Origin of the sequence: Pseudoclavibacter sp. Marseille-Q434, assembly GCF_050315415.1 — a bacterium.
Lineage (GTDB): Bacteria > Actinomycetota > Actinomycetes > Actinomycetales > Microbacteriaceae > Pseudoclavibacter.
In genome coordinates, this window is the sequence record NZ_JBNPQH010000004.1 from 225,630 (window position 1) to 283,300 (window position 57,671).

Below are 57,671 nucleotides of genomic sequence, written 5' to 3' on the forward strand. Positions count from 1 at the left end.
GTACGGCCGCTGACCCCTACTACCGCAATGTCGATGGCAACATCTCCGAGGCGACGAACGCCGGCAACCTCGCGGTCATCGCAGCAGGCCCGCTCCGGACGATCCGTATCCGCTACCGGAACCGCGGGTATCTCGTGACGCCTGGAACGCCGTCGAGCAACACCGACAACAACCAGACGATCTTCGTCACGGGCTTCACGGTCGATCGCGGCGCGCGTCTCTGCTAAGTCTTCGTTGGCCGTCGGTCCCCATGCTTCGGGTGCCGACGGCACCGGCCTTCTGATGAAGCGGATCAGGCTCAACGCCGATTCAGGGCCAGACATCATTCAATTCGTGACTCGAAACGAAGAATTCACTTCTCCTATTTGTTGTCTTGTTGAGTTCCAACATAAACTGAAGGCTCCCCGACCTGGCCGCCCAGCAGTCTCTGCGCATGTCTGGCCCCCCGCCTGGCGCCCCTCTCGGTTGCCTGCCGGTTCACCACGAATGGATTCCCCTTTGTCAGATACGTCCCCCGCGCGTTCCAACGATCTCAACCGCCGCAGAATGCTGAAGAGCGCTGCCTGGGCCGCCCCTGTCATCGCAGTCGCAGCCGCGACGCCCTTCGCCGTTGCATCGAGCTCCGGAGGAACACGCAACATCACGACGGCCGGTGCTGTCGCGATTCGAGTGACCGGGCAAGTCCGTCGGATCACCTTCACGGTCATCGGAGGTGGCGGCGGAGCCACGGCAACATCGCCCGCGCCCGCGCACCAGGGGGCCCTGCTCTCAGGGACGATCACTCTCCCCGCCAGCGCCACGAGTCGCAACATCAACATCATCGTGGGTGCCGGCGCGAGCGCGACCGGTGTTGGCGGGCTCGGATACGGCAACGGTGGCAACGGTCCCACATACGGCGGCGGCGGGGGATCCTCCATCTCCATCGACAGCACCCTCGCGGTCGTCGCTGGCGGCGGAGGTGCGCGTTCGGTGGTCAATACGACGCAGGGCACCACAACGACGACCGAACGCTACGCTCCGTTCACGCAGATGCCGTCGACCGGCTCAGGGGCCGGTGCGGCGAACGGCATGACACGCCAGCTCACGGTCACCACCGGCGGTCAGGTGTACGTCGGTGCTCCAGGCCTCGCTGCCTCCGGCGCGACGGGCGGCGTGGCCCCGGTGGCAACCGCGAGCTTCCCCGCGACCAACCCGACCGGCGCGACAATCGTGCGCACGGCAGGGGTCGCCGGAGGCAACCATCTCACCGGTGCCAACGGCGGTGGAAACGGCGCGATCGGTGTTGCAGTCGGCGGCGGCTCGACCGGAGCTGGCGGCGGCGGGTACGCGGGCGGGTCATCCGGCGCGAGCATCCGTCGCACGGACGGCAACAACGTGATCGACGCTCCCGGTGGTGGTGGCGGCGGCTCGAACTACACCGCTGGTCCCGGAGTCGTCGTGACGACCACCAGCACGAGCGGGATTCTTCCCGTCGGACCTGCAGGTCACGTCGGCCGCGTCCAGGTCACCTGGTCCACTACCTGATCCGTGCTCTGAGCTTCGAGGGGGGGTGTCCGCGACCGCGGATGCCCCCTCAGGCATTGGTCGCGGGCAGTGCGTAGCTGAAGGTCGGCTCCCACTCCGCCTCAGTGCCGAATATGATCAAGGCGTTCCGCCCGTGCGCTGGCCCCCTCGACGCGCAGGCACCACCTTCCTGCTCCATCCCCTCGCCGAGCAAAGGCTTTCCCGTGCCGCATTCCGTGACGCCCCAGACCGCATCTGAGACCTCTGGTCCGGACCGCCGCGCGATGCTGAGCGCCGCGGCTTGGACCGTCCCCATTCTCGCCACCGCGGCCGCTGCACCGCTCGCCTCGGCATCGACGCCCACCGGTATCAGCGCCGGGGCCTTCCGGCTCGTCGGCAACTGCGGTGTGCAGGGACTGATCGGACCGGGGTTCCTGCTGGCCGCGGACCCAGGTGTCGCCTTGCCCGTCGGAACGACGATACTCATCACCGGCAGCGGGGTCGCCTCCCTCGGCCTCGTTCGTGTCACCGGCCAAGCGACTGCCGACGTCGAGAACATCGGGACCGTGCTGAGGCGCGTGACCTTGACGTCCGAACTCCCAGCAGACGAGTCCATCGCAGTTCGCACCTCGCTGTCGATTTCCAGCGCCTTCACCCTCACCGCGTTCGTCATCCTGCCCGACGGGTACGTGGAGGGCGGCGGTGCCAAGCCAGCTGGCAACGTCAATTCGCAGCAGATCCTCTGCTCGGCGAGCTGACCCGGCTGCTGGCGGGTTCTACGCCCTGACCCCGTGGAGCCGTCTCGAACGGCGCCCACCGACGCGGATGCCGCGCGCATCCCAGCAGCAGGTCTGTCGCGAACCTTGTTGCTTCGCGCCGGGCCATCTACTGTGAGAACACCTGTGCGTCGAGTTTTCACGACGTATGCACCACCTCCTGCTCCATCTCCTCCCTCGAGCAAAGGCCTGCCGTGCACAACTCTTCCGCCTCCCGTCAGGGGCCACTCGAGAAGTCGACCGATCGCCGTTCGATGATTCGGAACACCGCGTGGGCGGTGCCTGCGATAGCGGCTGCCGTTGCGGCGCCGCTCGCGTCCGCATCGACGACAGCCGACATCGACGTGGGCGCGTATGTGAACCGCGGAACGTGCGGAACTCTCGGCCTTATCAACCCTGGTTTCACCCTGACCGCGTCCTCGGCTGTTCCCCTGCCGGTTGACACGACCATCACGATCATCGGAAGCGGGGTCGCGAACATCGGAACGTTCAGCGCGTCAGGCGGGACAGCCTCGATCACCACGCTCAGTGGCACCGCGCGGCAAGCAGTCCTCACTGCACCGCTCGCCGCAGGCGAGACACTCGCCCTGCGAACCACGCTGTCCATCAGCGTCGCCTTCAGCTTGAACGCGGTCGTGTCCCTCCCGAGCGGATACATCGGCACCGGTGCGAAGTCGGCCGCCTTCGTGTCCTCGACGCTCATCCTCTGCAGCGCGAACTAGAACCATCATCGATGGAGGTGCCACACGGCGCACGCAGATCGCCCCGAGCATCCGAGTGGATGCGCGGGGCGATTCGCGTCTGGGGCGGCGGGCCGGTTGCTAGCGCCCCGTCGGCTGGTACTCGCTGACCGTGTCGGCCGCGAGGTGCTGCTTGAGGTCGGCGATGCTCACCGTGTCCAGGAAGACGACGGACTGGTCGCCGACCATGCCGGTGCCGTTCGTCGGCAGGGTGAAGCTCCGGACGTTGCTGCCGCGGATGTCGCGCATCGAGAAGCCCAGGTTCGCCATGGTGGTGAGATCAAGGGAGTCGCTGACGCCGACGTAGGGCGTGAACTGCGTGATGATGTTGTTGATCTTGCCCGGATCCGTGAGCGTCTCAGCGCTGAGCATTTTGTCCAGCACCGCCTTCAGCCATGCCTGCTGGTTGCGCACGCGCTGGTAGTCGCCGTCGGTGAAGGCGTAACGCTCTCGTACGAAGGCCAGCGCTTCCTCGCCCGTCAGGGTGATGGGACCAGCTTCGAACGTCTTGCCCTTCATGTGCGAGGAGTTGAACGCGACGTCGTTATTGATTGTGACGCCGCCGAGTGCGTCGGTGATGCCGGCAAAGCCGTCGAAGTCGACGACGGCGACGTGGTTGATGCGCTGCCCGAGCAGCCCCTCGACGGTCTGGACGACGAGCGGAACGCCGCCGAACGAGAGCGCGGCGTTGATCTTGGCCTCACCGTGGCCGGGGATCGCGAGCCAGCTGTCGCGCATGATCGACATGATCTGGACGTCGCTGCGGTCAGCGGGGATGTGCACGAGCATCATCGTGTCGCTGCGGCTGCCGAGGTCGGTCATGATCGACGGGCTGCCGGGTGCCCGCGAGTCGCTGCCGAGAAGGAGGATGTTGACCGGTTCGCCGGCGTCGGTCACGACCTGCTCCGGTCGGCCTTCGTACTCGCCCGGGTCGCCCTCGAACGTCTCGATGGCGTCGATCCTCGATTGCACGTTCCACCAGACGATCCCTGCGCCCGCGACGGCTGCGACGAGGATTCCGACGAGCGTCCACAGCAGGATCTTCGGGCCGCGACGCTTCTTCTTGCCGTCCTCGCGCGCACCCCTGCGGGTGCCGTCCGAGCTGCCGGCTGCGTCGTGCTCGAAGAGATCTGAGAGGGCGTCGTCATCGCTTCGGGGGCGCGACGAAGCCTGGCCTGGGGTCTGCTCCATGCAGGCGAGTATGACACGCGCAACGTTTCGAGCACGATTCAGGTCACCGGGCCTCAGTGAGCGTCGCATGTCGATTCATCTGCGACGTGAATGCACACCGAACATGTTTCGGCCAGGAAAACACGCCCTCGATGCGCAAAAAAGACCGGGGTAACCCTTTCGTTATGCGTGAACGTTGGGATAGTCTCAGCTGGCACCCAGGATCTCTATGACGAGCCACAGGCCCGAACAGAGCGCGGCCAGTGGCGGCGGAGACCCGAAGCGCATAGCCGTTGCCCCCAAGCGGTGTGCGCACCAAGAAGTACTCATCTCTTATTGGAGCACACGTGACGCCTCCCTCCTCAGGGCCCGCTACCGCGCAGATCCCGGTCGTGACGACCGACGACACTCGCGACAGCGCTTCACTGCCCTCGGTCGAGCCGCACTTCGCGCAGACTGCCGCGGAGCCGAACGCCCGCGTGCAGCGCACGCTCAAGCGCCGCGCCAACTGGCGTCAGGGCTACGCCCGCCTGCTGGTCATCACCGACCTCGCTGTCCTCGCCGTGGTCATGCTGGGCGCCCAGCTCGTCTGGCTCGGCGGCGGCAACGCGGCCGTTCCCGCCGGCGGCAACGCCGCCATCGACAGCGATGTCTCCTACTGGCTCGTGTCCGCCGTCATCGTCGCTGGCTGGGCGTGGATGCTCTCCCTCTTCGACACCCGCGACTACCGCATCCTCGGCTCCGGCTTCGAGGAGTACCGGGGTGTCTTCAACGCGTCGCTCATGCTCGCGGGAATCGTGTCGATCTTCGCGTACCTCACCGCGTTCGAGCTCGCCCGCGGATACGTGCTCATCGCGTTCCCGGTCGGCACGGTCGCGCTCGTGCTCTCGCGCTGGATCGGACGCCAGTGGCTCGTCCGTCAGCGCAAGGGCGGCAACCTGCAGGCTCGCGTGCTGCTCGTCGGCTCGCGCTACTCGGTGCTCGACCTCAACCGCGACCTGTCGCGTCGTGAGGCTGCCGGCTACAACGTCGTCGGCGCCTGCCTCATCGACGGCAAGAGCGGCGAGCTCGACCCGAACGCTCCCGACTTCCTTCCCGGCACCGACGTGCCAGTCGGCGGCAACCCGGAAGACCTCGCGGGGTCGCTTGACGCCATCGGCGCCGACACCGTGGTCATCGCCGGCAACGACGTCACCTCGACGCAGTGGCTGCGCGAGGTGGGCTGGGACCTGCACCCGGACCGCCACTTCCTCATCGTCGCCCCGGGCCTGCTGGATGTGGGCGGCCCCCGCATCGTCACGCGCCCGGTCGCGGGCCTCCCGCTGCTGCACGTCGACTCCCCGAAGTTCACGCGCATGGGCCTCCTGCTCAAGCGTGCCTTCGACGTCCTCGTGTCTGGTCTTCTCATCCTCGTCCTCTCGCCGCTGCTCATCGGGACGGCGATCGCGGTCGCAGTCACGTCGCCCGGTGGCGTCTTCTTCAAGCAGGAGCGTGTCGGCTACAGTGGCCAGCGCTTCACGATGTGGAAGTTCCGCAGCATGCGCGCCGACGCCGAAGAGGTGCTCAAGAAGCTGCAGAGCGAGCGCCGCGACGCGGGCAACGACATCCTCTTCAAGATGAAGGACGACCCGCGCATCACGAAGGTCGGCAAGTTCATCCGCCGGTACTCGATCGACGAGCTCCCGCAGCTGTTCAACGTCTTCGGCGGTTCCATGTCGCTCGTCGGCCCCCGCCCGCCGCTGGACCGCGAGGTCAAGCAGTACGAGGACCACGTGCACCGTCGCTTCATGGTGAAGCCCGGTATCACCGGCCTGTGGCAGGTCAGCGGCCGCTCGAACCTCACGTGGGAAGAGACCGTGCGCCTCGACCTCTACTACGTCGAGAACTGGTCGATGGCCGGCGACTTCGTCATCCTGTTCCGCACGGCCCGCGCGGTCGTCGCGAGCGAGGGCGCCTACTAGGGGTTCTCCCGAAGCTGCCTGGAGCGGCGGTGGTCCACGACGTGGATCGCCGCCGCTTTGCTCGTGCATGGCCGTGACGCGTTCCGAGCATCCCGGCTGAACAGTAGGCTGGCGGGATGGACCAGGGGACAGGCGAGCGGCTTGGAGTGAGCGGCGAGCTCTTCGACGCCGTCGTCGCCCCGGTCGAGTCGCTTGCGCTGGTCAGGGACGACGAGAGCGGTGATGTCACCGTCCTGTCGCTGACGGATACCGACTGCAAGCCGCTCGTGCTGAGCGGCACCGCGGCGGTCATCTGGGACGAGCTCGACGGACAGCGTTCGCTGCGCCTCATCGTGCGTGAGCTCGCCGACGACTACGAGTTGGACGAGCAGGTCATCGGGGAGCAGGTGCTGACGTTCGTGGCGCAGCTGCTCGATGCGCGCCTGCTGCAGCAGCGAGACGCCCAGACGGCCGCTGGCTGAGCCTGCGGCGGAACGTCAGCGCTCGTCTCAGCGCTCGTCGAAGGCGCGCAGGTCGCGGCGAGCCTGAACGATGCCGTGGAGCCCTCGGCTCACACGCCTCCACCAGGCTTGCCGGAGGCTGATGGCGCCGTTGCGGAGGTCGGGGTCGATCGCCTCGAGGTCTGCGCGTGCGGGGAAGAAGGCGCGCGCGGCGATGCCGGGCTTCTCGAGCAGCGGCGCGCGCTGCAGCTTGAGCATCCACCCCGTCATCGCGTGCTCGGCCTTCGCGTTGAGGCGCCAGAGTCGCAGGGGTTCGCTCGCCGCTGAGTTCGGCACGAGCGGCACGTCGTGGCCCAGGTCGATGAGGAAGCGGCGCGCGGTCTGCGTAGAGTCGGTGCCGACCGCGTCCTGGAGGATCTGCTCGGAGAGCGAGGCTGTTGTGCGCGCCTCGGCGATGTAGTCGGAGTGGCTGCCCTGCATCTTTTTGAGGGCCTCGACGAGTTCCGTGTACTCCGTCATCTGTCGAGAGTCGTCTGAGACCTGGCCCTCTTCGCGCAGGGAGTGGAGCGCGAGTACGAGGGCGCTGCCGGCGATGTCGGGGGTATCGATGGGGTGTCCGGCGACGTTGACCTGTATGCGGTGCAGCCACAGGCGGTCGAAGGCGCTCTGCGGGTCGCCGAGGAATCCGGGCCAGTAGTGGTGCACGTCGATGTCGTTGGGCCAGGACTCGTGGATGAGGGTGCGCGAGTGCTGCTCGAGGAGCTTCGGGAAGTCGGGCCACGGGCGTGGCGTCCAGCCGTAGACGGCGAGCGCCTCGATGAAGTCCTTCGCCCGTGTGGGTTCGACGATGATGTCGACGTCGGTGGAGTACCTGCGAGTGCGCAGGCCGAGGTCGGCGGAGATCGGCCCCTTGATGACGAGCATCCTGATGCCCTGCTCGCGGGCAACATGCTGTGCGAGGGCCGTCGACAGCGCAACTCCATCGCTCACCGAGAAGGCGATGGTCGCTGCGTCCGAAGACGCTTCAGCTGGTGCCACTGAAGTCCTTACCTGTGTGCTGCGGGTCTGGAGGACTCGCAAGGGTGAGCATATCGAGGTCTGCGAGCGGATGTGCACTTGATCGCGGGCGGGGGAGCGCTACCCTGGCCCGTTCTGGGGCCGGTCTGCTTGGTACAGTTGCGAGCATGACGAGAACACTGCGCCTGCATCCCCTTGGCGTAGACGTCGAACTCTGCCTCGATGACAGCATCTCGGCGGAGTTCGAGGCCGATCTGCGTGAGTCGTGGGCCGACGTGGCGGGTCAGCCCGGGGATGGTGAGCCGGACGAGACGCATCGTCTTGCGCTCACGCAGCTCGACGAGCCCGAGGTGAGCGATGTGGTCGGCGGTTCTGACGCCGACTTGGCGTCGCAGATCTCGACGACCGTGACGTTGGATGCGATCGAGCACAACGGCGGGCGCCTCGTCATGATCCACGCGGCGGGCATCGCGCTCGACGACGGACGGGTCATCGCCTTCGTGGGGCCGTCTGGGCGGGGCAAGACGACGCTCGCGAAGACGCTCGGACGCGAGTACGGCTACGTCACCGACGAGACGCTCGCCATCGACTTCGACGGCAACGTGCTGCCGTACCGCAAGCCGCTCTCGGTCATCGTAGACCCGAGCCGGCCGAAGGAGCAGCTGTCGCCCGCGAAGCTCGGCTTGCGGCCGCTGCCGGATGCACCGCTCAGGATCGCCGCGATCGTGCTGATGCACCGCGTCGACGAGCACGAGCTCGAAGACGGCCCACTCATCTCGCCGGTGGCGACGGGCAGCGCTATCGGCTGGATGGTGCCGGAGCTCAGCTACCTTCCTGCGCTCCCGGACCCGCTTGTGCAGCTTGCGGAGCTCATCGATGCGACCAACGGGGTGCGCCGCGTCACGTACTCGGATGCGTCGCAGGTCGCCGCGCTGGTCCCCGAGATCTTGAGCGCGCACGGTGACGTGCAGCCGTGGACGGCCGGCCACAGTGAGCCGGATGCGACGACGCCGTCGGCCACGGTCGGCGAGGACTCGTACCGTCGGGCACCCGGCGTGCACTGGCTGCTGTTCGCGAACGAGGCGGTCACGCTCGAGGCTCGCATCGTGCGCCAGCTGGCAGGTATCGCGCCCGGCCTCTGGGAGCTGCTCGGAGAGTGGACGACGCTCACGCAGCTCACGGCGGAGCTCATCGAGCAGTACGGCGAGGTGGCGGACGCACGCGAGCTGGTGCAGGTCGCCCTCGACGGTCTCATCGAGGCGAACCTGGTCGAGCGCGTCCAGGCCGCCGTCGTCGGCAACACGGCCAGCAAGTGACCGACCCGGGGGTCGCGACCACCGCCGCGCCGCAGCCGCGTCGTTCGCCGCTTCGACGACTCACGTCGCATCCGCTCTTGCACCTGGTTGCGGCGTTCGTCGTGCTCGCGCTTGTGCAGGCGTTCTTCGTGAAGGTCTACGCGATCCCTTCGGCGTCGATGGATGACACGCTCGCCGTGGGTGACCGCATCCTCGTCAATCGTCTTGCGTACCTCGGCGATGCCGAGCCTGTGACGGGCGACATCGTCGTGTTTGCGGCGTCGGACACGTGGGATGAGGCGCCGCCCGAGCCGCCGAGCGACCCGCTGCGGTTCGCCGCGCGAGTCGTGGGTGAGGTGTTCGGCATCGGCCAGGGCTTCTCGCACATCCTCGTGAAGCGCGTGATCGCGACCGGCGGGCAGACCATGGCGGTCGACCCCGCGACCGGTGGCATCGTCGTCGACGGCGTCGCGCTCGACGAGAGCTCCTACGTCGACCTCGACTTCGAGTTCGTGCCGGGCACCCTCGACTGCTCCACGTCGCCCGCGTCGCTGCGCTGCTTCGACGAGTTCACGGTGCCAGAGGGACAGATCGTGGTGCTCGGCGACAACCGCACCAACTCATCCGACTCGCTCGCCGCCTGCCGCGGCGGGGGAGTGGACGCATCCTGCCTGCGCACCGTGCGCGACGACGACGTCGTCGGCGAGGTCTTCTCGATCGTGTGGCCGATACCGAGGTTCGGCGGGGTCTAGGCTCCGCTCGACGTATCTGAGACGCGCGGCGGATTCTCTCGTCTGCGGGGTCCCGCAGAGGTCCCGAGTCGTTTCCGGAGTCGCATCGCTGGTTCTTCGATGTACTTCCACGAGGCCCAGGCAACTGGAATCGTGACCGCGATAGACAGTGCGATGGCGCCGTACGGGCCTAGCGCAGGCAAGCCCAGGAGCACGAGAAGCTGCTGCAGCGGCCAGGCCCAGATGTACATGCCGTACGAGATGTCGTTCTTCGCGCCGAGTCGGACCGGCAGACGCGCTCCCAATCCGAGGAGGAGGATTGCGGCCGGGAGCTGCCCGGCAGTGTCCGCCAGGCCGGTCACGAGCATCAGGGCCAGAAGGAGCGCGCTGCCGACGATGAGCCACCAGCTCGGCCGCCAACGACTTCCCGCGAAGTAGACCAGCATCCCCGCGAGGAAGAAGCCAGCCAACCGCACTCCTTGAAGGTACGGCTTGTAGAGCAGATCAAGTGGGCCGTATGAAGCGAGCTGCAGAACAAGAACTGCGGCGAAGGCGATGGAGACCACGAGGAGCGGTCGCTTTTTCGCGATCGCAAGGCTGAGCAGCAACGCGGCGCAGATGTACGCGCAGAACTCGTAGATCAGCGTCCAGAACGGCGAATTCCATTGGTCCGGGATCGGCAGGGTCGTGATGGTCTCCGCGATGCCCTTCTGGTGGATCCAGAGACCGAAGTTCACGGCCACGTAGCGAATGGCATCTGTGATCTCGTATTTCGAACCACTGAGAAGTGCTGAAACTGGCGCGAACACGGCGGCGATGGCGACCAAGCAGACCCAGAACGCGGGGAAGATCCGAAGCGCCCGGTTGACCATGAAGGGGCGCATGGTGAGACGCATGCGCGAACCGGCGATCAGGTAGCCGGAGATGGCGAAGAAGCCGTTCACAGCCCAGATGCCCAGCAATGTGAGTGGGTCACCGAACCCGTTCATGGGAAGTGCGTGAGCAACGATGACTGCCGTCGCGAGCAAGAGACGAACGAAGTTGAGCGCGTTGTCTCGCGTTGAAAGCGCCTCACGGAAGGTCTGGGTCACGGAAGCGAACGCTACCAGCAGTGTGAAATAGCTTGCTTCTCTATGGCACTGGTGACGGCCGTGCTTGGGGCGCCTGGACCTTGCGCATGACCTTGCGCAGGCCCATGCACGGTTTCTCAATGAGTCTCCACGAGCACCAGGCGAGGGGCAACGTCAACGCGAGCGCGAGTGCTCCGGACAGCCACGGACCCATCGCGGAGGTGTCGATGATGGCGAGATACTGCTGCACTGGCCAGGCCCAGATGTACACCCCGTAGGACATGTCGTTTCTGGCACCGATTCGAACCGGCAGTTTCGCGCCCACCCAGAGCACGATGAAAGCGAATGGCACTGGGCCGAGCCAGGAATCGAGGCCGAGGATCACGGCGCCGGCGAGGACGCTGACAGCAGTGAGGAAAACGGTCCAGTTCAGGCGCAGGCGGTCGCCAAGAAAATACAGCAGCATTCCCGCCAAGAAGAAGGTACCAAGCCGACTGCCGTTCACAACGAGATCAGTCGTGATGCCGAAGTAGTCTGCGGAGAGGACGTAGCCGAGCGTGACGGTTGCCAAGAGAACCGCGGTCGTAGTTATTGGTTTACGCCGCGCGAACGGCACCGTGAGCACGAGGCCAGCTGCGAGGTAAGCGGCGAACTCGTATTTGAGTGTCCAGAGCGGCGCGTTCCACGTGCCGGGAAACGGGACAGACATCAGCGTCTCTTGGATGCCGTACTGGGTCACGAACAGTGAGAAGTTCTTCCAGATGTAGCTGAGACCGCTCGAGAACACGTAGCTTTCCCTCGTCAGCAGAGTCGACAGCGGCGCCAATACCAGCGCGACCACGACGAGGCACACCCAGAAAGCCGGATAGATGCGCAGTGTTCGATGAACCAAGAAGGTGCCGAGAGGTAAGCGCATGCGCGAGCCTGCGATCAGGTAGCCAGAGATTGCGAAGAAGCCGCAGACTGCCCACTCGCCTAGCCAACTGAAGGCGGATGAGCTGAATCCTCCGATCGGCCACGCATGCCCGAAAATGACCGCCGACGCGAGGACGAGTCGAACAAAGTTCAGTGCGTTATCCCTTTGACCTAGCGCTGATCGAAACGTCGGCACGCCGCCAAACGATTTAGCAGTATCTCCAGTACCTACTGCTGGCGGGACGCGCGCTTTCAACGCCGGGACATCTCGTCCGGGAGGGGGACCAGCCCAGTCGACCAAGACGGAACTTGACCGGACCGCCACTCTCGCTCACGTTCGAGGTAGACCGCAAGTCCTACTCCGATCACCATGAAGCCAGGGATGGAGAAGAAGGTCTCCCCGAGCCGGAATGAGCACAAGAGGAGCACGATCGCCGACGCTTCAACGATTCGCGATTCCCGGGTGGCTGCCCCCTTCGCGTTGAACTGCATTCCAGCGAATGCGACGAGTGCGAGCACTCCGATGATCAGCGGGTATCCCCCCTCGACGAGGAGCCCCCAGTACGCGTTGTGGAAGAACCAGCTGTCGCCAGCCACCGTGACTTGAGCCTCGCCAAGACCCGCGCCAAACCATGGTGAGGCGTTGACCTTCTCCAGTGAGGCCCCGTCGATGCGTTCACGAAGAGCATCCGACCCCTCGCGGGCGACATAACCGCCTACCTGCGCGAAGTTGGTTTCTGCGAACTCGAATGCCAGATAAATCGCAACAGCGAGACAGACTTTCAGGAAGGGATTGAGGTACCGGGCGGCGACCAGCCACAGGACGCCCGCCGCCAACGCCGCGATTGACGTTCGCGAGTCTGTGAGGACCACTGCCACAGATCCGCCTGCTAGTACGAGCACCTGAGTCCACAGCCGAGTTGTCAGCAGCATGAGGAGGATAGTGAAGATGGCGTAGGTGAGACCGGCGACGTTCTTGTCCCCGAGAACACCCGTAAGAAGCCCCCCATAGTTGTCCGGAAGGAGCCCGGCGTAGAACAACGGTACGTTTGCGATTAGCACCACGGCGATGCCCCTGAGGCCGGAACGAAGGTCAATTCGGCCGCTGCCGATGAACCCTCCAACGGTCATCAGGAGAATGATTCTGATGAAGCGAGTCACATCAGCGGAAGTGATCCCGCTGAAGAACGCACCGATTGCTAAATACAGCAGAATGGCTGCGCAAAGGCCGACGTACCACTGGCCGTCCCGGAAAGTTCTCGTTGGTCGTCGGAAAGAGGCAAGGAAGACCAGGGCTGCCATGGCGGCCGTGTGGACCCCTAGGGGAGTTCCGGGGATCAGCATGACCACCATGAAGAGGCCCATGAGGACTGCGTCGCTGATCCGGGTCTTGGCGACGTCGAGCAGCGAGGCGCGGATCGTGCCGGATTTCTCGGCGACGGTCGCGGTGCGAAGTTCAGGGCGGGTCACGCGTTCGATGGTACGGTGTCAAGCTAGGGCGAACCAACAGGTCGGCGTACTCTGGGCCTTCGCGTTCGGGGATTTGGTGGACAATCGAAGACCTCAGGGCGTGTCGTTGTCCAAGTCTGCAAGGCTTGCGCAGTGTCCTGTTCGTGGAACCTTTGCTACGTGGGATGCTCTCGTTGAGGTGCCACGAGTGGTTCCGAATCCGCGCTAGAACTGAGGTATGCGAGTGACTTTGAAGTCTTCTCAGCGACCTCGCGTGGCTATCGCTCACGACTACATCACGCAGCGTGGCGGGGCCGAGCGTGTCGTACTGGCGATTCAGCGGGCCTTTCCCGAAGCCCAGATACACACGACGTTGTTCGAACCCACGACTTCGTTTCCGGAGTTTCGCGAGCTGGACATCGTGACATCGCGCCTCAACGAGATTGCGCCTCTGCGCCGTGATCATCGAAAGGCGCTCCCGTTGCTCGCTGCCGCGAGTTCGAGCATGAACATTGACGCCGACGTCGTGATCGCCTCCACAACAGGGTGGGCTCACGGGTTCGGTACGACCGGACAGATGATCGCGTACTGTCACTCGCCGGCCCGGTACCTGTACCTCCCCCACCAATACCTGGGAGACGCGAAGCCGCTGTCGGTACAGAGCCTCGGCCTGCGCGCGATGACCCCGTATCTCAAACGCTGGGACCAGCGCGCGTCTGCGCGCGTCGACACTTACCTCTCGAACTCGTCGATCGTGCGGGACAGGGTCCTCGAGGTCTACGGGCGAACGTCTGAGCTGCTGCACCCACCCCACAGCGTGGACGTGAGTGGTGCCCGCGTCGCGGTGCCTTCACTCGAGGAGTTCGTCGGCGACGTCGGCGGGCATCTGCTCCTGGTCTCTCGCCTGCTGCCGTATAAGAACGTGGACAAAGCGATAGAAGCAGTCGCTCAGTTGCCCAACGAGCGACTCGTGATCGTCGGAGACGGCCCCGAGCGTGCCGCCCTGACCGAAAACTTGCCGACGAATGTGCGGCTCGTCTCTGGCATCAGTGACGAGGAACTCAGATGGCTCTACGCGAGGAGCCGGGCCCTGGTGGCGCCGTCGCATGAAGATTTCGGCCTGACGGTCATCGAAGCCGCCGCCTGGGGAAAACCCAGTATCGCCTTGAGGGCGGGCGGGTACCTCGACACCGTCGACGAAGGCGTGACCGGTCGCTTCTTCGACTCGCCGGACAGCGACTCGATATCAGCTGCGATCGCCGCGTCTCGGTTCGACCTTTGGGACGTGTCGAAGATTAAGCAGCATTCGCGTCGTTTCTCTGAAGCTTCCTTCGCCGGTCGACTGCACGAGCTCGTCGACCTTGCAATCGAAGGTCAAGCGCGCCGCACAGCTGGGCGCTGATTTGGTCGACAACAGGGCGAGAAATGTCGCTTCCGGCGCAGACCTGCGCCCCGCGGATGGTGCGCAGCTTGACGAAGTTGTTACTCTAAGTTGTCCGCGCGCGCGGGTAGGTTCACCCGAGCGCGCACTGTTGTGTCAAAGAGAGGCGTACGCGCTGTGACGGTACTCGACTTCCTCCGGCTCACCGGCAGGAACTGGAAGCTCCTCGGCATCGGTATCGCCGTTGGCCTGCTCGCCGCTTTCGGATTCACCCAGATCCAGCCCAAGGTGTACGCCGCCGACTCGGCGGGATTCGTGATTGCCGGTGGAGCAGATGCCGCGGCGGGAGGATTCCTCAACGGATCCGAGGCCGCCATTGCGAAAGCCAACTCCTACCTCGCCGTGGTCAACAGCAAGCCGGTCTACGACAAGATCGCCGCCAATCCTGACTCCGGGCTCGCGCCGGGGGAGACTCTCGACGGACGCCTCGTCGCCTCAGTGGCGCCGAACAGCAATCTAATCCAGGTGCAGGCAACAGCAAGCAACCCATCGTCCGCGGTTGCGCTTGCCAACGGCGCCCTGCAGGCGGTCGCCGACGTCGTCCAGGACATCGAGAACCAGGTCAGCGGAGGCACAGGTGCATCCGCGATCACCGTCGTGCCGCTGCAGAACGCTGTCGAGCCGACATCGCCTGTCAGCCCGAATCTGCGCAACAACCTCCTCGCCGGAGGTGCCGCAGGTCTCGTACTGGCGTACGCATTCGTCTTCCTTCGGCGCGCGTTAGATGTCAAGGTTCGAGACTCCAAGGACATGACCGACATCTCGGGTGTCGGCTCACTCGGACGCATCCCGAAGTCGCCTCAGCTGATCGGCAAGAACCGCGGCGCCATCGACGCTGACGCCGTAGCTGCCGAGTCCTTCCGACGTCTCCGCACGAACCTGCGCTTCGCGAGCGTCGACGAAGAGATCCGGGCCTTTGTCGTCACCAGTGCCAATGCTGGCGAGGGAAAGTCGACGATCGCCACATCGCTCGCGAAAGTCCTGGCTCAGTCGAACACGCCCACGATCATCATCGATGCCGACCTGCGCCGCCCGACGGTCGCAACTGTTCTCGGCGTCGACGGAAAGATCGGTCTCAGCGAGGTGCTGAGTGGACAGGTCTCGCTCGAGGACGCGCTCACTTCCTCGAGCACGCCAGGGCTCTACGTTCTTCCTTCCGGCCGCATCCCCCCGAACCCATCAGAGATGCTGGGATCGGAAGCGATGCGCTCGATTATCCAGCTGCTCTCTCAGGACTACATCGTCGTCATCGACGCGCCGCCGCTGCTGCCAGTTACCGACGCGGCTGTCCTCTCCACCCGTGTGGACGGCGTTGTCTTGGTCGCAACAGCGGGCCGGACGCGCAAGGAGGATGTTGCGGCCGCTCGGGACATGCTCACGCAGGTTCACGGCCGCCTCCTCGGCACGGTTCTCAACATGGTTCCGCCACGCGACTCGGCGGACGGCTACGAATACCGACGCAACCGCAGCTACTACGTGACTGCGGACAAGAAAGGCATGCCCGTTATCAAGTCCGGCAAGGGGCATGAGGAGCAGGCCATTCCTGTGGGGCAGCCCGGGCCATCCGCTCCCACAAGCCTCGCTCCTCGTTCAGCACCGAAAGCGCGAGCTCAGAACGCAGCCAACCCCAGCGCGCAGGACGCGAACCTCGCGAACGCAGGCGCAGAGCCGACGGCTTCGGGTCAAAGTGAGGCCCCAACGCGTCGTTCACGCCGAGGCGCTTAGTGCCAAGTCTGCTGTTCGTGTGTCATGCCAATATCGCTCGCTCCGCCGCAGCCGAGTATCTGGCACGACAGCGGCTTGGCGCCGATCATGACTGGACTGTCTCGAGCGCCGGAGTCCATGCTCTCGTAGGAGAGGACATCGACCCGACGATTCGAGAGGCGCTCGGGGGCGTTGGCATCGAGCCCCCGCTCCACGTCGCCCGCCAGGTTGATGCTTCCATGCTGGAGGCTGCTGACCTCGTGCTGGCATTCGAGGGAACTCACCGGTCTTGGATGCTGAGCGAGTACCCCAAGTCCGTGCGCAAGACCTTCACGATCCGCAGCGCGGCCAGTCTGCTGGCGGTCATTCCGCGGCGTGCTTCACCGCTCACCTACCTCGCCAACACTAAGACACCCGCAGGGGGCGACCTCGATTTCTCCGACCCATATGGTCGCGGCAGGGAAGTCGCAGACCAGGCGATAGCGGACATTGCCTCGCTGTTGGATAGCATTCTGCCGGGGGTCGATGCGATTCCTCGACAACCTCGTCTGACGACGGCCTGAATTCGCGAGGACTCGACGTGAACATCGCGCGTTTTATCACCGAAGTCCCGCCCTCCCTGCGCTGGCGTCTCGGAGCACTGGCGTCACGTCTGGTCTACCGTCACGCATTCGCCGGATTCGGTACAGGAACCGTGATTGTCCGGCCGCTTCGTCTTCGGGGTACCGAACGTATTCGGTTGGGTTCCGGGTGCTCCGTGTACGAGGGAGCGTGGCTGGAAGCAGAGGCCGGTGCGAACATCTCCATCGGTGACCGCACCTACCTCGGCCATGATGTGCATGTGCATGCGGTGGGGGACGTCCGCATCGGATCCGGAGTTCTGCTCGCCGACGGCGTCCTCGTGAGCTCCGGAGGGCATGACATGTCAGACGACAAGTCACTGGTACCGGGAGCCCCGATCGTCATCGGCGACAACTGCTTCGTCGGTCAACGAGCCATCGTCGTCGCAGGTGTCACCATCGGCGACGGCGCGATCATCGGCGCGGGAGCGGTCGTGACGCGCGACGTGCCGGCGGGGGCGACTGCAGCTGGTGTGCCGGCCCGAGTGGTCGCTCGCGCTTCGAAGGAACCTGGCGAGTGAGTGCCCGCCGTCTTCTCCTCCTGAGTCCGGGCTTCCATGGGTATTGGCGCGCGATATCCGCCGCCTTCAAGACGCTCGGGTATGACGTCCACAGCCACCCCTACGATGAGCACTCCAGTGTGCTCGAGCGAGCCCAGAACAAGCTCATGCACGAGCTCCCGGAATCCCTGAGGTGGCGTGCTGCGGAAGGATCCGCGACGGATCGTGCCATCTCGGTACTCCGCTCAACTCGCTTCGACGCAGTCGTCGTTGTCAAGGGTGACCAGCTCGGTGCCGGGTGGTGGGATGCGCTTGCGGCCAGCAACGTCCCGAGCGTCGTCTGGCTGTACGACGAGATCCGACGCACGCGGTACACGACGCAGGTTCTTTCGGAGGTCGGGCCGATAGCCAGCTACAGCTTGAGTGACGTCGAGGCTCTCCGTAGCGACGGCCTGACAGTCGGGCACGTTCCGCTCGGGTTCGACTCGCTGCTCGGTTATTCGACGGTCCCGTCGTCGTCGCTCACGCTCGTCGGCGCGAGGTACGAGAACCGGGAGGCTCTGGTCCGCGAAGTGCAAGCCGGTGGCGTACCGGTGCGAGCCTACGGCCGCGAGTGGTCGCGCAATTTCTGGGACGTGGTGCGGACACGGCGCATCACGAGCCCCGGCGTTCCCTCGGGCCCGGATCTGGGACGGAGCGCCGCGTACGGTGTCATGGCCGGAAGCCTTGCGACGTTGAACATCCATTCCGATCAGGATGGCTTCACGATGAGAACGTTCGAAGCCGCCGGTGTCGGGGCACTCGAACTCGTGGACAGGGCAGACGTCGCTGACTTCTACGAAGTGGGCGAGGAAGTTCTCGTCTTTGAAGGCTCTCAGGACATCATCGAGCTTCTTCATCGCGCGCAGCGCGATACGCAGTGGTCGACGCGAATTCGGACAGCCGCTCGCGAGCGGACTCTTGCGGAGCACACGCTCGTCCACAGAGCCAGGGCACTGGAGGCATTTTGGGTCTGAAGATTCCCGAGGACGTGGCCGAGTGGCATCGCTGGCAACAGTCCCGCTCGCTCAAGAGCAGGGTGCAAAATCGCGTGAGGCCGTCGAAAGCGAGCCCGGGCTTCGTGCTGCTGACAAACGGCGCGGCCCCGAGGCTCCTCGTCGTCATCGAAGCACCCAAGCCGAGCACCGTGGCTGCGTACGCAGCGCCACTGCGGTCACTGGCTGACACGTCCGTCGCTGTGCTTGCGCCCACTGACGTGAGTGGCTTGCTCGGCGGCAACTGGCAGACAACGCAGCTTCTGGGGCACGGACTGCCCGAGGTGCTGCGCGAAGTCAGGGCTGTATATTCCGCTGGCAACTATCTGCCGGGGGGCGCGCTGAGCTATCGCTGGAGTCAGGAACTGGGTGCGCGCTTCGTCGTCGCGCAACACGGCCTCATGACTCCGTATGCTCCCCCACTGGCTCACGGGACTCATCTGCTGGCGTTCTCTTCCGAGGATGCCGACTTCTGGAAATCTGGGCGCACGGATGTCACCCATGAAGTCGTCGGAGGACAGATCCTCTGGGATGCCGCGAAGCGTGAATCCCTTGATGAAGGGACGAGAGATGATCGTCCCGTGTTCCTCGGGCAACTCCACGGGGCAGAGCTGCCAAGGGCCATCAGCGGGGGAACGGCGGTCCGTTTTTGCAAGCAGACTGGAGCGGAGTACCGTCCGCATCCGGCCGAGACCGACAAGCTCTCGCAGTTGCAGCATCGCTTTTGGCGGGCCAGAGGGGTGCGGTTCGAGTCGTCGGGTCGCTCTCTCGCTCATCTCAACCGGCCTGTGGTCTCTGTCTTCTCTACGGGAGTCCTGGAGGCCGCTGCGGCTGGCCAGCCGGCGTGGGTGAGTTGTGTGAATGCGCCTGAGTGGGTGCGTGATTTCTGGGAGCGCTACGATCTGTCCGAGTGGGGTGGCGATCCAACGCCTGCCCCACCCGTTCCCCCGGTAGAACCAGCCAAAGCTATCGCCGCGAGCCTCGCGCGCATTCTGGAAGGAACAGCATGAGGATGCTCTGCGTGATCCCGGTCCGGGGAGGGTCGAAAGGCATCCCAGGCAAGAATCGGCGTCTCGTCGCGGGCAAGCCCCTGCTCGTGTGGACGATCGAGCAGGCGTTGGCGGCGCAGCCGAAGATGGACGTGCTCGTCTCGACCGATGACGAGCAGCTTGCTGACATCGCGCGCTCCGCAGGCGCGGAGGTGCCCTGGCTGCGTCCGGCGCATCTCGCCGAAGACACGACGGCGACAGAGCCCGTTGTCGAGCATGCGATCGCTTCGTATACGGCCGAGGGCAGGCGTCCCGATGCGGTGATGCTCCTGCAAGTGACGTCTCCTGTGCGCCTCGAGGGCACGCTCGACCGCGCCATCGAGCAGTTCGTCGCTTCGGGTGTCGACTCCATGGTCGGAGCCGTCCCGCAGACGCCATTCCTCTGGCAGTACGGCGCGGATGAGCACGACCAGCCGCGCGCGCACTTCACCATCGGCGCACGCCCCCGCCGCCAGGAGCTCGATCGCACGCAGATGTTCTATCGCGAGACCGGTTCCCTCTACGTCACCAGCACCGAGATCTACGAGCGCGAGCACAACCGCCTCGGAGGCAAGATCGGCATCTTCGAGATGGATGATCTGGAGGGCGTCGATATCGACACCGAGCTCGATCTTTCCATCGCAGACCACCAGCTCACGCAGCTCCACCGCGACACGGCAAACGCCACCTCGGCAGCTTCAGCAGGACCAACAGACAAGGACTCCGCTCAGTGATCTTCGAGCGCAACCTCACCCCCTACATCGTCTTCGCGGAAGACCCGATCGTTGTCGGGCTTCAGAAGATCAGCGCCAACCAGCAGCGCATCGTCTTCTGCGTCGATGAGCACGGGCGGCTCAAGGGCTCCCTGTCGGATGGTGACTTCCGTCGATGGATCGTCGCGAACCCGACGGCGTCCCTCGACGTCACGTGTGTCGAGGTCTCCAACACCAGCGTGACCTCAGCCCCAGCGACGTCCACGCCAGCAGACCTGGCTCCGTTGCTCGGCAAGGGCGGCATCACGCATCTGCCCCTCGTCGACGCCACAAACCACCTCATCGCGGTCGCCATCGACCGCAATGACGTGCTGCGAATCGGTGCTCACGAGATCGGGCCAGGTCATCCCGCGTTCCTCATCGCAGAGATCGGCAACAACCACAACGGTGACGTCGACCTGGCCAAGCGCCTCGTGGACCTCGCAGCGGATGCCGGTGCGGACGCGGTCAAGTTCCAGCTTCGCGACATGGACGCGCTCTACCGGCAGAGCGGTGCTTCGACCGCTGGAGAAGACCTCGGGGCTCAGTACACGCTCGATCTCCTTTCGCGGGTCTCCCTCCCAGCAGAGAAGCTCTTCACCGTCTTCGACCACGCGAGAGATCGCGGCGTCGACCTGATGTGCACGCCGTGGGACGGCCCGAGCGTGCAGGCTCTCGTTGACTACGGCATCGAGGGTCTCAAGATCGCTTCGGCCGACCTCACGAACCACGAGCTGCTCCGGGATGCGGGTTCTCGCGGCCTCCCGCTCATCCTCTCGACCGGCATGTCGCGCGAGTCCGAGATCCTCGAGACCGTGGGCCTCTTGCGCTCACTTGGTTCGAGTTTCGCGCTGCTCCACACGCAGTCGACGTATCCGGCGCCGTTCAAGGACCTCAACCTGGCCTACCTTGATCGTCTTGCCGAGATCGGCGACTGCATCGTCGGATATTCCGGGCATGAGCGCGGATGGCACGTGCCGGTTGCGGCGGTCGCTCGGGGCGCGCGCATCATCGAGAAGCACTTCACGGTCGACCGCGGCATGGAAGGCAACGACCACACGGTGTCGCTGCTCCCCGAGGAGTTCGCGACCATGGTCGAGCAGGTTCGAGACATCGAGATCGCCCTCGGTGACGCCGCTCCTCGCGAGGTGTCGACCGGCGAGCTCATGAACCGGACGACGCTCGCGAAGTCGCTGGTCGCCGCGCGGGAACTTCAGGAGGGTGAGGTGCTGCGGGCAGAGGACATCGCGGTCAAGAGCCCGGGGCGTGGACTGCAGCCGAACCGCCTCGACGAACTCGTCGGGCGCAAGGTGAACCACGACATGGCCGAGGGCGAGTTCTTCTTCGAGAGCGATCTGACCGACACGGCGTCGGTCGGCCGTGAGTTCGAGTTCCGCCGACCGTGGGGGCTGCCGGTGCGCTACCACGACTACAAGAAGCTCATCGAGAACTCGACGCCTGACTTCCTCGAGTTCCACTTCTCGTACAAAGACCTCGAGGTCGATCTCGACAGCTTCTTCACGGAGCCGCTCGACATGGACTTCACGACCCACCTCCCCGACCTCTTCTCCGGCGATTTCCTCGTCGATCTGGCGTCGCCAGATGACGCCCACTGGGAGCGGTCGATCCGCGAGGTGCAGCGCACGATCGACACCACCCGCGGCTTGAAGAAGTGGTTCCTCCGCTCGAGCGAACCGATCATGGTCGTCACCATGGGTGGGTTCACGAAGGACAAGCACGTTCCGGCCGAAGCGCGCGGCGCTATGTATGCGCGCATCGCGGATGCGGTCAAGCGCCTGGACACCGACGGCGTCCGCATCGCCGCGCAGACGCTCCCGCCGTTCCCATGGCTCATGGGTGGTCAGCAGTTCCACAACCTCTTCCTCGACCCGCACGACACCGCGGAGTTCTCCGCAACGACGGGCACGAAGCTCTGCTTCGACGTGTCGCACTCGAAGCTCGCCGCGAACTTCCTCGGGATGCAGTTCTCGGAGTACACCGAGCTGATCGCCCCGCACAGCATTCACCTTCACCTTGTTGACGCGACCGGAGTCGATGGGGAAGGCGTGCAGGTCGGTGACGGCGAGGTCGACTGGCCGCTGCTCGCAGGCCAGCTCGACGAGTTCACGCCCGGGGCTCCGTTCATCCCGGAGATCTGGCAGGGGCACATCGACAACGGTCAGGGCTTCTGGACGGCGCTCGACAGACTCGAGCAATGGCTGTAGCCGAATCTGAGGCCGACGCCCAGAGCGTGCAGGCTCAGCGGCCGATCGCGTTATGGGTCGTTCCCGTGTCCGGGCTCGGGGGAGTGGCTCGCCACGTGCTCGACGTCGCAGCTGCGGGCCTCCCCGGGTACGAGCTCGTCGTGCTCTCACCAGAGGGGCCGCTCGCCGCGGAACTCAGAGATCGCGGTGCTCGAGTCGCCGTGGGGAAGTTCGGCCCGGACTTCGGCGTACTGGCCTCGATCCGGACGCTGCGGACTGCAGCACAGCGTCTGCGGCCGGCTGTCGTTCACTCGCATCTTGCCTACGCCGACGTCATCGTCGCGGCAACACCTCTGCCGCCCGGCACCGTTCGAGTCACGACTGAGCACGGCATCGCCGGCGACGACGAGGTGTACCACCGGACTGCTGCCAAATCGAAGGTCATGGCGAAGGTCCACGGGGCCCGTCTTCGTCGGTTCGACCGCGTCATCGCTGTCGCGGAGGCAACACGACGTGCCATGATCGACAAGTGGTCGCCGTCGCAGGAGATCCGCGTGATCTTGAACGGGGTCGACCCGGTTGAGTCGCCGCGTCCTGCCAGACCGGAGCGGGCTGCGCTGCGCATCCTGGCGCTTGCGAGGCTCTCGCCGGAGAAGCGGATCCCGCAGCTCCTCAGGGCCTTCAGGGTCGTCCTCGACGCGCGCCCTGACGCGCACCTGACGATCGCGGGAGTGGGCGAGCTGGACAGCGAGCTGAAGGCGCTTGCCGACGACCTCGGCATCTCCGAGTCGGTGGCGTTCCCCGGCTTCGTCGACCCAGAGGAAGCGATGGCGGACGCGGACGTGCTCGCTCAGCTCTCGGTCTGGGAGAACTGCTCCTACTCGCTGCTGGACGCGGCGAACAGGGGCATGCGCGTCATCGCGTCGCGAGTCGGGGGCAACCCGGAGATCGTCGCCCCGCGCGGCCTCGTCGACGCTGATGACATCAATGCCGTGGCAGCGGCGCTCCTCGACGAGGCCGCAGAGACGCACCTCGACAACTGGCTGTCCGTTGCCGACATGACGCGTGCTGTAGCTGAGGTCTACGCAGAGGCGCTGGGCACGGCCAAGGATCGAGCGCTGCCCGACCACGTCACCTTGGCGACGAACAACGGGGATATCGGCGGGGGCGAGGTCATGCTGTTGAGCATCGCCGACGCGCTTCGAACGCTCGGCGTCGCCGTCACCATCGTGGGTCCCTCCGAGCCGGCTGCGCTCGTAGCGGCTGCGCGCGAGCGCGGACACTCGGTCGTCGAGCTGCCGGCTAGGGGGCGCAAGCAGTGGATCGCCCAGCTGCGGAGCTGGGATGCGAAGAACCGAGAGGGCCTGCTGTGGTGTAACGGCCTGGTTCCCGCCTTCGCGACCTCGTTCCATCCCCAGCGCATCGTTCACCTGCATCAGCGGCCGACGGGGGCGCAGCGACTGCTCGCGCCCATCGCGCGATTCCGGAGCCTCCGGACGCTGGTCCCGTCACTGTCCATGCAGGAGGCCATCCCGGGATCGACGGTTCTCTTCAACTGGTCCGAGCGAGTCGTGCTTCCGAGCGTCCGTGAACGCGCAGATGAAGAGCCGACCATGATCGGATTTCTCGGCCGCTTCTCGGTCGATAAAGGCGTGCCGGTGTTGGCCGAGGCCCTTCTAAAACTTCAGCGAACTCACCCCGGACGTTTCAAGCTCAGAATGGGCGGTGAGCCGCGATTCGTCGGCGAGGTGTCAAGGCAGGCAGTGGAGGCTGCAATTCGACCTGTGCAAGACCTCGTGGAGTTCGCGGGGTGGGTTTCGCGCGACGAGTTCTTTGGCAGTATCGACTTGCTCGTTGTTCCTTCGGTCTGGGCAGAACCGTTCGGGCTCGTGGTCACCGAGGCCATGTCTGCCCGTGTGCCCGTGATCGTCAGCGACGCCGGTGCGTTGCCCGAGGTGCTTGGTTCAGACTCAGACACGTTCACAGCGGGAGACCCTGCGGCGCTTCGGGACGCCATCTTGAAGAAGGTTGACGGCGGTCTACGGTCAGCTGTGGAAGAACGGCAACTGAGGTGGCAGGACCTGTACAGCCCTAGTGCGGGCCGACTAGCGGTGGCTCAAGTCCTCGCCGGTCGAAAGCTTCCACGGCGGTCGTCGTGAGCACTGGAGCGTCTGTCCAGGCGCCGAGCCGGGATCAGGCCACCGATCTTGCCCGCGGGATCGCGATCATCGCGATTGTGGCCGGACACGTCCTTCGCGGTCTCTCAGCCGCGAAGCTGGTCGACGGTACTTCGACTTCATACGTCTTCGCCGACACCCTCCTTTACGGTTTCCACCTGTCTGTCTTCGCGCTCCTCGCAGGCCTCTTCATTCGGCGAGGCGTCGACAGGCAGGGCCGATGGAAGTACTTGTGGACTCGGGACGCGACGTTCCTGTACCTGTACGTGCTTTGGAGCCTGATACAGGGTGGGGTCAAGTTGCTCAGCGCCGGGCTGGTCAACACTCCGGTCACGCCAATGGAAGTTCTTGACCTTGTTCACCCGGAGGGCCATCTCTGGTTTCTGCCGTGGCTCATGATCGCCACGACTTTGGCGGTTGTCGCGCGCCCTTGGGCCAGCCAGCGACGAGCGGCCGTCACACTCGTGGCGGCGGGGGTCATCAGCTTGCTCACCTGGGGGTACGCCGGCGATGTGATCGGACCAGAGGGGCTGCCTCTCTGGATGTTCTTCGCTGTCGGTGTGACCGTCGGGGATCGCCGATTCCGTGCGCAGCTCTCCCGGATTGCGCCCGTGCCGGCAGTGTCGATCGCTGGGCTGGCGGCAATAGCGTACGTGGTGGCAGTCGCCTTTCTGCCCGTGACCGCTCCCACTCTCGGCCTCGACACGCGTACTGCGTTCTCTGTGGCTCTTGGTGCGGTCACCTCCTGGGTGGGCGTCGTGTGCGTGCTTTCGGCCTCGCGTTTCATCTCGAGCCTGAAGTCGAATCCTGTCTCGCGGGTCCTGGCGCTCCTCGGAACGCGGTCCCTAGAGATCTACCTTGCCCATGGCGTAGCGCTCTCTGGAACGCGCATCGCGCTTGTCGCACTCGGAGTGACCTCGCTTCCCGTGCACATCGCGGCAGGTATCGGTCTCGGCCTGTTTGCTCCCTTACTGCTCTGGTGGCTCATGCGCAGGCTGGGCATGCCATGGCTCTTCCAGGCGCCCAGTCGGCTGCTGCCAAGAGGGTAGGGGCGGGAGTCGCTCAGCGGCGGCGATGTTTGTGTTGCGTGTCAGCGTCTGACCGCGTTGCGAGCACGGATGACGATAGTGCTCGGCAGTCTCCTCAGTTTGTCCTTGAGTACAGCGTTTCTGCGAGCTCGCTGCCCAGCCAGCTTCGTGTTGGCGTCGATAACCCTGCCGCGTTCAATGTCGCCGAGGGCATTGAGGAGCGTCGTCGCGTAGTCCTCATGCGTCCAGATCGGCGACGTGAGCAGGGACGCTAGCTTGGGGTTGTCGTCCGCGATCTCTATCTCGCAGCCGCAAGCCCTACCTTCCAGCACGGCTCTCTCGCCGCCTCCCTGCAGGATGCAGGGTACGAGGACTCGCCGTGCGTGGTTGTAGAGGTCCGCGAGGCCCTCGTGTGACTGGTACGACGAGAGCTCGATGCCGCCGTTCTTTAGGGCGGCGACCAGATCTGGTTTCGCGGACGACAAGTCCCCGATTGCCAGCCTGCGTCCCGACTTTTCCATCAGCCGCTCTGGTCGCTTGAAGGCAGCCAACCGTCCGACCATGAGCCAGTCGTAGTCTCGCGGGCCGCGGTTCGTGACACGCATCACCCGCGTGTCTACGCCGAAGGCCTGCACCGCAAACGGGTGGGGTCCAGTGAACTGCTCATACCAGGGCGTCTCGTAGAAAATGACGTCAAAACGACGCATCTGGATTGGCGCGGGCGGAAGGGTGGAACCCGCGATGAGAAGCCCCACGGGCACGTCGGGGCGCTTCCAGAGAGCACGGTCGGTTGCCTGCGCCGGGTACCAGTTCCAATCGCTGCGCACCAGCACGAAGTCCGCGTCGGCGATTTTCGCGCTCTGATCGTCCGCGTCGTCGTTGTACGGATGCACATTCAGCCAGGTGACCTCATGCTGCTGCGCAACGATCTCGACTGCCGCGGTGAACCCGTCGTGGTCGATGCCATCCGTGCCGAATGCTTCAGAGATGCGAGGTACTGCGTGGACGATGTTGATGCGCAAAGCGAACCAGTTTCTTGAATCGTGCTTCGGTGGACAGGGACTATGAGCGGTGCTGTGTAGGCAGCACCGAGTAGCGCAGCTCTTGGTGAAGCGTCCCGAGCGCATCCACCTTGCGGCCGCCAATCTGTCTGAGCGCGTTGACGGAGAAGTTGATCAGGGCGGCCGCAGCCAACGCGACTCGTAGTAGGAGCGGCGACTGCTTCCACTTCTGGGCGTATCTCAGCGCCGAGCTCAACATCCACGCACGTCGACGACTTGGATCTGACGACCCGCCGCTCTCGTGGGTTGCTTGGACGGTGCCGAGGAACACGGACGGGATGTTCCTGTTCCGAAGCCGACGTTGGAGATCGACTTCTTCTGAGTTCATGTAGAAGCCTTCGTCGAACCCGTGCACGCTGCGGAAAGCGCTCGTCGGAAGCAACATGACCGCCCCCACAACCCAGTCGACCTCGAGCGTGTTTCCTGTGACCGCTCTCGTGTCGTGCCCGACGGCTTCATGCCACCGGTTCGAGTGGCGATATCGGGCTAACGCGCTCAGTGCTGCAACGAAATGGTGACCAACGGTTGGGAAGTGGCGCGCGGGCCACTGCGAGTTGCCGTGTTCATCGACGATCTGCGGTGATACGACGGCCGGCATGAGCGGAGCGCACTGTGCTGCCAGATCGCGCACGAAGCTCTTGGGTATCTCCAGATCACTGTTAAGGATCAGGATCGTTTCATGGTCCGCGAGGAGCACACCCGAATTGATGGCGCTCCCGTAACCCCCGTTCTTCTCCCGGCGCACCACTGTTGCTCCGACTATCGCCTCGAGCGGAGTCGGGGAGCAGTCATCGACGACGATGATCTGCAATGGGGGACAGTCGTCTTGTGCGCGGAGGGAATCCACCAGGGCTGCAGTTGGGCTTCGGTCGCCGTAGTGCGGAACGACGACAGAGATCCCAAGCCGCGGATCGTTAGCTTGCATTGGGTTGCACCATTCTCTGAGCTGGAAAGATCAAGACCTTGCTCGTGGTCAGGCGACGGTTCACGGTTCTGTCCGCTTTGCCGTTCGCGTCTCCTGGGCGAGTTCGCGTGACTTCTGCGCGCGGAACTTCGACATATCGTGCCCGCCATCACGTGTGCCGGCGCGTCCAGCAGACTCCACGAGCAGTGCGACCAGCTTCGCGCCGACCGCGGCCGGCAAGACCCGTAAGACTCCGTCTGCGAGCCGCCCGGCCCGCGCGTAGCTCGAATGTGTGCGAAGCGCGGAGGAAGTGAGCGCCACCGCGGAGTTCCAGAGTCTGCCGCCGAATCCGACCTTGCCGGTGGGCGCTGCCTGCTGCGACGCTTCGGGATGCCTGCGCTGAAAGGCGGCCCTCGAGGCTCCGGCGACGAAGGCTCGAGGCGCACGAGCTGCCACCGTGATGGCGGGGCCGTGGTGCTCGGTCTGGAGCTGAGGATCGACGACGATAGGCAGCCCTGCAGCATGCAACCGGAACCCGAGCTCGGAATCCTCGCCGTACCAAAGCTCGGGGTCGAAGCTTCCGACGTTCTCGATCACCTCTCGGGGGGCGGAGTTGTTCGCAGCCCATCCCACCCAGCGTTCCCTCTCGGGACGGGCGTACGCCGACGCAAGGGCCCGCCGATTGGAGGGTTCGCCGTAGATCTGCGCATAGCGCCCGCCCGGAAACACATCAAGGGTGGGGCCGATCACTCCACACGCTGCATCGACGTGGTGGCTCATGTGAAGGCGAACGAAGTCGGGCCGCGGCGCGAGGTCGTCGTCGCAGCGGATGATGATCCGCCCGCGTGCTTGGGTCACGCCGTCCCGCATCGCCGCGGCGACCCCGCCTGAGCGTTCTCGGATGAAGAGGCGCAGGGGGAGGGTGTCCTTGTAGGTGTGCAGTAGCCGGAGGCTCTGCTCGTCCCGACCGTCGAGGACGACGAGAAGTTCCCATGTGCCCTTGTAGTCCTGCCTCGCGAAGCACTCGAGCAGTCGCGGAAGGCGGTGCGAACCCCTGTGGGACGGGACGACGACGGTGCAGTCCAATGCAGACGGGTGAGTCACGGACCCGATGCTACCGCGAGGCCCGGTCTGCTCTGGAGGAAGTGTCATGCGCTGGATGCCAGGTTGTCCGCAGCAAGCGCCACCTCGCGCAGGGAACGCTGCAAGCGTGGTGCATCGAGGTTGAAGTCGGTTGCGAGCACGGCGAGACGGTGACGCCAGTCGAGTCTCTCTAGCGCACGTCGGCGATTTTCGCGTGCAGCGCCTGGAGTCCAGTTGGCGAGCGCGGCAGAGATCTCCTCGAGTCCAATCGCGCGATCTGTTGAGCTGAGTTCAAGACAGGACCCTGGCCAGAGCAACTGCTCGGCGACGGCTGTTCTCGGCGCAATACCAGCGACCGACGCCCCTGCAGCGAGCGCGTTGAGCCATCGACCGGTGAGGTACTCACGTGTTGGGTGTGTGTAGCTGCTCTGGTGGCTTCGGTTGGAGAACGCGAGAACGAACTTCGCATCGGCAGTGGCGTCGTCGACGCGTTTCTGAGATGCGTCATCGGAGTCTTCGAAGGGCGGGCGCCCACGGAATGCCATACCGAACTCCGAGGCGGCTGCTGCCGTCTGCTCGTCGTCGTCCCAGGCGTCAGGTTGCCGCCCTATGCGTTGCAGGTCGGTCGCTCGAGCTTCTCTGAACGGCATGCGGAGGGCATCGGCTCCCCAGGGCAGTGACGAGACCGACCGAACACCAGCGTCTTCCCAACCTGCGATGTCGTCGGGGTCTGTCACGTAGATGTGGTCGTAGTACCGGTTGTCGCGCGCAACGCGAGGAACGCGGTCCGTCCAGAAGCTGTCGATCACCCAACCACGGACTGTGTCGTAGGACCGGAGCCAGCTCGGCTGGTGCAGGATCGCGTTGAGGTGGCCAGGCTGAGGAGCGATGACCAGCGCAGCTCGGCCAATGCCGGGTCGGCGTCGAGGCGGCAGCATCCCTCGAAGCAGGTGCTGCTTCGAGTACGGGGCGGATGCGTCATGCCGCCACAGTGTCGCCCCGAGTTCCTCCGCTGCCAGTTGGCCGAGGCGCTCGATGGGACCCCAACCGCGGCCACCCGGGTGCGACAGGATGATGTCGAGCTCGCTCATGCGTTGTCCTCTGCCGGTGGATGGTCAGACGCCAATTCCGCGGCCGGGGGGGCACCGAGGAGACGGTACTTGAGGTGACCGGACGCCGTTCCGAACGCGCTGCCCAAGGAACGCGCGGCTTGGAGCCGAGTCGACGGCTTCAAGAACTGAGGCGACGCCTGTACGGCGCGGATCATCTCATCGAGAGCTCCTCGGTACGAGACCGGAGAGAGATCGGCCTTGGCGTTGTATCGAGCCCAGAGCTGGATCCGTGTTCGTGAGGAGTTGTAAGCCTGCTTGTATGTTCCCCTCACGGTGCTTCGTTGCAGGTAGGACAGTTCGGCGTCATCGACCGCGGTGAGAGTTGCTCCCATCCGCTGAAGTCGCCACGAAAACTCGACTTCGTCGTGACCGCCCCAGAAGCTCTCGTCGAACCCCCCAGCTTCGAGAAACGTCGCTCGACGCACCCCCATGTTCGCGCCGAGCGCGTAGGGCAGGTACCCGAGGCAGTCGCGGAGGCTGGCGGCGGCCGAGCGGTCTTCAACGCGTCCACCATTCCGGTCGAGCCAGATGGGCACGCTCAGTCCTCCCACGACGTCGGATTCGTCGAGTGCGGTGCTGAGGGCCGCTACCCACCGAGCGGAGACGACATCGTCGTGGTCGCAAATGAGGACCTTGTCACCTCGAGCGTGTTGGACCCCGGTATTACGGGCGTAGTTGACGCCGGGTTTCTGGCCCGCGTCGACGATCCGAAGGTCACGGAATCTGTGACCGTACGCCAGCGCCACCGATCTGGTTCGGTCGGTGGAACCGTTGTCCGCGATGAGCACTTCGAAGGTCGGGGCTTCGCGCTGGCAGGCCAGAGCTTCTAGCTGATCGGGGAGCTGCCGTTCCCCGTTCCGGACAGGAATGACAACAGAGACCTCCGGTGGGGAGGGTTCCGTCTCTCCGCTCGAGGACTCGATGCCGTAGATGGCGCGAATTTGAGTGCTGAACTGCTCGAGTCCGTAACGCTGCCGCACGAAGTTGGTGTCGATCGTGGAGGTTTGCGGGGGTGCAGTAGTCGTGAACGCTTCGATGACTGCTGCCGCGAAGCGAGTCGACGAATCGAAGGCCTCGAGAGACTGGGACCCGGACTCCACGCCCTCAAGCGCAACTTGAGTCCCGATCAGGGGCACTTCCCGGACGAGTGCGTCAAGGACTTTGAACTTCAGGCCCGCTCCCAGACGAAGTGGTGCGACAACCGCGCGAGCGCCTGAGTAAAGCTGGTCTATGTCGTCGACGAATCCGAGCAATTCGACGCCGGGCTTTGAGAACAGTGGCGACGCCTCGTCGGACGGCTTTCGTCCCGCGATGAGGAGACGCGCGTCCGGGATACTGGCGCGTACCGTCGGCCAGATATGACTCGTGAAGTAGGTCATCGCATCCGCGTTCTCCGCTCGATGCAGCGGACCCACGAAGAGCACGTAGGGCGGGTGGACGTCTCGTTTTTGGAGGATCTCGGACCCGGCTGCCAGGGGCGGGCGGACGACGACCACGGGGGCGTATCCCACGAGGAGAGACCGGTCTTTGTCGCTGAAGACGATGACGGTGTCAGCATGATCGGCAATCGATCGTTCCATGCGCTTGGAGCGTGCCCAAGCCAATCGGAAACGGGTGGTGTCCTTGACATTCGTCGCAGCGCGGGCTTCCCGAGACCACTTCTGGCTGTGGATGTCGTGCATCGTCGCGATGATGCGGGTTTCGGCCAGGTACCGCCGCAGAAGTGAAGCGAGGCCAGCGATCTCGGGCCACTGCAGATCGATGACGTCGGCGGATTTGAGCGCAGCCACGACTCGAGGATCGTGTCGGATTGCCCATCGCATCCCGTGCTCCGTGCGAGAAGGGAGCCCGCGCTCGCGGACATTGAGAAGCACGTTGAGCGCGCGTCCTCGCACGGATCGGTCCTGGGGCGCCTCTACGAGCAGAACTGTGATGCCGTCAACTTGTGAAGCAGCCGCCTCGTTGCTGGGTGACCTTGGCACGACGTAGGTCGTGTCCAGGCTGCCCAGTTCAGCTTCAAGGCGGGACAGGTACAGCTCGCCGGCGTTGTTCGGAAGCGACGGTGGAACAGTCGGTGAGAAGACGACCCTATTTGGCATGGTTCATGCTCTCCAGCTCGTCCAACTCGGTGGTGGACTTGGTCTCGGCAACGGGGCCGTCGAGGTGAGGGTTGAGCCCGGTGAAGTCTCCTCGGTGGACGAAGAACTTCAGTGCGATGAACACCGCGACTGCGAGCACGTATGCGAATGTCTCGTTCACGAGGTAGAGCGCCTGGGGGTTCTTGACGGAGAGCGTCAGCGCCATCAGGCTGCCTAGGAGAGGCAGCTTGAGGTTCCAGCGTATCGGCGCGAGAACGAGCGGCAAGATGAGCCAGATGGCGTACCAGGGTCGAAATGCCGGGCCGAGCAGGAAGAACGCCCCGAAGAGCACCGTCAACATCGTCGCTGGCTGAGTCATCCGCAGGACGGTGATCGTCAGGAGCGTTCCGACGAGGACGAGCACGAGGCAGATCGTGTCGAAGTGTTGCACAAAGAAACTCGAGGTGAATCGTTCGCCGAAGAGGCTTTCGAGGGGGATGCGGAGTATCTGCAAGGGGGCGCTCGAACGATACCCCGGCGTGCCGGTCGCGCTCATGAAAGCCTGGCCGACACCAGTGAGCGGCCCCGAGATCAATAGCAACCCGAGCGCACCGACCGCGGTCGATATCCCTTCCGCGTATGCGGTGAGTGGCCGGCGGAAGACGTTGCCCGCGGCCCCGTCCAGAACCCCGAAGGCGGGAAGAAGCGCTGCGAAGGCGAGCGCTTGAGGTTTCACGGTTGCAGCAAGGCCGAGCAGGAGCGCAGCACCGAGGATGCGTGCAGCTGGGTTCTGGCAGCGGACAGCCCACCAGACGGCCGCCACAGCGAGCCCGAACGCAAGCGCGTCATTGTGTGCCGCTCCGCAAAGCTCGAGCAGCGTGAATGGATTGAGGATGACGAGACCGAACGCAAGACGCGGATCGAAGCCCGCTGCGGTCGCAATGCGTGGCAGGCAGACGCCAGCGAGGACAACGCCAGCGACGGCGGGGACGTGCATCAGTAAGAGGCTGGCAACGGGATGCGCTCCTGCGATCGCGACGACCGCCGCGGAAGTAAGCAACGCGCCGGCGGGGTATCCGACAGTTGTGCCCGCCCATGAGCCGACCCAGTGTGAAAAGGGTCCTTCGATGCTGGCTGCTGGCTCGATAGTCGGGTCGTACCCCTGCAGCACGACCCAGCCTTGTTCAACGTAGTTGAACACGTCTGCAGTCAGAGCTAGGAACTGCGGCGCAGTCCAGGCTGCAAACGCGATCCAGAGCCGTCGAAAGGACGGCCGGGCCAGGACGACGAGCCAACAAACCACGAGGACAACGATTGTCCAAACGTGGACGTTGTAGATGACTTGAGTCCCGGTGTTCCCACGTGCGCGTTCCAGCACTGCCGCGAACGGCATGTTTTCGGGAAGACGAGGCGCTTCGACAATGCTGGCGGCCGCGATGGCGAATGAGGCCGCTGCACCCAGAGCGACTACGGTCGCGAAAAGCCCGATCCCGGAGGGATCGAACGGTGTCCAGCGCCGCTCGCTTTGAAACGTCACCATCTCAGCTCAACTGCCCGAGTCTCACGAGGTTGTCGAAGTCCGCATTGGACGCTCTCAACTCGTCGAATGTGCCGACGGAGGTTGCGTTGCCTTTGTCGAGGAAGATGATCGTGTCCGCATTCTTGACGGTTGATAAGCGGTGCGCCACCACGATCACTGTCATCTGGCCGCGAAGAGTGTCGATGGTGTCTGTAATCTGACGCTCGGTGACGTTGTCAAGAGCAGAGGTTGCCTCATCGAGAATGAGGTAGCTGGGCTGGCGGTACAAAGCGCGAGCTATACCGACCCGTTGTCGCTGCCCACCCGATAGCCTCACGCCACGTTCGCCCAGCGTCGTGTCGAGCTTCTCGGGAAGCGTCTCCACGAAGTCGTAGAGCTGAGCATCTCGTAGTGCTTTCTCCAGCTGAACCGCATTTATGTCTTCGGGTGCCAGCCCGTACGCGATATTTTCTCGCAAAGAAGCGTTTGTCAGGTAGACCTCCTGGGGAACGACGCCGAGGGTTTTGTACCAGGCGGCAAGGTCGTCAGTGACCGACCGGCCACCAGCCATAATCGCGCCGCTACTCGGAGTGGTGAGGCCCAAAATTAGGTCAAGCAATGTGCTTTTTCCGGCACCGCTCGAGCCGACGAACGCCGTTGTTTCGCCAGCGCGAATAGTGAGCGTCAAACCGTTCAAAACCGCCACATCGGAGTCCGGGTAGCGGTACACAAGCTCATTGATTTCGATGTCCCCTGAATAGCGGACGTCCGACGAAGTGACTTCGGAGTGCATCCGATCACGGTCGAGGTCTTGGACTGCCCGAGCCAGGATTCCGAGCCCCACGCTTCCCGACTTCATGGAAGCCATCGTTGCAGTCACACGGTTCAGGGTTGGGAGCATCCGCAGGGAGGCCGCTGCAAAAACCCCCAAGGTCGCAATGGCCTGACTCGGTGTGCTGGTCGCGAAGAGTACGGCTGTCAGGCCGATGATTGCGATCATGAAAGTAATCTCGAGCGCGTACTTAGGCAGTTCCGAGAACATCGACATGCGGCGCTGAGCGTCAGCTGACTTCCCTTTCGCTTTCGAGAAGCCGCCGATGAAAGTGCTACCACTGGAAGTCAGTCGAGCCTCGCGGAAACCCTCGAGCCCGGGCAGAAGGGCGGCCCAAGCTTCCCGGTCGGCCTCGGCACCGGATTCGCCGGCGGTCAGGAGGTGTCGGCGCATGACTCTTTGAATAATCGCGGAGGTGAGGCCAAGAATCGCGCCGGCAAAGAGGGTCGCGAGAGGTGAGACGGCGACTAGCACGACGGCCATGGCGAAGAGCGTCAGCAGGTCTGCAATCAGACTGAGGCCTCCCAGGAGCACCTGACTAAAAGCCTGGGGCACCGCTGCCCCGATGTTCCGAAACACTTCCGGTAGATTTCGCGATTTGTGTTTCGCGTAAGGCGCGAGCACGTATCGCCTCATTAGCTCTGTCGATGCCTGAGCCATCATACGCGTGGTGTGGCCAAGAAGCCACCAACGGAACGAGACGGAGAAGCAGCTTTTCACGAGGAATGCAAGCCCGACGATGCTCGCAAGGGCGATGATGACACTCTGCAGTTCAGAGGTGCCGAGGAACCTGGCGACAGTTCCGGCAACGCCTGTCTCAGTGTCGCCAGTCGTGATGACTTGCATTAGCGGAAGCATGGCCGCTACGCCGAGGGTGTCGAGAAGAGCAAGCAGGATAGAACCGGCTAATGCCAGGGAAAGCCATCCGCGGACCTTGCCTGGAATCAAGGGTCGGACGATTCGGAGGTTTTTTAGCACAAGTGCTCCAGATGGTTTTTCGCAGCTGCCCGTCGGGCGTGAGGAATTATGGTCATTAGCAGAGCGCCTCGGAATGCATTATGTGGCGCACGGCTAGGGCTTCCAGCGCGCGAGCGAGTGGTTGAGAGAAGCTAGTGCTCGCTTGGCACCGGGAACGGTGCCCAGAAGTCGATCAAGTCGTTCGTATCGAACCCAAAGGTCTCTCATCTTGTGCGCGGCCTCGGCTTGAGGGCGTAGTAAGTCGGTCGATTCTAGAGCAGCACGAAGGAGGGTGGCATAGTGTGCTTCGTTGTTATTGATGATCGCGTCTGTCATCGCTTCCGAAGCGCTCTCGGCGATATCACCCGTCATGGAGTCATGACCGGTACGGTAACGAACGGCGGTTTCCGGCAGCCCAACGATGCCACCCCCACGGGCGGCTATCCTGATCCAAAGTTCAGCATCCTGATGGCCGCGGCGAAGGCTCTCGTCGAACCCGCCGACTTCCATCCAAACTGCTTTTCGGAACATGGACGTCGCACACACAGTGTTTTGCAACAGAATCTGTGCCAACGAGACGGTAACGTCCGGGCATATTCGAATGGTTCTTGCGCCGAATGATTCAAGCACGCCTGCGACTACGGCAACGTCTGGTTGCATGTCGAGGACGTCGGCAGCGACCGGGCAGAAGCCAAGCCCCAACAGGTCGTCAGCATCAAGGGGCAAGATGTACTCCCCCCGCGCCGCTTCGATGGCACGGTTGCGGGCCACTGAGACGCCACTGTTCTCGATATGCAGGACTTCGTATCCGCGTGCTTCAACCTGTTGCAGGGCTTCAAGCGTCGACCGGGACGACGATCCGTCGTTGGTCAAGATGAGTTCGGCCCACGAGAGTCGTGCGTCCTCTACCGAGGCGACTGCCTCGAGAATCCATTCGCCGGGCGTGTTGTAGACCGGCATCACAATGCTTAGCTTTGGGGTTGATCGGACTGCTGGACGTCCTGTCATGCAAGTTTCCTCATCGCTCTTCCCGGTCTTGACGCGTCGTTATTGTCGTTGGCAACCGCTGACGTTCCTAAGCTATGGTCGTTTCAGAGGGGGTTCGAGCAACTCGACGCCTTTGGCCACGCAGCGCTTTCGGAAGCGTCTTGAGGCGACGAAGTGCGGATGCTGGGACCCCAAGACGGGCCGCGGACCGGAGTCCCCGGATCGTTCTCGACTCGGACCCCGCCAGATACGGCAACGTCTCGATCAGTCGTTCATTCACCCATTTCGGGTCGGATCCGAGTTCATAGAGTTTCAGCACTCGCTCTCTCAATCGCATCGCAACGAGATGATCAGTTGCAGGGGATGCTCCGAGGTGCTTCCGTTCGATGTCGACCAGGTTGCGCAACCACCGACTGCTGCCCGATTTGAAGATCTCCGCGCCGAGCGAAGCAGCGTGTTCGCGGTGTGTGGCGAGTGGGGTCTCAGTTCGCGCAACCTTTCCAACCCTTGCCAGGCGTAGACAGATGTCGTAGTCCTCGTAGTCGAGAGCCTCGTCGTATCCACCGATAGCTCGAAGCGCGTCTGTCCGTTGCATGAGTGTCGGCGCGGGCAACCAGTTTGGTCCGCGGAGGAGCGCTCCGAAGATGTCGCCCTCGGCCGTCTGCCACGATCTGGGGTGGCGCTCACTGAACAGGAGGTCGAACGGGTCGCCTTTCTCGTTTGACCTCAGGCAGTCTCCGTATGAGAGCACGAAGGCCTCGCCGCGAGCCTCCATCAGGCCAACTTGTACTTCCGCGCGATCTGGTTCGACCCAGTCATCACCCGCGAAGTAGGCCATATACGGCGTCGTTACCTCACGAAGGCCGGCATTCAGCGAAGCTGTCAGGCCTTGATTGAGCTCGGGAGCGATGAAGAGCGCATCGCTGCCCTCACGCTCAAGGACGCGTCTGATGACGGCACGGGTGTCGTCCTTCGATGCATCGTCGACCACGACCAATCGCGAAGGCACGGTTTGCTGCAGTGCACTGAGGATGGCCTTCTCTACGTACGGCGCGTGGTTGTACGTCACGATGACGTGCGTGAGCAACGGTTCCATCATCACCTTCCGATGACCTCGAGCCGTCTTGCTTCGGCTGTGCGGCGTTCGCCAGATTCTCTCATGACATCTTCCCTCGCGATTCGAGCGTGGCGACGGTGCGAGGTGGTCGCGGTCCGTGAGGCTCGTCCCGTGATGTCCAGATCACTTTCCGTCGTACTGAAGGGTCTGATTCGCCGCGGCAGATGTGGGTACAGGGGGTCTCTGCAAGCCTTGGAACACTGATTTGAGGCGAAGCGCAGGTGACTCGATCCAGAACCAGGAAGCCAATGCGAGTGGAGTCGTTGCGACGAGCGCCAGAAGCGCGTAGATCCAAGGCCCGAAGGTCGCGCCGCCCGCGAGTGCCAGGCACTGCTGCACTGGCGCTCCCCAGATGTAGACGCCGTAGGAGATATCGTTTCGCGCTCCGATGCGAATGGGGAGTTTGGCGCCCGCGAGCAGCACCAAGACAGCGAATGGCAGTTGCCCGACCCAGTGCAACAGCCCGGCCGCGTAGAAGACACCGGTGACTGCTGTTGCGATCCCCAACCAGATCCAGGAAACGCGGATGCGGTCTCGCAGGAAGTAGACGACGGCACCTGCTGCGAAGAAGCCGCCCAGCCGGAGCGTGTTCTTGAAGAAGACGCTGAGCTCCAGGTCGAGCACAGTGAACGCGGCGATCCTGAAGCCGACGAGCACAACGACGAGGATGCAGAAGAAGAGGAGCCCATTGCGCCGTACCCACGGAACGAGCAGCGCGATGGCCACGACCACGTAGAACGAGAACTCGTGGACGAGTGTCCAGAGCGACAAATTCCAGATGTAGGGGAACGGCACGGTCATGAGTGTGTCTTCGATGCCCTGCTGTCCGATGTAGAGGGCGGCATTCCTGAAGACGTAGGTCAGCCCACTCTGTAACTCAAATCGCTCGCCACTCGCCGCGGCGGCCAGTGGCGCCACGACCAGGCCAGTTGCGATGAGCACAACCCAGAAGGCCGGAAAGATGCGGAGCGCTCGTCGCCACATGTAGTCCCAGAACGAGAGCCTCAGCCTTGATGCGACGATGAGATAGCCGGAGATGGCGAAGAAGCCATTCACGGACCAATCCGCGAAGTCAGCAAAAACGGAGTGCCCGAAGGCACCGAAGACCCACGAATGTCCAAGGATCACCGCCGTGGCGAGACCGAGGCGAACGAAATTGAGGGCGTTGTCGCGACCGGAGAGCGCGTCGCCGAGGGACGGACTGCCTGCCCGAGTCTGAGTGTTTCCTGTAAGGGTCACGAGGTGATCGTAGTTTGGGATGCGCAGACACGCTCGGCCAATCTCATCGCAGGCCACCACGGAAACCATCCGCGGCTAGGCTCCACGCCGTGTCGGACTCTCTCCGCGGCGCCCTCGCGACGCGCAACAACTCGCTCAACTTCGTGCGGCTCTGCCTCGCGGCGGCGGTGATTCTCGGGCACTCGTGGCTCGTCGGCGGATTTGACGATAGCCCGTTTCCGAAGCTCGGTTGGTGGGCGGTCAACGGCTTCTTCGCAATTTCCGGTTACCTCATCGCGGGGTCTCGGCTCCGAACTCGGTTCCTCGCGTTCATCTGGCGTCGAGCGCTGCGCATCCTGCCTGCCTTCTGGGTCTGTCTCATAGTGACCGCCGCAGTGGTGGCGCCAGTCTCGACTCTGCTCTCCGGTGAAACGCCCGATGTCGCGAGCGCTTTCAGCTACGTGCTCCGTAACTTCGCATTGTCGGTCCAGCAGACGGGCATCGACGGGACCCTCGATACCGTGCCCGCACAGGGCATCTGGAACGGCTCACTGTGGACACTTGCGTACGAGTTCGGTGCCTATCTGTTCGCGGGGGCAGTACTGACCATCGCGGTTGTTCGTCGTCGCACCGCATGGGTGCTCGGCGCGATGCTGGTGGGCGTCTCGCTGATCTACCCGTTCGTCATGAGAGTGCTCGACAACGACAACCTCGTGATCGAGAACATCCTGCGGCTCATCGGCTTCTTCCTGGCGGGCATGTTCCTGTACGTCGTCGGTGACCGTATCTCGCTGAAGACCGGACCCTTCTTGGTGAGTGTGACGGTATTTGTCGCCTTGGCTCTCTTCGGTCTCGACGACTACTTCGGACAAGTGCCCTTGGCCCATGCCCTCCTCTGGCTCGGGGCCCGCATGCGAGTTCCGCTCGGGCGAGAGAACGACATCTCCTACGGTCTCTACATCTGGGCTTGGCCCGTGCAACAACTGCTCGTGTTGGCCGGCGCTCAAGCTCTCGGCCCGTGGGTCAGTGCCTTGCTCGCACTCGTCTGCACGCTGCCGCTTGCTTGGCTGTCCTGGAAGGGTGTTGAGGAGCCGGCGATGCGGCTGCGGCACCTCGTGCCCGTCCGGGACACGTCAAAGAACCCGAGTCCCAGCTCCGCCTCGACTCCGCAATCGCCTTCTTCTGCGGACGATCCTCGCTCCTGAAACCGGGCCCGCGCGACAGGAGTCCGGTATCGGAATGCTGGCCGCAACCGCTGCTTCTGATCAAGCACGCAGGTGCACCACCGGGGAGCTCATGCATCGGAAGGACCTTGTCGCGGCACCCGTCGGAACAACAAGCACGAGCTTCTCGTTCCGGATCTCGGGCGGCCAAACCGGAGTCAGCGGTGAGACCAAGCTCGCGGGCTCAACCACGGACGGCGTCGACTTCGTGCAGACGACGGTGCCGATTGAGATCGCCGTTCGCCTTAGGACCCACTGCGACGCCCACCTCGACGTCAAGCGCAGCCCGACGGTCGCGCCCACCTGGGTCGCCTCAGCGCCGCTCCGCTGGGGCTGAGTGACGCTCAGCGACGACCTGCGGCAGCGCTGAAAACGGCGGCTCGCACCCCTCCTGGGGGCTACGAACCACCGGCTTCCGCCTCAGAAGAACATCTCCAGCGACAACCGCAGCGCCTCCTCGGTGAGCACCGCGGCCGTCGACAGCCCCGCCGTCGCGACCAGCGCCCCGGGATGCGCCAACCCGACCACGACGGCGCGCAGCCTCGGCTGCTGCGCGAGGAACGCATCCGGAACCCTCGAACGCTGCTGTGACGGATGCTCGCGCCAACCGCGCAGCTTCGAGAGGAACCACGCGCACCGCAGCAGGAAGACGAGCCAGATTGCCAAGACGACCGGGAACATGAGGCCCGCGAACAGCTGGACACCCGAATACGTGATCTCGTCCTCGCGGTTCTCAGCGATGAGCTGCAACAGCGTCGACAGGCTGGCGCTCATGACCACAGACACGGTCCAGGCCACGAACCCGACGATGAGCGTCACGAACCGCACGAAGAAGTGCCCGAACACGGAGTCGTGCGCGTCAAGGTGGCTGCGGGGCGTGTGCAGGAGCAGCGCGACCGTCGCCGAGAGTGCCGGCAACGAACCCACCATGAGGATCGCCACCCACGCCACCGTCGACCAATCAGCAAACCAGCCCACCACGGTCAGGGTGCCGAACGCCACGAACCAGACCCAGTTCCAGAGCAGCGGATGCGACACCAAGGCAGGCGGAAGCCGTCGGTCCACGGCATCGAGCAGGCGGTGAGCGGACGGCACCCGCGCGGAGTTCATGCGCCAATCGTATTGCCGACCACGCCGTAGCTGAGCCACCGATTCGCGTTCCCGGACACCCGCATCTCCGTGCGTTTTCAAGTGCCCTGACGGGATTCGATCACGCCGAAAAGGATGCCGCGAAATCGACCACCGAATAGTCCACGGAAGTAGTCCATGCGGGGTTCTGGACCGGATCAAACGCGTCTAGTTTTGCGCTGTCAGTAGACCACCGGTGCACGACGCCGAGTTCCACAGCGAAGCCCCCCGGCTTTCGCCCACGTCCCCTGGGGGTAGGAAACACATGCTCGATACCCAAGCGAACACGCCGCGCTCGACGGGCCTCAACCGACGTGATCTGCTCGGCGCCGCCGTCTGGACCACGCCCGTCATCGCCGTCGCAGTCGCCGCGCCTGCTCAGGCCACCTCGACGGTCGAGTACCGCCCCTTCAGTGGCTCGCACATCGTCCTGACGACGGAAGATATCGACCAGCAGGGAACCGTCGACGGAGTCCCGACCTTCGCCCTGCAGGGAGAACCGGACAACCCAGTCGTCTACTTCGGGGCGAGCGTCGACGGGCTCCAGGCGACGCTCACGAGCTACACCGTCACCTATGAACTCCCATTCGCCGTCGACTGGGACGTCGTCGACCAGGACTGGAGCATGGTCGAGTCCGAGCCCGTGGGCGGCTACTACACCTACACGCTCACCCCACTCGCGCTGCCCGCTGGCCGCATCGACATGGAACGGCCCCTCAGCACCGGGCAGCCGTGGGCGGCCGACGAGACGAACTCCGTAGCTGCGCCACAGTTCCACGGGATCGCCCGAGACGGAACCTGGTCGGTCGGCGGAACGCGGCCCTTCCAGGTCTCCAGCGTCAAGCACTACGACTTCATCGCCCACCTGCCGACCGGCGACGTGGTGGACAGCTTCCACCGCGAGCGAGTCACCGGGGGCGTTTGATCGCACGTCCGTCGCCATCGGCGCGCAACTCAGAATGCCGATTCAGATCCTTCCCGCGCGGTGCATGGCACAGCGGGGGAGTTCTGCCCTGCGCTGGACCGCACCGGTTCGGTTACAGTTGCCCCCGGGGTAACGAGCTGACGTGCCGTATGCCCACCGGTTCGTAGGGGGAAACTCGACCCGGTGAGAGCAGCCGCAACGCGAGGGAGACACGTGTCTTCCGCGCGCAGCTCAGTGCCCCGACGGCGCCGACCGAACCTGGTCGGCATCAAAGGGGGAAACACAATGTCACTTGACGATGTCCAGAACACGCAGAAGACGGTCGACCGCCGCAAGGTCCTCGGGGCAGCGGCCTGGGCCACGCCGGTGATCGCGCTCGCAGTTGCCACGCCAGCAGGCGCGACCTCGCAGATTCAATACCAGGCGCACTCCGGATCCGGGGCGACCATCGCCTACGGCTCCTACCAGGGCTCCGACAACAGCCAGGAGTTCGGACTCCTCGTGCAGGTCGTCAACACGTACGTCATCCCGTGGGCGACCTTCAGCGCCAACGTTCCGGGCCTCACCGCAACGGTCACGAACTTCGTCGCGACCTACGAATTCCCGTTCGCGGTGGATGTGCAGGAGATGAGCTCAGACTGGACGCTCACCGAGAGCGAGCCGGCCGGCGGACCCTTCACCTACACGTTCACGCCGAATTCGCTCCCATCGGCGCCCATCGAGATGCGCGAGCCGCTCGGAGACGCGACGCCGAACGTGATCACGCCAGAGAACTCGCTCATCGGACCCAGCATGCTCGGGGTGGGCGTCAACCCGCCGCCCCACGGAACCACCGTCACCGTGCCGTACACGCACACCTACGACTTCACGGTGACCTTCCCGAACGGCACGACGGTCAACGACAGCTACACCTTCACGGGAACGCACGTCACGGCACCCGAGTAGCAGGCGCCGCCGCGTGATGCAGCCCCCGTCCCAGTCCACGACTGCGGCGGGGGCTGCGGTGTTTCGTGCCCCAGCGCCAGGTTTCCTCCGTTTCTCCGTTCCTCCGCGCCCCGCGACTCGCGCTCGACTCGCGTACGCTCAACCGAGTGAAACCCAGACGACGCGCACGGAACAACCGCGCGCTCGCAGCCATCGGACTGGCCGTCGCGCTCGCTGTGGCCGTCGCACTCGCCGGTCTTCCCCTCTTCGTCTTCCCCGCCACGGACGAACCGAGCGAGGTCGACGCGATCGTCGTGCTCGGCCCGCCACGCGACGCGCGCATCCACGCCGCCCAGCAGCTCGCGGCCGAGGGCTACAGCGACACCATCGTCATCGCCGTCGACGACTACGGCATCGACGCAGCCATCAACATCGACGCCTGCGCACCGGACGCGGCACCCGACCAGGCTGGACTCGTCACCCGCTGCCTCATCCCCGAACCCTTCACCACCGCCGGAGAAGCCCTCATGGTCGAGCGGCTCGCAGCGGCCGAGGGATGGGAGAGCGTGATGATCGTGACCAACGTCACCCACATCTCACGCGCCCGCATGATCTTCACCGACTGCCTCGGCGGGGGAGTGCTGGCCATCGATGACGGGGCGGGCATCGAAGGCTCCAACTGGGCGTGGATGTACGCCTACCAGTCAGCGGCGTTCGTCAAGGCCCTCGTCGCGCCCACCTGCTGAATCGCGTGGCAGTTCTCGCGGGGTCAGGGCACGCCCACCCGCGAAGTCGGCGGCACTCGGTACGGTAGATGCATGACGACACGTCGCAACGAGGGGACAGCATGACCGCGCTCGACCACACCACCGTGCAGTGGCGCCGGGTGTCGCCCAAGTACATCTGGTCAGAGCTCATCGGAGCCTTCTTCTGGGCCCTGATCGCGCTCGCCGGCATCATCGCGATCCTCGTCATCCCCGACGTGCCGAAGTGGGTCGCCGTGTTCCCCGGTGCCGGCCTCCTCGTGATCCTCATCTCCATCCCCTTCGAATGGCGCCGCGTGCGCGCCATCGGCTACCAGCTGCGCCAAGACGACCTCGTGTTCCGCCGCGGCCTCTTCTGGAGCCGCATGGTCGCCATCCCATACGGTCGCCTGCAGCTCGTCGACATCCAGCGCGGCCCGCTCACCCGTATCTTCGGGCTGTCGTCGCTCAAAGTCGTCACCGCGGCCGCAGTCACGAACGTGACGATCCCCGGCCTCGGATGGCAGGACGCGGAGAAGCTCAGAGACGACCTCGTCGCACTCGCCGAGACCCGCCGAGCTGGCCTCTGATGAGCGCGCCCACCCCACCAGGCAACTGGCAGCAGCCCGGGCCACCCCCGCCCATGGGCAGTGCACCGCACGGTGCCATGGCAGGGGGTCCGACGCCCGGTCCGCCGCCCGGACCGGCGCTCGGGCAGGGCTCCGACCTCATCGACGGCGAATGGCACAGACTCCACCCGCTGACGCCGCTCCTCCGCGTCGGCGTGTTCGTCATCGCCATCGGTGCCTTCCTCATCAACCAGTCATGGCAGACGATCACGAGCTTCCTCTTCCCGCAGCTCGACGAGTACAGCGGCGCAGAGTACGACCCGACCAACATGGTGCTCCGCAACGAGGGCTGGCTGTTGTGGGTCGCGCTCGGCATCCTGGCCGTCATCCTCATCCTCGGGTTCTTCAGCTACCTGTCGTGGCGCTTCTCGCAGTTCCGCGTCAGCGACACGACCATCGAACTGCAGACCGGCGTGCTGTTCCGCAAGAGCCGCCAGGCGCGACTCGACCGCGTGCAGGACATCAACATCCAGCGCCCCCTCGTCGCCCGCATCGTCGGCGCCTCGAAGATCGAGATCGGCGTCGCCGGCGAGAATGCCAACATCCAGCTCGTCTACGTGCGCACACGCGACGCCGACGGCATCCGCGCCGGAATCCTTCAGCGCGCGTCCGGAGCGAAGCGCAACGAGCGCCAAGCCCAGGCGCATGGGTACGCCCACGCCGGGCAGCCAGGCGCACCCGGGTCAGCCGACGGCAGCCCGTCGGCGCCCGGATATGGTCCCGCTGGCGCTTCGGGCGACTCAGCGTCGCAGCCACAGCAGAAGCCGCCGACCGCAGAGCAGCTGCGCACACGAGCATCCGAATTCTTCGCCCAACGAGTCGAAGAGCTCACGAGCCCTGAACTCGCGCCAGGCGAGGCCGCACCGCAGTCCGTCGTGCGACTCCCACCATGGCGGCTCGTCGTGGCCAACCTCGTCAACCCGTGGCTCATCGTCATCCTCGTGGCCCTCATCGCCGGCCTCATCGTCACCTTCACCTTCGGGTTCTGGTGGCTCCTCTTCTCGATCCTGCCCCTCGGCGCCGTCTTCTTCGCCGTCACCGTCGGCCAGATCCTGCCGTCGCTGAACTACAGCATCGCCGCCACCCCGGACGGCGTCCGCGTCGGCCGCGGGCTCCTCACCACCAGCAACGACACGGTCCCGCCTGGCCGCATCCACGCCGTGCAGGTCTCGCAGCCGCTCTTCTGGCGACCCTTCGACTGGTGGATGGTGCGCATCACCCGCGCCGGCACCGAACAGGTCTCCTCAGACGGATCCCAGAACCAGGCGGCGCTCACCCGCAACCTCGTCCTCCCCGTCGGCACCCGCGCCGAGACCGAACGTGTCCTCGCGCTGCTGCTCCCAATGCTCGTCGACGACGAAGTGCGCCGACTCATCGAGTTGGGCATGTACAGCAAGGGCAACGACGACTACTTCGTCACCGCGCCGAAACGAGCCGCATGGATGCGCCCGTTCTCCTGGAAGCGGCACGGGTTCCGCCTCGACAACCGCGCGCTCTACCTGCGCTTCGGCGCCTGGTCGCGCAAGCTCACGATCGTCCCCGCAGAGCGGATGCAGTCCATCGGCCTCGACCGCGGGCCCATCGGCTACTTCGCCAACGTCGTCAACCTCCACGCCCACACCGTGCTCGGCCTCGGAGTGACAACGCGCATCGGCATGGTCGACGGCAACATCGGAGTCCGACTCTTCGACGACGTGTCCGCCGTCGCCATCCGCGCCGCGAACCTCGACACTTCCCACCGGTGGCGCGAAGCCGCCACGCTCAGCGCCATCGCAACCGCACGCATGCGCGTCGCCGACGCGGCAGCGCGCGGTATCCCCGTCGACAGCCAGACCACCGCCGTGCTGCAAGCAGAACGCGAGTACCAGCACGCGCTCGCCCAGAGCGGCCTGCAGGAGACGACGACGCCACCCGTCGCGCAGCCCCAGGCCGCGCAGAACGCTGCACCGGCCCCGGACCTGTCCCGGATCCCCGCCCAGTTCGGGTCCGTGGGGTCCGCACCCGGAGGAGCCGCCGCGCGATTCGGTTCCCCCACAAACCCGTCGACGGATGCGCCTGCGCCGTCCGCGTCCGCGTCCGCGCCGCCCGCGCCAGCGTCAGCGCCCTCGCAGATCGGTCCCGTTCCGGACGCGCCGACGAACGGCGCCTGGGCGCCGGTCTCCTGGGAGCCCGTCGCCACGACGCCCGCCGCTCCAGAGTCTGCGATCGACACAACGCCGACACCGATTCAGACCCCCGCGACGATCGGGCCCGCGCCGGCCGGGACAGCGCCGCGCATCCCGAGCGCACCGCGCATCCAGAGCCCACCGCCGGGGCCTGCCCCGTCCACCGCACCGGAGTCAGCTAGCCCCGCGCCGTCAGGACCCCCGGTCGAGGAGGCGCCGAAGCCAGTGGACTCCGCGCCGTCAGAACCTGCAGGCGACGAGGCGCCGCAGCCGCTCACGCGCCGTCAACTGCGCGAGCAGCGCCAGAACGGAATCGTGCCGCCGCCGAGCCCAGAACCGCACCCCGGGCAGCCTTCGGAGGACGGCGCGTGACCGGCCGAGAAGGGCGCCTCGGCATCGGCCTCGTCGGAGACTCGCCCACCGGGCTCATCGTCGCGACCGCCCTCGCCGCAGCAGGACACGCGCTCGTCGGAGTCGCCACGGAATCCGAGGAGGCCACCGAACGCGCATCCGCGATGCTGCCCGGCGCCCCCAAGCTCACGCAGCGTCAGGCCATTGAGCGCAGCGAGCTCGTCATCCTCGCCTACGACGAGGCCGTCCTCGAGACGCGTGTGCTTGAACTGTCCGAGTCGCGGGCCTGGGTAGCAGGACAGCTCGTCCTGCACACCGTCGCCGGCCGCGGCACCGCAGTGCTCGGCACCGCTCTCGACCGAGGCGTCATTCCCCTCGCCGTGCATCCCGCCATCGAGATCACCGGCACGAGCCTCGACCTGCACCGACTCAAGGAAGCCTGGTGCGCCGTCACCGCCCCGCGCCCAGTGCTCCCCATCGCGCAGGCCCTCGTCGTCGAGCTCGGCGCCGAACCGGTCATCATCCAAGAACAGGACCGCCCCACCTACGCGGAAGCGCTCCACACCGCCACCGAGTTCACCCGCTCCATCGTGAAGCAGGCCACCGAGCTGCTCACCGGAATCGGCGTCGAGAACCCGGGCTTCATGCTGTCCAGCCTTGTCCGCTCAGCCGCAGACAACGCCCTCAGCGACGCCAACCCGCTTCCCCTCGACCCGCTCGACGGTACGCTTCCTGAGGCGGACCCGCGCTCGTAGCAGCAACCGCCGGTTCCAAGGAGGGCACTTGCCACACGTTCTGACCACGATCGCCGAAGCCAAGGAAGTGCTCCGGGAGATCGCGAAAAGCGACACCATCGCACTCGTCCCCACGATGGGCGCCCTCCACGACGGGCACCTCTCGCTCGTCGACATCGCCAAGCGCAGCGCCACCAAGACCGTGGTCTCCGTCTTCGTGAACCCCATGCAGTTCGCCCCGGGCGAGGACTTCGAACGCTACCCGCGCACCTTCGACGACGATCTCGCCAAGCTCGACCAAGCCGGCGTCGACTACGTCTTCGCGCCGGCCGTCGACGACATGTATCCAGAAGGCGTCAAGCAGACGCGCGTCGTCGGCGGATACGCGGCCGGCCTCCTCGAAGCAGCGCACCGCCTCGCGCACTTCGACGGCGTCCTCACCGTGGTCACCAAGCTCTTCAACATCGTCCGCCCGAACGTCGCCGTCTTTGGAGAGAAAGACGCGCAGCAGCTGTTCCTCGTGCGCCGCCTCGTGCGCGACCTCAACCTCGACATCGACGTCGTCGGCGCGCCCATCATCCGCGAAGACGACGGCCTCGCCCTGTCCAGCCGCAACCGCTACCTCTCCACCGAAGAACGTGCCGCCGCGCTCAGCCTCGTCCGAGCCCTCACCGCCGCCGCATCCAACGGCGACCGAGGGATCCGAGAGATGATCTCGCAGGCTCAGGGCGCCCTCATGGATGAGAAGCTCGTCAAGATGGACTACGTGTCCATCGTCGACCCGGAGACCTTCGCGCTCGTCAACGAGGCCTACACGGGCAAAGCACTCGTGCTCGTCGCGGCCAGAGTCGGCACGACCCGCCTCATCGACAACATGAGCGCGTACGTCGGCGAGTACCGCTAACGACGACGGCGCCGGAGCGGAGCACGCCGTGTGGTCTCGGCTGAACGTCACAACCGGTCGCGGCCGGATCACCACCGAACGCTCCCGACGCTTCGACAGAGTCCACGTCGAACGACTTGCCGCCACAGCAGGCCGCGTCAAGGTGAGCGCCCAACATCCGCAGTGGAACACTGTGCGCGTCACGATCCTCATCGACGGGGACACCACCACCGTCAGTGGAGCGGACGGAACCTCGCTCTGGGAGCTGCACCCCGGTGACGCCCTCTTCCACCACGAGGCCACGCCCATCGCCTTCGACTTCACCGCGCCCACCACCATCCTGAGCTTCGTGGCACTCATCGACGACACCACCCAGTCGCAATCCGCCGTCCCCGTCGGGTACGCCACGCCCGTCATCGCCTCCCCCCTCATGTCAGGCGTCATCGGGTACGGCCTCGCGCTCCTCCTCGAGCAGAAGCCCGTCGTCGGCTCCGCAGCCAGGGCCGTCGACCGCCTGATCCGCGTCATGGGGCGGGAAGTTCTCCTCCAGGCTCGAGGCCTCGCCCACGTCCCCATCGCCCCCACAACACGCGACAGAGCAGAAGAGGCCATCGAACGTCACGCGTCCGACCCGGGATGCACGCCGTCGCTCATCGCAGACACGCTCAGCATCTCGCTCCGACAGCTGCAGCGTGCCTACCGTGCGAGCGGAGACACGGTGCAGCAATCGATCCGCCGAGCACGAGTCGAAAAAGCACTCGCGTTGCTGCGGGACCCGTCGCGGCAGAGTCTCACGGTCGCTGAGATCGCCCGCCACTGCGGTTTCAGCGGCGGGTCGGCGCTTGCCAGAGCGATGTCGGCTCTCGGATGTGAAGCGCCGCTCGAAGTCCGCCGCGGGCTCGCCGCTCCCTCGCGAGACGGCACACCTCACCGGCCCGGCTGACGCACTCCCTCTACCCGGCGCTGATGCCATGAACAACACGCGAGCACGATCTGGACCGTTCCGACTTGGTCCCCAACCCGACGCATGCCATACCGAACGCGACAGGAACGTCGTTACCGGGCTCATGGGTCACGAGGAAGCGGCATTCTCGGGGAGGCGACGACGCCACCACCATCCCCCGTGCGCGAGCGTCGCCCCGATATCGATGCGTCGCGCCTCCACTCAGGAGCCAGTCATGCGAGCACCCCACACCCAGACCGACACCCCCGCACTCAGCCGTCGCCGAGTTCTCACTACCGCGGCTTGGAGCGCGCCCGTCATCGCCGCCGCGATCGCCGCCCCGGCTGCTTCAGCCTCCGACCCCGCCACGCTCCCGCTGGCGTGCCAGTTCACGCCGACCACGTGGACCGTCACCCCAGGGAGCACCCCATTGGTCGAGGACGGCCGCGCAGGTACCCCATTCGGCGCCAACGGACAGTACTCCACAGGGTGGACGCCGATCAACACCAACCCCGGACACGCCACACAGGCTTGGTGGCTGCCGGGTCCGGCGGCCGCGGGCGCAATCGGCTTCCTCTCGATGGCCGACCGTGACAACTCCGGGTTCGCCGCGGCGCCTGTCGCGACACCAAGCGACGCCGCCCCCGACGAGGCACAGCCCTTGACGCTCCAGGTGGCGTTCCAGCTCGAAGCAACAGCGGGCAGCCCGCTCGAGCTCCAGTTCCCGGTGCATGCAGGGTCCGAGTACCTCGGTCGCCAGTACCTCGAAATCGGTATCAGCGGTGCCGGTATCCCGGAGACGACCATCGCCAAGGGCTTCGCGGGCGACACTGGCTGGGGAAGCGGGCCCACGATGAGCAACATCCCCGCCGCCTACCAGACCGGGTTCGCGCCCCTGGCCAGCGAACAGACGTACACCAGCACCGTGACTCCCACGAGCACGGGCACGGTCATCGCCACCTACACGTTCACGCTCATGGCCGTGACCAACAACCAATTCAAGAACGCGGACATCTGGGTGCAGGCTCCACAGGTGGCCAACTGCCCGGCCAGCACGTCGTAGGGCCTCTTGGACTGCGGCGTTGCTACGCTGAACGTTCCACGACCCTTGGGAGAACACACACATGAGCTTTCGCATCCTGACGGTCTGCACGGGCAACATCTGCCGTTCGCCCCTCGCCGAGCAACTCCTGCGTGATGGTCTCAAGGATCTCCCGGGAGTCACCGTCGAAAGCGCCGGCACCGGGGCCCTCGTGGGCAGCGGCATGCCGCAGCAGGCCCTCGCCCTCGCGGCCCAGTACGGGGTGACGGATGCGGAAGCGCACATCTCGAGGCAGCTCACGGAAGACATCGCCCGCGGCGCAGGCCTCGTCCTCGCGCTCTCCCGTGACCACCGGCAGCGCATCGTCGAGCTCGCCCCCTCCGTCGTACGACGCACCTTCACCCTGCGCGAGTTCGCCCACATCGCCAGCCAGGTCACCGCCGAGGACCTTGAGGAGACCTACGAGGCGCCAGGCGCCAGTTCAGGCTCACGCCGCTCCCGCCGCGAAGCGCTCGACAACGCCAGCGACGGGGCCGCCGCCGGCGCCTCCGACGAGGACATCGTCGCCGCAGCGCTTGCCGCCGCAGTCGGCGCAGCAGCACCGCTGCGCGGCGTCATCGCCCCGCTCGAGAACGCCAGCGACTACGACGTCGTCGACCCGTTCCGCCGCTCCGACGAGACCTACCAGCGCTCCGGACGCGAGCTCGTGCCCGCCGCCGAGACCATCGTCGCCTACCTCGAAGGCGTCGTTGACTGGGCTAGGGCGCGCGCCTCGTAACCACGCCGAGGCCCGCCGGTTCGCGCGACGGCTCGAAGTGCACCAAACTGGGGGAGTGCGTTTCCGAGCGCCGTTCGTCGCGCCCGGGACACGCATCCACACCCAGACGCACGAACCGCAAGGAGCCCGAATGGCCGACGCGCCCACCCAAGACGCACTCTCCGAGGCGGAAGCCTCCGAGCAGAAGCAGGTGCGTCTCGACAAGCGCGCGCGGATGCTCGAATCGGGCATCGCCCCCTACCCGCTGACGCTCCCCATCACGCACACCATCGCCGAGGTGCGTGCCGCTCACGCCGAGCTCGAAGACGGCGCCTCGACGGGCCAGCGAGCCGCAGTCGCGGGACGCATCGTGCACCTCCGCAACACGGGCAAGCTGTGCTTCGCGAGCATCCAGTCGGGCGACGGCGCGCGCATCCAGATCATGCTGTCGCTTGCGGTCGTCGGCCAGGAGCAGCTGGACCTGTGGAAGGAGTACGTCGACCTCGGCGACCACATCTTCGCGGCCGGTGAGATCATCTCCTCGCGACGCGGCGAGCTGAGCATCATGGCCGACGAATGGAAGATGGCGTCGAAGGCCGTGCGCCCGCTCCCGAACCTGCACAGTGAGCTCAGCGAGGAGACGCGCGTCCGCCAGCGCTACCTCGACCTCATCCAGCGCCCAGTCGCCCGGGATGTTGTCGTCGCGCGCGCGAAGACCAACGCGTCGCTGCGCCAGACGTTCGCGAACCACGAGTTCCTCGAGGTCGAGACGCCCATGCTGCAGACCATGCACGGTGGCGCGGCAGCCCGCCCGTTCGTGACGCACTCGAACGCCTTTGACACGGAGCTGTTCCTCCGCATAGCGCCCGAGCTGTACCTGAAGCGCGCCGTCGTCGGCGGCCTCGACCGCGTCTTCGAGATCAACCGCAACTTCCGCAACGAGGGTGCCGACTCGACGCACAGTCCCGAGTTCGCGATGCTCGAGGCCTACCAGGCGTACGGCGACTACAACTCCATCGCCGACCTCACGCAGGAGCTCGTGCAGAACGCCGCCCTCGCCGTCTCCGGTTCGCACGTCGTCACGTGGACGGACGGCACCGAGTTCGACCTGGGCGGCGACTGGGACCGCGTGTCCATGTACCCGTCGCTTTCCGACGCCGCCGGCGTCGAGATCACGCCAGCCACGCCGCTCTCCGAGCTCCTCGCCCTCGCCGAGAAGGTGGAAGTCGAGGTCAGCCACCCCACGCACGGCAAGCTCGTCGAAGAGCTGTGGGAGCACTTCGTGAAGGACCATCTCACGCGCCCGACCTTCGTCATGGACTTCCCTGTCGAGACGTCGCCGCTCACCGCATCCCACCGCTCCATCCCCGGCGTGGTCGAGAAATGGGACCTGTACGTCCGCGGTTTCGAGCTGGCCACGGGCTACTCCGAGCTCATCGACCCCGTCGAGCAGCGCGCCCGCTTCGTCGAGCAAGCCGCCCTCGGTGCAAAGGGCGACGTGGAGGCGATGCGCGTCGACGAGGAGTTCCTCACGGCCCTCGAACACGCCATGCCCCCGTCCGGCGGCATGGGCATGGGCATCGACCGCCTCCTCATGGCCATCACGGGCCTCGGCATCCGCGAGACGGTGCTCTTTCCGCTCGTGAAATAGCGCGCCGCGCCGCGCGCCGCACCCGCAGCACCGAGGGCGGTGTTGTGGTCGTCATTCTCGAGATTTGACGACCACAACACCGCCCTAGGCGTTGGAAGCGCGCGCTCGAGTCCGACTCTGCAGACATGGAAGTTGTGAGACGGTGGCAGTCCACAGCCGATGCGCCGCTTCGCCTCAGTTCGGCCGCATCCAGCAACCTTTCGAGCATGCGCCCCAAGAAGCCCCTCCCGGCCGAGTTCGATGGCCGTGCGTTCCGATACGCGGACGCTCGAGCTGCAGGGCTCAGCCGGGGTCACATCAGATCTTCGACATCCGTGGGGCCGCACCGCGGCATCCGTGTGCCCGAGCGAATCACCTCGCCGTTGGGAGCAGACCTCGCATACGCAGCCACGGCTGCAGAGGACGTCGCCCTCGCAAGCGTGTCCGCCTGCCGGGTCTGGGGCATCCCGCTTCCGCTCTCCATTGGATCTCGCATGCATACCTTCGTGGCGGTCCGCAGTCCACGGCATGTCCCCTCGGGGGTCGCGGTCACGGGGTTCAAGCTGGCGGGCCATCTCTACAGCGTGCGCGTGGTCGACGGTGTCCGAGCGCTGTCACCGTGCGTGGCCTGGGCGCAGTCGGCAGCGGTTCTCGCGCTCCGTGAGGTGCTCGTGCAAGCGGATGCGTTGCTCACGCGAGCAGACAACTATCCTGGGCGCCGGCACCAGGGTGCGCTCGCGACGCTTGACGAGCTGCGGGCGGTGACTGCGGCCTGGACGGGGCGTGTGGGCGTCGCTCGCCTTCGTGCAGCGCTGCAGCTGGTGCGACCCGGCAGTGAATCTCCCGGCGAATCGCGGCTCAGGTTCGTGCTCTCCGAGGCGGGCTTCGCCGAGCCGATCGTGCAGCACCGCGTCTACGATCGTGGGCGCTTCGTAGCGCGCATCGATCTGTCCTACCCGCCGCTGAAGATCGCGCTTGAGTACGAAGGCGAGCACCACTTCACCGTGGCCAAAGCGATGGAGGACATCGAGCGGCGTCGTGAGCTCGAGCGTCTCGGTTGGATCGTGATCCAGGTGACCAGACGCGACATCAGAGACCCGAGCAGGCTCTTCGCGCGGCTGCGGGTAGCGATGCTCGCCCGATCATCCTGAAGCCGGCCCTCCGCCGCGGGGATAGCAACCAGAACTCCGCCTTGCTCGCAGACGGCGAAACCCAAGGCGGTGTTGTGGTCGCTAAATCGCGGGTTTGACGACCACAACACCGCCCTGGGCGGAGCTCGGTGAGGCCCACGGCGGAGCTCGGTGAGGTCCACGACGTTGCGAGGGGTGAGCCTCGGAGTGCAGATCGAATCGCGTCAGCTCTCAGAACTCGCGTGCTTCTCCCCGTCGACGCGGTACTCCACTTCGGCGACGATCTTTCGCAGCGCGTAGATCGTGACTGATCGGCGTTGCGCGGGCGGGTCCCACCCGGTGTGGTGCTCGAACTCGAGCTGCTGCAGGTCTTCGAGGGCGGTGGATGCGGCGCTGAGTCGCGGAGAGAGGTCGTCGTCGGGGTCCTCCCACGCGCGGATGAGCTGCGCGATCTGCTCGCCCGCCGCGGCGAGTGCTCGACTCGACTCCGCTTCAGCCTCGCTCCAGGACTTCTCGAGGAACGGCTCCTGGAGTTCGGCGATGTGTCGGATGATGCGGCTGAGGCTGTCGAGCTGGCCTTGGGCCGAGTTGCTGTCGAACTTCGACCGGAGGCGCCGCGCGTTGCCTCGCAGGTTGTCCTGCACTTCGCCCACGAGGGACTTGGCGTCGGTGAGCTGGGTGTCGAGGCGACGGAGTGAGGCGCGCCAGTCATCGAGTGCGTCCTGGGGAAGCTCCTCACCGGGGAGCTCGGTGGCACGTTTGATGGCGTCAGCAGCCGCGGTCTTGACCGTGCCGAGGGCCGTGAGCGCCTGCTTCGTCCCGGTCGTCGGCGGTATCAGCAGGTTCAGGCCGACGCCGATGGCGGCTCCTACGGCCATCTGCACGACATAGCCGATGGAGAATCCGTCCGGGTTCGCGCCGCCGACGACGAACACGAACAAGGCCGCGATCGGGATGTAGTCGCGTCCCGCCCCGAAGGCGGGGATGCCGGCCAGCAGCGTTCCGACGCCGACGGCGACGGGAACGGCGAGCGCCACGGGGGTGCCCAGGGTGACGAGCGCACCGGATGCGAGGACACCGAGGAGCACCCCCACCACGACCTGCACGCTCGACCGCACTGATCCGGCGACGGTGGGCACGCTTGCGACGAGCGCGCCGAGCGGTGCGTAGTAGGCGTACGCATTGGCTTCTCCAGGGACGAGGTGTCCGGCGTACCAGGCGAGCGTCGCAGCGGCTGCCGTCTTGGCGACGTGCAGGAGCCGAGATGGGGTGACGGCGGGGAGGAGGGCGCGGACGATTCTGTGCATCCCTCTCAGCATGATGGTTCGCGCTCATCCCGCGCTGGGACTTGACAGGCAGGGGGCCGGACGCGTGTGCGTCCGGCCCCCTGGTCCATCTCGCTCCGATTTAGTTCAGCTGCCTAGCAGATCGTGCCTTCGATGACGTAGCCGCCGCCGTAGTAGCTGCCGGCGGTGGGGTGGTAGCCCCACACGTTGAGGTCGATGACGTTGTCGCTCGGGACCAGCTTCGGGTTGCCGCGTGTGCCGTTGTCGAGGTTGCCGCCCCACGCGTAGACGCTGCCGTCGGAGGCGAGCGCGAGGTAGGTGCCGTCGGACGCGAAGACCTTCGTGATGGCCTTGCCCGCTGCGTCGCCGGTCTTCGCCTCCGCCTTGAACGCGTAGTTGACGCTGACTCCGGGGATCTGCGTGGACGCGTGGAACTGCATCATCGTTCCGGTCGACGTGATGTAGAGGCCGCCGACGTAGTTGCGGATCGCCCACGAAGCGAAGGCCGCGACGTTTCGTGCGCGTCGTGTCCACGCGGTGCCGCCCGACGAGAAGCCGAACGCGGCCCCGCTTGTCCAGAGGTCACCGTTCGCTGTGCGCACGATGATGGCGCCCGAGTTCGCCTCGACCTGGGCGATGCCGGTGGGCGCGCCGGCCACGGTCGTGAGGGTGTGTCCGTTGGTCCACTGTCGGATCGTGCCGTTCGCGAAGAGAACCGCGCCGCCGTGCACGAAGCTGCTCTCGCGCAACCCGAACGTGCTGATCGCCGTTGCGCCCGCGGTGCCCGAGATGAGGGTGGCGTTGGCGGTCGTACCGCTTGTCGCGTTGCTCCAGTAGTGCAGGCCGGCCGAGGTGAGCACATAGCTGAAGCCGTCGTTCGACTCCGCGGCGATGACGGTGCCGGTGATGCCGGCGACCTTCGCGACAACGGGGGCGCCTGTGCCGGTTCCGGTGCGGTACCACTGGTAGACCTCAGCGCCGGTGGCGCCGGTCGCGACGCCGCCTGTGGAGTTGTTGCCGTCCTGCAGCGAGGTCCATGCGTCGACGAACGTCATGTTCGCGACGTTCGCGCCGCCGTACTGCAGCGTGCCCGGTGCGGTCTGCGGTGAGCCGACGTTGCGGCCCCAGTAGCGGACGAGGCCGCCAGCGACCAGCACTGCGGCGTTCGACCCTGCGCTGCTGCCGGCCTGGTCGCCGGAGATCGAGCCGACCGTGGCGGTCGTGAGACCGGGAACAGTCGACCAGTTGATCTGGGGTGCATTGCTGCTTGAGGTGCCCACGTCGCGCGTGATCTGCACGACCTGGCCGGGGGACGCGGTGATCGACCCGTAGGCGTAGGCGACGACGCCCTGGTAGGTGGCGGTGATCGTGTAGGCGCCGGCGGTGCCGGTGGCTCGGAAGGCGGGGACCTGGGCGACTCCGCTGGCGCCGATCGCGACGGTCGCGGTGCGTCCTCCGGTCGTGAACTCCAGCCCCATGGGGAGCTGGATGGCGACGGTCCCCGTGGCCGGGGCCGGCTTGTCCCCGACGGTGGCCTCGAAGCGGACCTGCCCGGCGTCGACGGTGCCGCATCGGGTGGCGCCGAACCCGGTGAGTCCGACGATGAGCGGTTCGTTGGAGGCTGCGGCGAGCGGTGCGCTGGCGACCGCGGCGAGCACGGGTGTGGTCCAGGCTGCGGTCGCGATGACCGTCCGGCGCGAGAGGCGGCTCTTGGGGTCGGATGCAACGTGCGTCATGTGGGCTCCTGGAAAGGTCTTGTCCGAGTGGATGCGCGTGCATGCGTCGGCGCGCTGTGGCCCCAGGTCGAAGACTTCGGAAGCGAGATGGATGCGCTGGCTGGGCGAGCGAGACGCCGCACGACAGGGCGCCGACCACTTGGTTGGGTGAAGCTCGAGACTGTCAGATGTGAACGGCGTTCACAATTTTTTCGAGGACTAATTCCGTGGACTAATCACGACACAGAGGGGTCGATTTTCCGTATGTGGCCATCAGCATCCGGCTACCTTCGGAGCTGCCCACCGACCTGTTGGTGGGGAAGCTCTCGATGTGACCGGTCGACCATGGCCGGCAAGGAAGCCATATGCCCGAAACCCCCTCCAGCTCATCCGCTCGAACCATTGGCTTGGATCGACGCCACCTGCTCAAGAGCGTCGCCTGGAGCACTCCGGTCATCGCTGCGACGTTCGCGAGCCCTGCGCATGCGGCAAGCCAGGGTTGTGTCGGCACCTTCACCTTCTCGCCGACCACTCTCGTCGGAAGGCAGCGACGGTTCGTCGTCGTCACGACGGCCGCGAGCGGCGGTTCGTACACCTCCCCGTTGACGATCACGAAGACCGGTGGCGATCCAACCGCGCAGGTGACGCTGACGCTCACGGGCGCCGGCTACAGCTTCCCCGGATTCGGAGCCACCCGCGTCGTGGACCTCGTCGGGGGTTCCATCACCGTGCAGGTCGCAGCAAGCTCCACCGCGGTGGCCAATGGGGCAACCCTGACGGCGCGCGTCACCGGGGTGCCAGGCCAGACCTGCGCGGCCGCGACGCTGCCGCTCGGGCGCCGAGTCCTCTCCATCTCGTCGACATTCGGTGCCGGGTTCTATCCGAACAGGCGATGGACGGGCAGCATGCCAGCGAGCGTCGCCGGCTTCTACCAGTTCGACGGAGACCCGAGGTCCGTGGATCCCAAGTCCTTCAACGTCGTCAACACCTCGCCAGGTGACGTGCTCTCGAACATCTCCATCGAGTTCGGGACCTCGCTG

Annotated in this window: 51 protein-coding genes (2 of these 51 cut by a window edge); 32 read left to right on the forward strand and 19 right to left on the reverse strand. The window is 65.3% G+C overall.

What is annotated here, in order from left to right:
* The 3 genes from ACQFZP_RS15675 to ACQFZP_RS15685 form a co-directional block, all read left to right on the forward strand.
* Nucleotides 1-227, forward strand: partial view of a hypothetical protein gene (locus ACQFZP_RS15675; RefSeq protein WP_211891978.1) — the 3' portion only. Its footprint begins 682 nt before the window's first position; the window shows 227 of its 909 coding nt (coding positions 683-909); its start codon lies off the left edge, out of view; the stop codon is at nt 225-227.
* A gap of 271 nt (nt 228-498) precedes the next feature.
* Entirely contained in the window at nt 499-1,524 is a 1,026-nt protein-coding gene (locus ACQFZP_RS15680; RefSeq protein WP_211891979.1) for a hypothetical protein, read from the forward strand.
* A 203-nt stretch (nt 1,525-1,727) separates the two neighbouring features.
* Nucleotides 1,728-2,261: a hypothetical protein gene (locus ACQFZP_RS15685; protein ID WP_211891980.1), complete on the forward strand. Its 534-nt coding sequence runs from the start codon at nt 1,728-1,730 to the stop codon at nt 2,259-2,261.
* A gap of 235 nt (nt 2,262-2,496) precedes the next feature.
* Here the strand turns inward: ACQFZP_RS15685 and ACQFZP_RS15690 are convergent, their stop codons facing one another.
* Together ACQFZP_RS15690 and ACQFZP_RS15695 are read right to left on the reverse strand one after the other, a co-directional pair.
* Nucleotides 2,497-2,982, reverse strand: a complete 486-nt coding sequence (locus tag ACQFZP_RS15690; RefSeq protein WP_211891981.1) for a hypothetical protein — start codon at nt 2,980-2,982, stop codon at nt 2,497-2,499.
* A 118-nt stretch (nt 2,983-3,100) separates the two neighbouring features.
* On the reverse strand, nt 3,101-4,210 hold the full coding sequence (locus ACQFZP_RS15695) for an LCP family protein (protein WP_179556127.1): 1,110 nt from the start codon (nt 4,208-4,210) through the stop codon (nt 3,101-3,103).
* A gap of 326 nt (nt 4,211-4,536) precedes the next feature.
* On the opposite strand from ACQFZP_RS15695, the gene ACQFZP_RS15700 reads away from it, so the two are divergent.
* Entirely contained in the window at nt 4,537-6,150 is a 1,614-nt protein-coding gene (locus ACQFZP_RS15700; RefSeq protein ID WP_307852918.1) for a sugar transferase, read from the forward strand.
* A 116-nt stretch (nt 6,151-6,266) separates the two neighbouring features.
* Entirely contained in the window at nt 6,267-6,611 is a 345-nt protein-coding gene (locus ACQFZP_RS15705) for a PqqD family protein (protein ID WP_211891982.1), read from the forward strand.
* A gap of 27 nt (nt 6,612-6,638) precedes the next feature.
* On the opposite strand, the gene ACQFZP_RS15710 is transcribed toward ACQFZP_RS15705, so the two are convergent.
* Nucleotides 6,639-7,628 carry a nucleotidyltransferase family protein gene (locus ACQFZP_RS15710; RefSeq protein WP_211891983.1) on the reverse strand — a complete coding sequence of 330 codons (990 nt, stop codon included), beginning with the start codon at nt 7,626-7,628 and terminating at the stop codon, nt 6,639-6,641.
* A 146-nt stretch (nt 7,629-7,774) separates the two neighbouring features.
* On the opposite strand from ACQFZP_RS15710, the gene ACQFZP_RS15715 reads away from it, so the two are divergent.
* A complete protein-coding gene (locus ACQFZP_RS15715) occupies nt 7,775-8,923 on the forward strand; it encodes a hypothetical protein (protein WP_211891984.1) in 1,149 nt (382 codons plus the stop codon).
* Nucleotides 8,924-9,000: 77 nt separating this feature from the next.
* Nucleotides 9,001-9,654 carry a signal peptidase I gene (gene lepB / locus ACQFZP_RS15720; protein WP_211891985.1) on the forward strand — a complete coding sequence of 218 codons (654 nt, stop codon included), beginning with the start codon at nt 9,001-9,003 and terminating at the stop codon, nt 9,652-9,654.
* Here the strand turns inward: lepB and ACQFZP_RS15725 are convergent.
* The 3 genes from ACQFZP_RS15725 to ACQFZP_RS15735 are packed head-to-tail and all read right to left on the reverse strand — an operon-like array spanning nt 9,651 to nt 13,088.
* Entirely contained in the window at nt 9,651-10,724 is a 1,074-nt protein-coding gene (locus ACQFZP_RS15725; RefSeq protein WP_211891986.1) for an acyltransferase family protein, read from the reverse strand. The genes lepB and ACQFZP_RS15725 overlap by 4 nt on opposite strands.
* A gap of 40 nt (nt 10,725-10,764) precedes the next feature.
* Nucleotides 10,765-11,943 carry an acyltransferase family protein gene (locus ACQFZP_RS15730; RefSeq protein WP_307852919.1) on the reverse strand — a complete coding sequence of 393 codons (1,179 nt, stop codon included), beginning with the start codon at nt 11,941-11,943 and terminating at the stop codon, nt 10,765-10,767.
* Nucleotides 11,871-13,088, reverse strand: a complete 1,218-nt coding sequence (locus ACQFZP_RS15735) for an O-antigen ligase family protein (RefSeq protein ID WP_211891988.1) — start codon at nt 13,086-13,088, stop codon at nt 11,871-11,873. The genes ACQFZP_RS15730 and ACQFZP_RS15735 overlap by 73 nt, the downstream gene beginning before the upstream one ends.
* Before the next feature lie 253 nt (nt 13,089-13,341).
* On the opposite strand from ACQFZP_RS15735, the gene ACQFZP_RS15740 reads away from it, so the two are divergent.
* The 10 genes from ACQFZP_RS15740 to ACQFZP_RS15785 all read left to right on the forward strand — a co-directional run bounded on the left by ACQFZP_RS15740 (nt 13,342) and on the right by ACQFZP_RS15785 (nt 25,576).
* A complete protein-coding gene (locus ACQFZP_RS15740; protein WP_307852920.1) occupies nt 13,342-14,469 on the forward strand; it encodes a glycosyltransferase in 1,128 nt (375 codons plus the stop codon).
* Between the two features lie 156 nt (nt 14,470-14,625).
* The gene (locus ACQFZP_RS15745) at nt 14,626-16,233 is read left to right on the forward strand and encodes a polysaccharide biosynthesis tyrosine autokinase (RefSeq protein WP_211891990.1); all 1,608 of its coding nucleotides are present in this window, start codon (nt 14,626-14,628) and stop codon (nt 16,231-16,233) included.
* Nucleotides 16,233-16,775, forward strand: a complete 543-nt coding sequence (locus tag ACQFZP_RS15750; protein WP_211891991.1) for a hypothetical protein — start codon at nt 16,233-16,235, stop codon at nt 16,773-16,775. The genes ACQFZP_RS15745 and ACQFZP_RS15750 overlap by 1 nt, the downstream gene beginning before the upstream one ends.
* A gap of 194 nt (nt 16,776-16,969) precedes the next feature.
* Nucleotides 16,970-17,353, forward strand: coding sequence for an acyltransferase (locus ACQFZP_RS15755; RefSeq protein ID WP_307852922.1), 384 nt, complete (start codon nt 16,970-16,972; stop codon nt 17,351-17,353).
* Nucleotides 17,350-18,348, forward strand: a complete 999-nt coding sequence (locus ACQFZP_RS15760) for a CgeB family protein (RefSeq protein ID WP_211891992.1) — start codon at nt 17,350-17,352, stop codon at nt 18,346-18,348. The genes ACQFZP_RS15755 and ACQFZP_RS15760 overlap by 4 nt, the downstream gene beginning before the upstream one ends.
* Complete coding sequence (locus ACQFZP_RS15765; protein WP_211891993.1) at nt 18,339-19,376, forward strand: RNA-binding protein; 1,038 nt, start codon at nt 18,339-18,341, stop codon at nt 19,374-19,376. Before ACQFZP_RS15760 ends, ACQFZP_RS15765 begins: the two co-directional genes overlap by 10 nt.
* The gene (locus ACQFZP_RS15770; RefSeq protein WP_211891994.1) at nt 19,373-20,128 is read left to right on the forward strand and encodes a cytidylyltransferase domain-containing protein; all 756 of its coding nucleotides are present in this window, start codon (nt 19,373-19,375) and stop codon (nt 20,126-20,128) included. The genes ACQFZP_RS15765 and ACQFZP_RS15770 overlap by 4 nt, the downstream gene beginning before the upstream one ends.
* A complete protein-coding gene (locus ACQFZP_RS15775) occupies nt 20,125-22,371 on the forward strand; it encodes an N-acetylneuraminate synthase family protein (protein ID WP_211891995.1) in 2,247 nt (748 codons plus the stop codon). Before ACQFZP_RS15770 ends, ACQFZP_RS15775 begins: the two co-directional genes overlap by 4 nt.
* The gene (locus tag ACQFZP_RS15780) at nt 22,362-24,509 is read left to right on the forward strand and encodes a glycosyltransferase family 4 protein (RefSeq protein ID WP_211891996.1); all 2,148 of its coding nucleotides are present in this window, start codon (nt 22,362-22,364) and stop codon (nt 24,507-24,509) included. The genes ACQFZP_RS15775 and ACQFZP_RS15780 overlap by 10 nt, the downstream gene beginning before the upstream one ends.
* Nucleotides 24,506-25,576 (forward strand): acyltransferase family protein, encoded by a 1,071-nt coding sequence (locus tag ACQFZP_RS15785; protein WP_211891997.1) that lies wholly within the window; start codon nt 24,506-24,508, stop codon nt 25,574-25,576. The genes ACQFZP_RS15780 and ACQFZP_RS15785 overlap by 4 nt, the downstream gene beginning before the upstream one ends.
* Nucleotides 25,577-25,617: 41 nt before the next feature.
* On the opposite strand, the gene ACQFZP_RS15790 is transcribed toward ACQFZP_RS15785, so the two are convergent.
* The 10 genes from ACQFZP_RS15790 to ACQFZP_RS15835 form a co-directional block, all read right to left on the reverse strand.
* A complete protein-coding gene (locus ACQFZP_RS15790) occupies nt 25,618-26,577 on the reverse strand; it encodes a glycosyltransferase (protein WP_211891998.1) in 960 nt (319 codons plus the stop codon).
* Between the two features lie 40 nt (nt 26,578-26,617).
* Nucleotides 26,618-27,541: a glycosyltransferase family 2 protein gene (locus ACQFZP_RS15795; protein WP_211891999.1), complete on the reverse strand. Its 924-nt coding sequence runs from the start codon at nt 27,539-27,541 to the stop codon at nt 26,618-26,620.
* Nucleotides 27,542-27,601: 60 nt separating this feature from the next.
* Entirely contained in the window at nt 27,602-28,624 is a 1,023-nt protein-coding gene (locus tag ACQFZP_RS15800; protein ID WP_211892000.1) for a glycosyltransferase family 2 protein, read from the reverse strand.
* A 44-nt stretch (nt 28,625-28,668) separates the two neighbouring features.
* Complete coding sequence (locus tag ACQFZP_RS15805; protein ID WP_211892001.1) at nt 28,669-29,412, reverse strand: hypothetical protein; 744 nt, start codon at nt 29,410-29,412, stop codon at nt 28,669-28,671.
* 278 nt (nt 29,413-29,690) lie between these two features.
* On the reverse strand, nt 29,691-31,295 hold the full coding sequence (locus ACQFZP_RS15810) for a glycosyltransferase (RefSeq protein WP_211892002.1): 1,605 nt from the start codon (nt 31,293-31,295) through the stop codon (nt 29,691-29,693).
* Between the two features lie 508 nt (nt 31,296-31,803).
* Nucleotides 31,804-33,333: a polyprenol phosphomannose-dependent alpha 1,6 mannosyltransferase MptB gene (mptB, locus tag ACQFZP_RS15815; protein WP_211892003.1), complete on the reverse strand. Its 1,530-nt coding sequence runs from the start codon at nt 33,331-33,333 to the stop codon at nt 31,804-31,806.
* A gap of 1 nt (nt 33,334) precedes the next feature.
* Nucleotides 33,335-35,092, reverse strand: a complete 1,758-nt coding sequence (locus ACQFZP_RS15820) for an ABC transporter ATP-binding protein (protein ID WP_211892004.1) — start codon at nt 35,090-35,092, stop codon at nt 33,335-33,337.
* A gap of 123 nt (nt 35,093-35,215) precedes the next feature.
* Entirely contained in the window at nt 35,216-36,061 is an 846-nt protein-coding gene (locus ACQFZP_RS15825; RefSeq protein ID WP_211892005.1) for a glycosyltransferase family 2 protein, read from the reverse strand.
* A gap of 115 nt (nt 36,062-36,176) precedes the next feature.
* Nucleotides 36,177-37,175, reverse strand: coding sequence for a glycosyltransferase family 2 protein (locus ACQFZP_RS15830; RefSeq protein WP_211892006.1), 999 nt, complete (start codon nt 37,173-37,175; stop codon nt 36,177-36,179).
* A gap of 153 nt (nt 37,176-37,328) precedes the next feature.
* Complete coding sequence (locus ACQFZP_RS15835; protein ID WP_211892007.1) at nt 37,329-38,513, reverse strand: acyltransferase family protein; 1,185 nt, start codon at nt 38,511-38,513, stop codon at nt 37,329-37,331.
* Between the two features lie 20 nt (nt 38,514-38,533).
* Between ACQFZP_RS15835 and ACQFZP_RS15840 the strand changes: the two genes are divergently transcribed.
* Together ACQFZP_RS15840 and ACQFZP_RS15845 are read left to right on the forward strand one after the other, a co-directional pair.
* A complete protein-coding gene (locus ACQFZP_RS15840; RefSeq protein WP_211892008.1) occupies nt 38,534-39,628 on the forward strand; it encodes an acyltransferase family protein in 1,095 nt (364 codons plus the stop codon).
* A 91-nt stretch (nt 39,629-39,719) separates the two neighbouring features.
* Complete coding sequence (locus ACQFZP_RS15845; RefSeq protein ID WP_211892009.1) at nt 39,720-39,983, forward strand: hypothetical protein; 264 nt, start codon at nt 39,720-39,722, stop codon at nt 39,981-39,983.
* An 83-nt stretch (nt 39,984-40,066) separates the two neighbouring features.
* On the opposite strand, the gene ACQFZP_RS15850 is transcribed toward ACQFZP_RS15845, so the two are convergent.
* Nucleotides 40,067-40,756 (reverse strand): hypothetical protein, encoded by a 690-nt coding sequence (locus ACQFZP_RS15850; protein WP_211892010.1) that lies wholly within the window; start codon nt 40,754-40,756, stop codon nt 40,067-40,069.
* Nucleotides 40,757-41,039: 283 nt separating this feature from the next.
* On the opposite strand from ACQFZP_RS15850, the gene ACQFZP_RS15855 reads away from it, so the two are divergent.
* From ACQFZP_RS15855 to ACQFZP_RS15910, 12 genes are all read left to right on the forward strand, one after another.
* Nucleotides 41,040-41,699 carry a hypothetical protein gene (locus ACQFZP_RS15855; RefSeq protein ID WP_211892011.1) on the forward strand — a complete coding sequence of 220 codons (660 nt, stop codon included), beginning with the start codon at nt 41,040-41,042 and terminating at the stop codon, nt 41,697-41,699.
* Nucleotides 41,700-41,984: 285 nt separating this feature from the next.
* Entirely contained in the window at nt 41,985-42,644 is a 660-nt protein-coding gene (locus ACQFZP_RS15860) for a hypothetical protein (protein ID WP_211892012.1), read from the forward strand.
* 146 nt (nt 42,645-42,790) lie between these two features.
* Nucleotides 42,791-43,369, forward strand: a complete 579-nt coding sequence (locus ACQFZP_RS15865) for a YdcF family protein (RefSeq protein WP_211892013.1) — start codon at nt 42,791-42,793, stop codon at nt 43,367-43,369.
* Nucleotides 43,370-43,470: 101 nt separating this feature from the next.
* Nucleotides 43,471-43,956 carry a PH domain-containing protein gene (locus ACQFZP_RS15870; RefSeq protein ID WP_104311004.1) on the forward strand — a complete coding sequence of 162 codons (486 nt, stop codon included), beginning with the start codon at nt 43,471-43,473 and terminating at the stop codon, nt 43,954-43,956.
* Nucleotides 43,956-46,532, forward strand: coding sequence for a PH domain-containing protein (locus ACQFZP_RS15875; RefSeq protein WP_211892014.1), 2,577 nt, complete (start codon nt 43,956-43,958; stop codon nt 46,530-46,532). Before ACQFZP_RS15870 ends, ACQFZP_RS15875 begins: the two co-directional genes overlap by 1 nt.
* Nucleotides 46,529-47,266, forward strand: coding sequence for a Rossmann-like and DUF2520 domain-containing protein (locus ACQFZP_RS15880; RefSeq protein ID WP_211892015.1), 738 nt, complete (start codon nt 46,529-46,531; stop codon nt 47,264-47,266). Before ACQFZP_RS15875 ends, ACQFZP_RS15880 begins: the two co-directional genes overlap by 4 nt.
* Nucleotides 47,267-47,294: 28 nt before the next feature.
* Nucleotides 47,295-48,149, forward strand: coding sequence for a pantoate--beta-alanine ligase (gene panC / locus ACQFZP_RS15885; RefSeq protein ID WP_211892016.1), 855 nt, complete (start codon nt 47,295-47,297; stop codon nt 48,147-48,149).
* Between the two features lie 142 nt (nt 48,150-48,291).
* Nucleotides 48,292-49,071: an AraC family transcriptional regulator gene (locus ACQFZP_RS15890; RefSeq protein WP_211892017.1), complete on the forward strand. Its 780-nt coding sequence runs from the start codon at nt 48,292-48,294 to the stop codon at nt 49,069-49,071.
* A 235-nt stretch (nt 49,072-49,306) separates the two neighbouring features.
* Nucleotides 49,307-50,134 (forward strand): hypothetical protein, encoded by an 828-nt coding sequence (locus ACQFZP_RS15895; RefSeq protein ID WP_211892105.1) that lies wholly within the window; start codon nt 49,307-49,309, stop codon nt 50,132-50,134.
* 61 nt (nt 50,135-50,195) lie between these two features.
* On the forward strand, nt 50,196-50,891 hold the full coding sequence (locus ACQFZP_RS15900; RefSeq protein WP_211892018.1) for a low molecular weight phosphatase family protein: 696 nt from the start codon (nt 50,196-50,198) through the stop codon (nt 50,889-50,891).
* Nucleotides 50,892-51,021: 130 nt separating this feature from the next.
* Complete coding sequence (gene lysS / locus ACQFZP_RS15905; RefSeq protein WP_211892019.1) at nt 51,022-52,521, forward strand: lysine--tRNA ligase; 1,500 nt, start codon at nt 51,022-51,024, stop codon at nt 52,519-52,521.
* Nucleotides 52,522-52,994: 473 nt separating this feature from the next.
* Nucleotides 52,995-53,651, forward strand: coding sequence for a hypothetical protein (locus ACQFZP_RS15910; RefSeq protein ID WP_211892020.1), 657 nt, complete (start codon nt 52,995-52,997; stop codon nt 53,649-53,651).
* Nucleotides 53,652-53,854: 203 nt separating this feature from the next.
* Here ACQFZP_RS15910 and ACQFZP_RS15915 read toward each other — a convergent pair whose 3' ends face one another.
* Both ACQFZP_RS15915 and ACQFZP_RS15920 read right to left on the reverse strand, forming a co-directional pair.
* Nucleotides 53,855-54,937, reverse strand: coding sequence for a hypothetical protein (locus ACQFZP_RS15915; RefSeq protein ID WP_211892021.1), 1,083 nt, complete (start codon nt 54,935-54,937; stop codon nt 53,855-53,857).
* A 113-nt stretch (nt 54,938-55,050) separates the two neighbouring features.
* Nucleotides 55,051-56,652, reverse strand: coding sequence for a hypothetical protein (locus tag ACQFZP_RS15920; protein ID WP_211892022.1), 1,602 nt, complete (start codon nt 56,650-56,652; stop codon nt 55,051-55,053).
* Nucleotides 56,653-56,996: 344 nt separating this feature from the next.
* Between ACQFZP_RS15920 and ACQFZP_RS15925 the strand changes: the two genes are divergently transcribed.
* Nucleotides 56,997-57,671, forward strand: the 5' portion of a protein-coding gene (locus tag ACQFZP_RS15925; protein WP_211892023.1) for a hypothetical protein. 351 nt of this gene lie beyond the right edge of the window; the window shows 675 of its 1,026 coding nt (coding positions 1-675); it begins with the start codon at nt 56,997-56,999; the stop codon falls past the right edge of the window.

What these genes read in the sequence shown, in the direction of transcription:
- ACQFZP_RS15690 (WP_211891981.1), bottom strand. Translation starts at nt 2,982, where the DNA reads ATGAGCGTCGAGGACACGAAGGCGGCCGACTTCGCACCGGTGCCGATG.
- ACQFZP_RS15695 (WP_179556127.1), bottom strand. Translation starts at nt 4,210, where the DNA reads ATGGAGCAGACCCCAGGCCAGGCTTCGTCGCGCCCCCGAAGCGATGAC.
- ACQFZP_RS15705 (WP_211891982.1), top strand. Translation starts at nt 6,267, where the DNA reads ATGGACCAGGGGACAGGCGAGCGGCTTGGAGTGAGCGGCGAGCTCTTC.
- ACQFZP_RS15715 (WP_211891984.1), top strand. Translation starts at nt 7,775, where the DNA reads ATGACGAGAACACTGCGCCTGCATCCCCTTGGCGTAGACGTCGAACTC.
- ACQFZP_RS15770 (WP_211891994.1), top strand. Translation starts at nt 19,373, where the DNA reads ATGAGGATGCTCTGCGTGATCCCGGTCCGGGGAGGGTCGAAAGGCATC.
- ACQFZP_RS15780 (WP_211891996.1), top strand. Translation starts at nt 22,362, where the DNA reads ATGGCTGTAGCCGAATCTGAGGCCGACGCCCAGAGCGTGCAGGCTCAG.
- ACQFZP_RS15795 (WP_211891999.1), bottom strand. Translation starts at nt 27,541, where the DNA reads ATGCAAGCTAACGATCCGCGGCTTGGGATCTCTGTCGTCGTTCCGCAC.
- ACQFZP_RS15810 (WP_211892002.1), bottom strand. Translation starts at nt 31,295, where the DNA reads ATGGAACGATCGATTGCCGATCATGCTGACACCGTCATCGTCTTCAGC.
- mptB (WP_211892003.1), bottom strand. Translation starts at nt 33,333, where the DNA reads ATGGTGACGTTTCAAAGCGAGCGGCGCTGGACACCGTTCGATCCCTCC.
- ACQFZP_RS15825 (WP_211892005.1), bottom strand. Translation starts at nt 36,061, where the DNA reads ATGCCGGTCTACAACACGCCCGGCGAATGGATTCTCGAGGCAGTCGCC.
- ACQFZP_RS15835 (WP_211892007.1), bottom strand. Translation starts at nt 38,513, where the DNA reads ATGGTTTCCGTGGTGGCCTGCGATGAGATTGGCCGAGCGTGTCTGCGC.
- ACQFZP_RS15845 (WP_211892009.1), top strand. Translation starts at nt 39,720, where the DNA reads ATGCATCGGAAGGACCTTGTCGCGGCACCCGTCGGAACAACAAGCACG.
- ACQFZP_RS15850 (WP_211892010.1), bottom strand. Translation starts at nt 40,756, where the DNA reads ATGAACTCCGCGCGGGTGCCGTCCGCTCACCGCCTGCTCGATGCCGTG.
- ACQFZP_RS15855 (WP_211892011.1), top strand. Translation starts at nt 41,040, where the DNA reads ATGCTCGATACCCAAGCGAACACGCCGCGCTCGACGGGCCTCAACCGA.
- ACQFZP_RS15860 (WP_211892012.1), top strand. Translation starts at nt 41,985, where the DNA reads ATGTCACTTGACGATGTCCAGAACACGCAGAAGACGGTCGACCGCCGC.
- ACQFZP_RS15870 (WP_104311004.1), top strand. Translation starts at nt 43,471, where the DNA reads ATGACCGCGCTCGACCACACCACCGTGCAGTGGCGCCGGGTGTCGCCC.
- ACQFZP_RS15875 (WP_211892014.1), top strand. Translation starts at nt 43,956, where the DNA reads ATGAGCGCGCCCACCCCACCAGGCAACTGGCAGCAGCCCGGGCCACCC.
- ACQFZP_RS15895 (WP_211892105.1), top strand. Translation starts at nt 49,307, where the DNA reads ATGCGAGCACCCCACACCCAGACCGACACCCCCGCACTCAGCCGTCGC.
- ACQFZP_RS15900 (WP_211892018.1), top strand. Translation starts at nt 50,196, where the DNA reads ATGAGCTTTCGCATCCTGACGGTCTGCACGGGCAACATCTGCCGTTCG.
- lysS (WP_211892019.1), top strand. Translation starts at nt 51,022, where the DNA reads ATGGCCGACGCGCCCACCCAAGACGCACTCTCCGAGGCGGAAGCCTCC.
- ACQFZP_RS15910 (WP_211892020.1), top strand. Translation starts at nt 52,995, where the DNA reads ATGCATACCTTCGTGGCGGTCCGCAGTCCACGGCATGTCCCCTCGGGG.
- ACQFZP_RS15915 (WP_211892021.1), bottom strand. Translation starts at nt 54,937, where the DNA reads ATGCACAGAATCGTCCGCGCCCTCCTCCCCGCCGTCACCCCATCTCGG.
- ACQFZP_RS15920 (WP_211892022.1), bottom strand. Translation starts at nt 56,652, where the DNA reads ATGACGCACGTTGCATCCGACCCCAAGAGCCGCCTCTCGCGCCGGACG.